Source organism: Rothia sp. HMSC069D01, assembly GCF_001810135.1.
Lineage (GTDB): Bacteria > Actinomycetota > Actinomycetes > Actinomycetales > Micrococcaceae > Rothia.
Genome location: NZ_KV800108.1, coordinates 806,359 through 864,029 on the forward strand (window position 1 = coordinate 806,359; position 57,671 = coordinate 864,029).

Genomic DNA, 57,671 nt, shown 5'->3' on the forward strand with positions numbered 1-57,671 from the left:
GTAGAACCGCTGAGGGTTTACGAGGGACAGACTGTCCGGTAGTCTGCGCCTTCGTGCGCCTACTCGTAGGTAGGCATCGCCGATTCGACGAGAGTTGCGTGCAACTGCAGACACAACTTACGGATCTTGTCGGCTCGTTCCTGCGCCTGAGCCTGGGAGGCTGCGTCGCGGCGTGATGCCAGCGGAGCCACCGCAATTTCCACGAGGGAAATTTCGCGGTCTGCCGCAGACTTGAATGCACGCAGGTGACGAGGCTGAATGCCGTGCTGGGTCAGTTCTGCACTAACGCGGGCAATCAGCACATCGTAATCGGTGTACTCCACATCCGAACCGTCTTCGAGCAGTCCAAAGTCAATCAGCTCGCGAATCAGTTCGGGGGTGGTGTTAGCGTATTCTGCCAGCTCGCGGAGAGTGTAGGTGCGACCTTCCTGCTCGTTCGGGCCAAGGACGGTGTCTAGCACGTCTTCGCTTACGGTGGCAGGCATGGAGTTCAGTACGCGACCGGCTTCCATGTCCTCCAGGTGCTGACGGATTACCTTGAGCGGCATGTAGTGGTCGCGCTGCATGGTGAGGATGTAGCGCAGGCGCTCAATATCCGTCTGGGAGTACTTGCGGTAACCGGTTTCGGTACGGCTGGGGTGCACGAGACCGCGCTCCTCCAGGAAACGGATCTTGGATGCACTAATTCCGGGGAACTCCAGGTCAAGCTGGCTAAGAACCTGACCAATGGTCCGGCTCTTAACGTCACGCGGGTTACGGTCAGAGCCGCCGTTCTCCACGTCCTCTAGTTGAACCTCAGCGTTAGTGAGGTTCTCATCGATGCGTGAGGTCATCTATGTCTTTCGGGTACTTGTTCAGACGATGTCGATACGAGCCGAAATTTGAGTGAGTGGCTCGTTCCCCTGGCGAGGGGTTATCGCAGCGTACCGAACATCTTTGCTTAGTGTTGAGAGTGTGATAGATAAGTTTAGTTGTTTATCACGAAATGATAAACCGCAAACCTTCGAGACAATCTTATAGCCTCACAAGGCATTTTGCTATTCAGTTCACCCTTTTCAGGGGCGTTTTGAACCCAAAAATAACCACACATTCAGACACTTTCCAGCAGTGGCAGTACCAATTTTAACAAAATTCCACTATTGTGAACATACTTTTCCCACATTGGACTGCTTTACAAGGAAAATTTTATCTTCTCGCGATAGTTGAAGTTTTCATCACATTTAACTTGAAAGAGGCTCCCACTTGGGGTTTAGTCATCTTTCAAGCCTCTTCAACAGGTTTAGACACCCTCAAGAAGAACCTTAAATGCACCCCACTATTTGCGTTTGTGTGCATTTTAAAAGAAAAACGGCGAGACCAATCGGTCTCGCCGTCTCACCACTACGTACCTCTTATCTGAGGCCTATAGAAGGTCTTAGAAGTCTATCGACTTAGAGCTTGTCCAGCTCGGCCTTGTATGCTTCTGCATCCAGCAGGTTTGCCAGGTCATCAGCGTTCTCGGGGCGAATCTCAACAATCCAGCCCTCGCCGTAGGGGTCAGAGTTAACCAGCGCGGGATCATCTTCCAGACCCTCGTTCACTGCAACAATCTCGCCCGCGATAGGAGCGAAAAGATCAGAGACAGACTTGGTGGACTCAATCTCACCGAAGCTATCCTCAGCAGCTACAGAGTCGCCGACAGAGGGAAGGTCGATGTAGACGACGTCACCCAGTGCATCCTGAGCGTGGTCGGTAATACCAACACGGACGGTGCCCTCAGCGGTGAGAGCGGAAACCCACTCGTGCTCAGAAGTGTACGAGAGTTCTGCGGGAACGTTGCTCATAGCAGCGGTGTCCTTTCAGTGTGATTTTGCGTAGCGCGGACCGTCCCGCGCACGGTGTCGTTCCGCGTGTGGGATAGCGAAACGTCCTACACCAATTATCACATAAGAAGTAACGCGGGGCACGTCTAAACACCCCCGTACTACTTCTAAGACATTATTTTTCATCTACTAGACTGTGCCCAGCCCCTCCAGCCATTCTCAAGAGCCGATTAGTCCCGCTATTTATCATTCGCTCCGCTGCGTACACTCTACAAAGCCACTCCCCAATTACCGGGCGTCTCCGTACGTTATGGAGCCTACGGAAGGGATACGGTGCACACAACGGGTACAACACGACGAGCAAAAGGTACAGGGCGCACAAAAAGGCTCAGGACCCCACACCATGAAGGTGCAGGGCCCTGAGCCTTAGACGAGAGAGCTAAACTCTCACAGCGCCTTAGCGGGAAGAAATGACGCGCTCGGAGAAGTGGTTCGGGTTACCGAAACGGTGTGCGGTAATCGAAACAGCCTGCTCGCGGAGGAAGGGCAGCATCTCGATACGGCCAGCCTCGGTGACGGGTGCGAAGTACACTGCAACGTCCGGGCGACCACCCAGTGCCGAGTAGATGGACTTCTCATCGTTACCGATGTAGCGGATACGGGTGCCTTCCAGCGGGGTACCAGCCAGTGCGCGAACCGGGGTCTTAGCGTTCGAAGCCAGGTACTCGCGGAACTGAGCGTCCGACTTGACTTCGTACTTGACGCCCTTGTTCTCGAGGACGCCACGGACGTCGACCGGCAGGTCCTTACCGACGGACAGAGCGACCGGTGCGTTAGCTGCCAGACCGGCGAGCACAACACGCAGGGTCTCTGCTGCGGATGCGGACTCGTCTGCACGAACCAGAACCTGGGTGGGTACGTAGCGCAGGATGTTGCGCTCGACGCCCAGCTTCGAGGGATCGTGACCGAAGCCGAACTCGGTGTCCCAAGCGTGTGCGTCAGAGGAGACACCGCGCTTGATGAAGCCGAAGTCCTCACGCTTGCCCAGTTCGGAGTTCTCGATGGTAGCCAGGGTCTCGCGGACGGTCACGGAGTGGGTGACAGCGGTTGCGGTTGCCTGTACGGGCTCCCAATCGGACAGAGCGATCAGGTAGCTGGGGCCACCAGCCTTGGTACCGGAACCCACGGTGGACTTCTTCCAACCACCGAAGGGCTGACGCTGAACGATTGCACCGGTAATTGCACGGTTGACGTACAGGTTACCTGCCTGAACCTTGGAGAGCCACAGCTCGAGCTCATCAGCATCCAGCGAGTGCAGACCTGCGGTCAGGCCGTAATCGGGTGCGTTCTGCAGCTCGATTGCTTCTTCCAGGGTGTCAGCGGTCATGATACCCAGGATGGGGCCGAAGTACTCAGTCATGTGGTACTCGGAACCGGGCTTGACGCCTTCACGAACACCGGGGCTCCACAGGCGGCCAGTCTCGTCCAGTTCCTTCGGCTGGATGAGCCAGCGCTCGCCCGGGCCGAGGGTGGTCAGACCGCGCAGCAGCTTCTCTTCCGGCTTCTGAACAACGGGACCCATCTGGGACTCAATGTCCTGCGGGTGTGCCACGTGCAGGGAGCTGACGGAGTCAATCAGCTGGCGGCGGAAACGCTCGGACTGTGCCACGGAGCCAACCAGGATAACGGTCGAACCAGCGGAGCACTTCTGACCTGCGTGGCCGAATGCCGAGTAGACGACGTCCTTGACGGCAAGGTCGATGTCAGCGTTCGGGGTGACGATAATCGAGTTCTTACCCGAGGTCTCACCGAACAGGGGCAGGTCATCACGCCAGGAGCGGAAGAGCTCAGCGGTCTCGTAACCACCGGTCAGGATCAGGCGGTCAACCTCGGGGTGCGAGATGAGCAGCTTGCCTGCAGCGCGGTCAACAACCTTGACGAGCTTCAGAACTTCCTTGGGAACGCCTGCTTCCCACATGATCTCTGCGATCAGGGCACCGGTGCGAGCGGTGATGGTTGCGGGCTTGAAGATGACAGCAGAACCTGCAGCCAGACCAGCCAGAACACCACCGGCGGGGATAGCGGTCGGGAAGTTCCACGGGGGAACAACCAGGGTCACATCCACGGACTTGTGCTTTGCGCCGTCAATCTTCTCGAGGTCCTCAGCCAGCATTGCGTAGTAGTATGCGAAGTCGATTGCCTCGGAGACCTCGGTGTCGCCCTGCTCCAGGGTCTTGCCAGCCTCAGCTGCCATAACCTCCAGCAGGTCACCGCGGCGCAGTGCAATAGCCTTACCGACCTTGCGCAGAATCTCTGCACGCTCGTGGCCGGAGAGCTTACCCCATGCCTTGCCAGCTTCTTCAGCTTCCTTGATCAGCTTCTCAGCCTCAGCCTCGCTGGTCAGCTCGTTAGCCTTGAGGGTGTCGATGCCCAGCTTGCTGGTCTTGGAGCGCTCGAGGATTGCGCGGCCCCACTCACGGTTACCTGCCAGTGCGGGGTCGGTGTCGGGGGTGTTCTCGAAGCGGCCTGCCGGTACGAAGACGTTGTCCTCGTTCTCGGTCAGACGGTTCTGGGAGCGCTTGGATGCGGGAACCTCATCGGTGACGGAGTTCAGTGCACGCATGAAGCGGTCCTCTTCGCGCTTGAAGATGGACTCGTCGGTTGCCAGGTCGAAGATACCGGACATGAAGTTCTCGGAGGAAGCGTTCTCCTCGAGGCGACGGATCAGGTATGCGATTGCAACGTCGAATTCCTTGGGGTTCACGACGGGCACGTACAGGAGCAGGTGGCCAACGCGGCGGCGGATAATCTCAGCCTGCTGTTCAGCCATACCGATCAGCATCTCGAACTCGACGCGATCCTTAACACCGCGGTCCTCGGACAGCAGCAGAGCGAAAGCAACGTCGAAGAGGTTGTGGCCTGCAATACCGAGGCGGATGTTCTTCACGTGCTCGGGGCGCAGTGCGTAGTCCAGAACGCGCTTGTAGTTGGTGTCAGCAGCCTGCTTGGTGTCCCAGGTGGTCAGCGGCCAGCCGTGCATAACAGCTTCCACGATTTCCATGGAGAGGTTTGCACCCTTAACCAGACGGACCTTGACGCCTGCGCCGCCAGCAGCAACGCGCTTTGCAGCCCACTCCTGCAGGTGCTGCATTGCAGCCAGGGTGTCGGGCAGGTATGCCTGGAGCACGATGCCTGCTTCCAGGTCCTTCAGCTGGGGCTGGTCCAGGATCTTGGTGAATACCTCAATGGTGAGGTCCAGGTCCTTGTACTCCTCCATGTCCAGGTTGATGAACTTCTTGGGGGAGGAAGAAGCAGCCAGCTCGTACAGCGGGGTCAGGCGGCGAACAGCAGTCTCAACAACCTCGTCGAATGCCCAGTGCTGGTGGGGGCCGGAAACAGCGGACACCTTGATGGAGACGTAGTCAACGTCGTCACGTGCCAGCAGGCGCTTGGTCTCAGCCAGGCGGTGCTCTGCTTCCTTGTCACCCAGAACTGCCTCACCGAGCAGGTTGACGTTCAGGCGGTTACCGGTCTTGGTCAGCTCTGCAATTGCGTCGCCCAGCTTCTCCTCGGAAGCGTCGACGATCAGGTGACCGACCATCTCGCGCAGCACGCGGCGTGCAACGGGAACAGTGGGCCATGCGACCTTACCAGCCAGCTTGCCACCGAAGCCAACAGCGGACTTCATGTACCAGGGCAGGAAGGAAGGTGCCAGGCCGGAAATACGGGAAAGGTTGCGGCCGGAGACGTTGTCGTCCTCGGGGCGAATAACGCCATCAACAAAGCCGACGGTGAAGGGAAGACCATTGGGGTCCTTCAGAACACCGGCGAGCTGCTCAGCCGCGAAGGTGGGCTTGATCGACTGGGACTCGTTTACCCACTGACGAACAAGCTGACGAGCTTCCAGAGCCATCTTCTGGTAGTGCTCAGATGCGAAAGGATGGGTCATCCTTGACTCCTAACTATCTTACTGTGTGCGGTGCACACCACGTTTGGCGATGTCTCTATTTCACCACAAAAGGGTAATAAATACCTCATTAGAAAAACTGAATGTTTTTTCCAAAATCCATTTAGTTTTTCTAAATGATTGTGCGGTGAGGTTTTCACCCCGCGCCCCCTCCGAACCTCCTGTTCGAAGAGACAAGGTGAAGTTTGTAGCGGCATCGCTATCCATCTCTCTCAGGCTAGCACTTTCAGAGCGCAAATATCGAACCCACTTCGTAACAGACGAACACTTCAAAACCAGTCCCAAAAGCATCTTCAACCCCAAGAATCATCACATTCAGCGCGAAAATACTCGCTACACAAGCCAACATGCCACCACCCCACTTCAAGCGTCTCAAAAAGAGCCGGCCGGAAGCCCGCGCGGTACCATATACAAGAGTCCACGATGAGAGACGCACCATGGAAGAGTTCGGGAGCACAACCCACCCGAACAACCGGGCGCACCAGGGAGGAAAAACGTGTCAATCTACGATATCCGACGCATGCAAATGCTCCTCGAAATCCAAGAACGCGGCACCGTCATCGCCGCAGCCGAAGCACTCAGCCTCACCCCCTCCGCCGTCTCCCAGCAAATCGCCACCCTCGAAAAAGAAACCGGCACCCCGCTGCTGCAGCGCATCGGCAGGCGCGTACAGCTCACCAGCGCCGGACTCATCATCGTCGACAGCGCCCGCAGCATCCTGCGCGAACTCGACCGCATGCAAACCTCCGTCGCCAACCTCACCGGCGAACCGGCTGGCATGGTACGCCTCGCCATCTTCCAGTCCGCCGCCTTCGCACTGCTACCGGAAACCCTCAGCTACCTTGCCGAACACGCACCCGCACTCACCCTGCAGGTGTTGCAAATCGACCCCGAAACCGGCACCTCCCTAACCCGAAGCCGCGAATACGACATGGTGCTCTCCGAAGCTTACCCGCACCACCACATCCCCGAATACCCCGAACTACACTCCGAACTGCTCACCGAAGACCCACTCAGTCTCATCGTGCCCAGTACCTCCACCATCACCTCAATCGAGGAAGCGCACGCACTGCCCTGGGTTCTCGAAATGGAACAGAACACCTCCCGCAGCTGGGCGCTCAACCAGTGCCGCACCGCAGGATTCGAGCCGGTCATCCGCTACAGCGCCAATGACATGATTACGAACTCCAACCTCGTCAAAGCAGGATTCGCCGTCACCATCGTGCCCGGATTCATCCTCTCCTCCCTCTCCACCACCGAGGGGCTACGCATCGTAGAGCTACCCGGCAAGCCCTGCCGCAAAATCTTTACCGCCGTACGCCGAGAGTCCGCCGCCAACCCCGCCATCGCCATGGTGCGCGAAGCACTGCACCACGCGGTCAAGGTAGCATTCGGCGAACACGAAAAGACCGAAACCGTATAGGAAAAATCAGCCGCCACCCATGCCGGCGCGCTAGACGACACAAAGGTCGGGGCCGTTCCCACGAACGACCCCGACCTTTCACCATGCCTTTTTGAACAGGCGCCTATATATAGAGGTATAAAAGCACACAACAGCGGAGCTACTCCCCCGCCGTGCCGTGCCCCTCCTTCGTAGGAGCCATAGGAGCCAGCTTAACTGCTAGTTCAGCGAAGCCACCACAGCCGGGCTCTGCACCTCGTAGAACGAAGAGGACAAACCGGCTGCCGTCATATCCAGCACAGCGCTCACATGAACCTGCTTCAACGCAGAACCGGCAACACCCGAAGCCACCTGATAATTCAGCTGAACATCCAGGCGATGACCGCAAGGAATAGCGGTACGCAACTCCAGAACATTCTCGCTACCGGCACCAGCCTGACCGGTCTGCTCGCTACGGCGCACCGCATCAAGATTCAGAGCATCCACAGGAGCCACCAAAGCCGAAGCGCCCAGGATACCCGAAGGCAACACCGCCTGACCCGAGGTAACACGAAGAGTCACCGCGGGATTCAACAACAAACCGGTCTTCGGATCCTGCGCGCGAGCGCGCACCATCAGGCGAGTACCCACCGGCAGCGTCGAATTACCCTCGTTAATAATGCTCAGGCGAGTCGGCAAATTCCGGAAAGCAACAGTACGCGCCGGCTGACTCTGCATAGACACAGCCTGCACACCAGACGTTGCCTTCAACTCCAGGCGGATGCACGACTCGTTATAGCGCATCGGCACCTGCATCAGCGCAGAACTCGCCGCGCCACCGTGCTGTCCACCGCCGCCGCGCTGCCCGCCACGCTGTCCACCAGGACGCTGGGTCACCGGGCTCACGCGAGCGCGCTTACCGCCCGAACGAGTTGCCGCCTCCGCAGCACTCACGCCGCCAGCCACGAGGGCAGCCGAAGCGCCCGCAACCTTCAACGCGGTACGGCGAGAAGCGTTCATCAGATTATTCTTAGTCATTTTCTACTCCCCTAAGCCTTCGCGATACGGTACACGCCGCTAATCGTGCCCTGCCACCAGGTGCCGTAACGGTCAATCGTGCCCACCATCTGCAGGGTGTCACCACCGCCAAGCAGCAGGCTCACGTGCTGAGGCAGGCGCTGCTCGTGCATCGTCTTACCGGTTTCCATGTCCAGCGCGACAGCCCACGCGTAGGCGCCATTCGCCAAACCAGCCGGACCGCGGCGACGCTCACAGGTGTAAATCAGCCCGTCGGCGGCGGAATAGCGAGGAACAGCCGAAGAGTACACATCCTTACGATCCCAAATCTTACGCAGACCGCGGTCGGTAATATCCCAACGCTCCATACCGGGAGCAAAAAGCGCGTTCGCAGGCACCGACGGACCGGCGCCCTCCGGGTACTTCGGGTAGGGGTAGCCGTAGGTGCTTGCACCGACCATCGTGTTACCCACACCGATCATGGAGTTCTCAGTGCCAGAGGTACCGGCAGTAAACAGGCCGGCGCTACCGACCTTCGCGCCATTATTGGTGCGGTACACAATGACCGACTCCTGAATATCAGAGTTATCGGTCAGCATCACGTAATCGGAGCCGTTCGGACCAAAGAACGTCGGGGAGGCACCGGAGCCCCACGCGAGCTTACCCGGCTTGCGGGCGCTACCGCGGTCATAGGCATGCCACCATTTGAGGACGGGGGCACCGGTTGCGGTAGCGTTCAGCATATAAATCGCGTGGGAGGTCACCACGCTCACACCCTGCGGGCACGCCGAAATCGAGTTATCGATACGCTCACCAGCAATCGACGCCTTATTCAGACGCATAGAACGAATCGTGCCGCGGGCAGAGTCAATCACCGCAATGTAACCGTTCTTCGTGGCAACCCAAATGCGACCGGACCAGTCGGGCACCAGGCCAACCACAGCGTCATTGGCGCTCTGGGCGAGCATGCGGCTCAGGTCAATACGCTCATCAACTCGGATGCTGCGTCCGTCAGCAGAGTGGGAGAGGCGCAGCAGGCACTGAGAGCCATCCACCAGAACCATGCGGTCCTGCGCGTCAAGGTAGGCATACACACCACCGAGCAGCGCGCCCTTCGGGATGTCCAAGTGGGAGAGCTCGCGGCCGGTATGCGGGTCAAGGATAGAGAGCTTCGGGGTGATGAACTCGCCGTGGGCGAAGACCTGGGTGCAGAGCACCTGAATGAAGCCGTCGCGTCCGGCAAGGATTGTCGGGCAGGCGCCGCCGAGCTTCGTGCCGGTAATCTTCCAATTGCCTGCGCCGGGACCGGCAAGAGGAGTAGCATCGGAAGACTGGGCATCACCGTGCATGGTGGTAATGCCGGGTGCGCCCAGGTGCGGATTCACCTGGGCGTTATAGGTGGGGGTCATGGTTGGTTCTTTCTAACGGTGAGTGGCGCACACCTTCAATGGAGTGCACAAATATGCGCTTTCACATGCGCAAACGTTTCACATTGTAGGGTCAGAAAGCAGTTTTTGACGACACTAAAGGGCACCTTGAAACATTGTTCAGGCGGCGCTTGAGAGCTTCACCAGGAAACCCCTCAGCACTACCCTTTCAGATCAAGGTGCCCCTTTAACCCATCACCACGGACCTTCATACTCACGGGCCCTCATGCCCGCGGCGATTATTTTTAGCTATTTCTCCATGAGCGCCTTTGCCAGGGCATCATCAAGAACCAAGTCAGTAATCGCACCCGTACGCAACGCGCCGCGCAAAGCACGCACACGGTGAGTACCGGACGCAACGCAAATACGGCGCGGAATACGAGCCAGCTCCTTCGGAGTCGGACCGGACGCACGCTTATTCAACTCAAGATCAGCCCACGAGCCGTCCTCACGCAGAAGAATCGTGCACATATCCCCCACAACGCCCAGCTCACGCAGCTGACGCTGCTCCTGCACCTCAAAATAGCCGCCCGAATACACGTGAGAAGGAATAGGTCCACCAAAAGCACCCACGCCAAAAATAGCGAGGTCAACATTCTGCTGGGCATGCAGATTCTTCTGCACGCTACGCTCACGCCACATGGCAGTCTTCGTGTCCGCATAGTCAAAGAACGCGGGAACCGGGAAGTGAATCGCCTGCGCATCATAGGCATTCACCAGCTGCCCCAGCAGAGAGCCCAGGTACGGAATACCCGAATGGTGCGCATTACCGGCACCATTCATCTGCACGACAGTCACACCCTTCAGAGGGCGGCGCGGCAGATGACGAGAAATCTCAGTCATGGTTGAACCCCACGCCACACCCAGGCTTGTTCCATTGTCAATCAGGGAATCAAGTAGCGCCGCCGCGGTGCGAGACACCTGGCTCATGCGGGCGATGGGGGTGGCGTCCGAACGGACATTCACGAGGGTAACGCGCACCTTATAGCGCTCACCGATGCGGCGCTCAAGCTCGCTACGGGCGCGGAAGGAATCATCTAGACGGATCTGCACCATGCCGCTTTCACGAGCACTTTTAAGGAGGCGCGATACAGTGGCGCGGGAGACTCCCAGACGAGCCGCGATAGCATCCATCGTCATGTTGTGGATGTAGTACAGCTGCGCTGCCTCATAGGTATGGTTAGCGCGTTCGTTCATCTGCCACAGACCCCCAGTGAAAATCCGTTCATACTGCTTGGTTATTATTTCACCATTGGGTTTTACTAAATGCAAGATGAAACCCCCACGCCGCACAAGCGGCAATACAGGAAAGAGCAGTACATGAGCTCCCAGCACATTGCACAGCAGTCTCAGCTGACCGCCGAGTCCCGCGCCAAGGCGCTCAAGAGCATGGTCAACGAAGAACTCGACATCTTGGTCGTCGGCGGCGGCATCACCGGTGCAGGCATTGCCCTCGACGCAGCAACCCGCGGTCTGCGCACCGGTATCGTCGAAGCAGGCGACTGGGCTGCAGGCACCAGCGCATGGTCCTCCAAGCTCGTTCACGGCGGCCTGCGCTACCTCTACAACCTCGACTTCAAGCTCGTGACCGAAGCACTGACCGAGCGCGGCCTGCTGCTGAACAAGATCGCACCCCATCTGGTGCACGCACAGCCCTTCCTGTGGCCCCTGAAGATGCCCGTCATCGAGCGCGCATACTCCGCAATCGGCATCGGCATGTACGACACCCTCGCATTCCTCGGTTCCCGCGGCAACAAGGGCGTCCCCTCCCAGCGTCACTTCACCAAGACCGGCACCAAGACCGTCTTCCCCGACATCAAGGACTCCGCATTCAGCGGCGCAATCCAGTTCTACGATGCACGCGTTGACGACGCACGCCTCGTCATCGACGTCGTCCGCACCGCTGCAGGCTACGGCGCACTGGCTGCATCCCGCACCCAGGTTGTCGGCTTCACCAAGGATGCATCCGGCCGCGTCATCGGCGCAGAGCTGGCAGACTTGGAGACCGGCGAGCGCCTGAACGTACGCGCAAAGCACATCATCAACGCAACCGGTGTGTGGACCGAAGAGTCCGAGTCCCTGGCTAACCCCGATGCAGGCCTGGAGGTTCTCGCATCCAAGGGTATCCACATCGTGGTTCCCCGCGACCGTATCAACGCAACCAGCGGTATCTTCACCAAGACCGAGAAGTCTGTTCTCTTCATCATCCCCTGGCAGCGTTACTGGATCATCGGCACCACCGACACCCCCTACACCGAGGACCGCGAGCGCCCCGTCGCAACCAGCAAGGACATCGACTACGTCCTGATGCAGGCGAACAAGCTGATTGCTAACCCGCTGACACGCGAGGACATCATCGGCACCTACACCGGTCTGCGCCCGCTGCTGCAGCCCAAGGTCAAGGACGGTGCAGCATCCACCAAGGTTTCCCGCGAGCACACCGTGACCGAGGTTGCACCCGGCATGAGCGCAATCGCAGGCGGCAAGCTCACCACCTACCGTGTCATGGCTGCCGACGCTGTCGACTTTGCACTGGGCGAGAAGGCCAAGCAGAACCCCTCCGTGACCGCAACCATCGGCCTGGTTGGTGCTGACGGCTACCACGCAATCGCCGCTAACCGCGCACGCTACGCAGAGCGTTACGGCTGGGATGAGGACCGCATCACCCACCTGCTCGAGCGTTACGGCGCACAGATTGAGGACCTCGGCGCCCTCATCGACGCTGACCCCTCCCTCGGTGCTCCCCTGGCTAAGGCACCCCAGTTCCTGCGTGCAGACGTCGTCTTCGCTGTCCGCTACGAAGGCGCCCTGCACCTGGAGGACGTGCTGGTCCGCCGCGTACGCCTCGACCTCGAGCAGCGCGACCGCGGCCTGGCAGCAGCAGAGGAAATCCTCGACATCATGCGTTCCGAGCTCGGCTGGGACGACAAGAAGGTCAAGGAAGAACTCGACCTCTACGCAGCACGCGTTGCAGCAATCCGCGAGGCAGAGTCCACCTCCACCGACGCTGAAGCATCGGCAAAGATTGAGGCTGTCACCCCCGTGGCACCTCGTGTGAAGCTCTAATCCTTAAAGATTCCACGCACCTTTCGTAACCGATTATTTGGTACGAACCGACCGTTCACCCCTCACCGAGCATGGGTTATCTCATATTTTCGGTGAGGGGTGGACGAGAGGTTAAATAACCGTTTACGATAATCCCCTGCATAAGAAGCAGCGAGCTAAATACAGGGTTAACCCACTGGTACGATCTGCTTCTCATCCAAAAACATTTATCAATTTTTCGTAGCAATCCGCTACACATTTCAGCACAGCGTTGTGCCCCGATCCGCCCGTGCGGTGAGGACGCACGGGAACACGCAAGCAAAGGTTCGCTTGCCTTCCAGACGCTTCGTCTTCAAGGAGCATCAATGTCTCTTCTTGCTTCCGCAGGAACTGTACTTGCAGCCGGCTCTTCCGCTCTCGTGGATGCATCCGGCGCCCCCACCACCCTCGGAATCTTCGCTTCCGAGTTCTTCGGTACCTTCATCCTGATTCTGCTCGGTGCCGGCGTATGCGCCGCAGTGACCCTCAAGAAGTCCTACGCTAAGGACGCAGGCTGGGGTGTTATCACCTTCGGATGGGGTCTGGCAGTGTTCACCGCCGTGTACCTCTCCTTCCATTCCGGTGCACACCTGAACCCCGCAGTGACCGTCGGCCTGGCAACCGCAGGCCGCGACCTGGCAACCGGTGTTCCCGCAACCGCAGGCAACATCGCCCTGTACATCATCGCTCAGATGCTCGGCGCAATGGCCGGCGCAACCGGAGCGTACCTCACCTACAAGAAGCACTTCGATGAGGACCCGGGCGACCGCCTCGGCATCTTCGCAACCGGCCCCGCCATCAAGTCCTACGGCTGGAACTTGCTCACCGAGATTATCGGCACCTTCGTCCTGATTGGCTGGATCATCGCATCCGGTAAGACCCCCGCCCAGACTGGCCCCTTGGCTGTTGCCCTGGTCGTTGTATCCATCAGTATGAGCCTCGGTGGCGCAACCGGTTCCGCTATCAACCCCGCACGTGACCTCGGCCCCCGTATCGCCTACACCTTCCTGCCCATCCCCGGTAAGACCGGTTCCAACTGGTCTTACGCATGGGTTCCGGTTGTTGGCCCAATCATCGGCGCTATCCTCGCAGGCCTGATCGTTCCGGCAGTTCTGCCCCTCTAAACCTCTCTAATACCCCCGTTCTTTTGTTCTAAGGAAAAATCAATGACGACTTCTCTGCACTCCGCAACCCTCAACGTCGAACGCAAGTACATCCTCTCCATCGACCAGGGCACCACCAGCTCCCGCGCGATCCTGTTCAACAAGGCGGGCGAGAACGTGGCTCAGGGCCAGCTCGAGCACGAGCAGATCTTCCCCAAGGCCGGCTGGGTCGAGCACAACGCAACCGAAATTTGGCAGAACGTCCGTAAGGTCGTAGCAATGGCTATGGCAAACGGCGAAGTCAACCACCACGAAATCGCTGCAGTCGGCATCACCAACCAGCGCGAAACCACCGTCGTGTGGGACAAGAACACCGGTGAGCCCGTCTACAACGCAATCGTCTGGCAGGACACCCGCACCCAGGAAATCGTTGAAGAGCTCGCAGGCGAAGAGGGCGTTGGCAAGTACCACGACATCGTCGGCCTGAACCTCTCTACCTACTTCTCCGGCCCCAAGATCAAGTGGATCCTGGACAACGTTGAAGGCGCACGCGAGCGCGCAGAACGCGGCGACCTGCTCTTCGGCAACACCGACACCTGGCTGGTCTGGAACCTGACCGGTGGTGTTGACGGCGGCGTGCACGTCACCGACGTAACCAACGCATCCCGCACCCTGCTGATGGACATCCGCACCCTCGAATGGGATCCGCAGATTGCTGCAGATATGGGTATCCCCATGAGCATGCTGCCCGAGATCAAGTCCTCCTCCGAGGTGTACGGCTTCGGTCGCGCAACCGGTCTGCTCAGCGGCACCCCCATCGCGGGTATCCTCGGCGACCAGCAGGCTGCAACCTTCGGTCAGGCTTGCTTCGAGAAGGGCATGGCGAAGAACACCTACGGTACCGGTAACTTCATGCTCATGAACACCGGCAACGAGCCCGTCTTCTCCAACAATGGTCTGCTGACCACCGTCGCATACAAGATTGGCGATGCAGCACCCGTCTACGCTCTGGAAGGCTCGGTCGCAATGAGCGGCTCCCTGATCCAGTGGCTGCGCGACAACCTGCGCATGATTGAGCACGCTGCAGAGTCTGAGGAACTGGCCACCTCCGTCAAGGACTCCGGCGGCTGCTACGTTGTTCCCGCATTCTCCGGCCTGTTCGCACCTCACTGGCGTTCCGACGCTCGCGGCGTCATCGTTGGTCTGACCCGCTACGTGAACCGTGCACACATCGTGCGTGCGGCGCTGGAAGCAACCGCATTCCAGACCCGCGAGGTTCTGGACGCAATGAACGCTGACTCCGGTGTTGAGCTCTCCGAGTTGCGCGTGGACGGCGGCATGACCGCTAACGAGTTCCTCATGCAGTTCCAGGCTGACATCCTCGGCGTTCCCGTAATCCGCCCGAAGGTTGTTGAGACCACCGCTCTGGGCGCAGCATACGCTGCAGGTATCGCTGTTGGTTTCTGGACCGGCGAGCAGGACGTTGTGGACAACTGGGCTGAGGACAAGCGCTGGCTGCCCTCCATGGAGCCCGCAGAGGTTGACCGCCAGTACCGCCTGTGGAAGAAGGCTGTCTCCCGCACCCTCGAGTGGGTTGACGAGGACGTTCCGACCGCCTAATCACAGCACCCGTTGCCTAACGACACAGCCCGCGTACTAACGAAGCTCCGGCTACTTCTCCCCCGCTATGGGGTTGAAGCAGCCGGGGCTTTTCGCTGTTTTATGACGCTCAATTCAACGTTTATTGCGGCATAATTTCTACAAAAATTAGCGCTGGGGTACCGTTGGTTTTTGTAAATTCGGTATCTTCCGCCGATCACCTGGCGCGGTGTTGTTCGTGAGGTGTCAATACCGCACAGGACGCGTACGCGACATATTCATGCGCTGTCCTGACAGGAGCCGACGGTTCGCGCTGATACTTTATTTACGTTCCCGTCCGCCACGGTGCTTCACGTACCGCGGCGGACGGACTTTTTATAAGGGGGTTAAACAGTTTGTGCCTGACCACGAAGAGTCAGGCACAAACTGTTGAACCACCAAAAGACTACATGCCGGAGGGGTTATTCGGCACAGGGTTATTCGGCACGGTAGGAAGCGGGATGGTGCGGTCATCCTCACCTATACCCCCGGTACCGTTTTCAGCCGCATCCTGAGGGCGGTTAGTAGCCGCTCCAGTAGAGGCGGCAGGCTGACGATTCGGCATATCCCTCGCCACGATCACGCGAGCGGGGCGCAAAGTCCGGTCACCCAGAATATACCCTTCCCGCTCCACCGATACCACAGTACCGGCAGGGTAATCGGGTGCAGAAGGAACCACACCCGAAACCTCGTGGATCGCCGGGTTGAACTTACCCACCGCGTCGATGCGCTGCAATCCGCGGATCTCAAAAATACTGACGATCTCATCGGCAACAGACTCGCTCAGCGATGCGCTCGCCTCCTGATTCAGCAGACGGTCCAGGGCGTTGAGCACATCGCGGAAGAGGGAACGGTACGCCTCTCCGGATGCTCGTTCGTCACGCTCCTGCAGGCTAGCCTGCACGGAACGAATAAGCTGGTTCTTAGCGCCGTCCTCGGCGATACGCTGCGCAAAACGTTGGTTGAGCTCGGTGAGCTGCTCCAGGACGCGCACCTCAAAGTCCGGAGACAGCAGGGGTTGTGAAACCGGGGCGCTCGCCTGCGTGGCGGGCACCTCCTCCCCCGTCTCCGCAGGATGCTGGCCCGCTAGGCGCAGGGGGGGCTCAGTCTCGGTTGAGGCGGATGCTCCCGGCCCAGCGTGCGGGGGGACGTGCGAGATATCCGTCTCGTGGCGAGACATCCGGTGCATCTTCTCGAGGGCTTCCTTGAGAACTTCTTCGTACTCTCGCTCCGAACTCAAAGATTTGGGTTCGGGTATTGCAGTACCTTCAGTCTCAAAGGCAGACATACATACCTCCTTAAAATTATTTTACACAAAACACTATTTTTAATTATATTAACAATCAGCTTCTATATCACCCCCAATCCACCACTTACCCTTACCCAGAGTCTCAAGTATTTCAACCAGTACAATAAAATCTAAAATTCATAACCACGAAACACTCCGCAGATTGATAGACAGACTCGAAGAATATAGATTGAAACACATTTACTTATGTCTTAAATTATTTGCAACTAATTCGATTGCAAGGTAGCCTCTATGCATTCTTAAACAATTAACAATTATTTTCCAAACTCTTTCTGTGCAATCTTCCAGCTGGGCGGGAAACATGCATAAAAACTCAAAACCGGGGATCCCACCAATGTTGCCAACATCAAGAATAGCTCTGCAAATAAACGCACAACCATATTTTGACTATGGGATGGAATATTCAATACAGACCCAAGTACCGTTCCAATAACAATTGCGGCAACAATCATTAAAATAATAAAACGCACAATTTTTCCCCAGCTAACAGGCCGACTACATGCCATACGCACCCTATATTCATTAGCGCGATATATTTTCATTAAATCATCCGGCAACAAGTAAGCATCAGAGATCTTAGACAAGCTCTCCCGAATTGCCTTAACCTGCTGCTTAGAATCAATATAGGATGCACCTTTATACACAAACCCATATTGGCTAGCTTCCTTCAACCGTAGCTCGGCCTGGAGACGTCGAATTTTAGGCTTATTTGGATAAGCTGCCACCGCATTATCTACATCCCGCAGAGCCTCAGCTCGTTGTCCTGCATCCCACCGCGATTCGATAAAAGCCACAATATAGTCCAGGTTATTTGGCTTAAGAGCCATCAGCTGTTGAGCAGTTTCCATAGCTTGCAAATTATCTTGCGAGCCACACGCCAGGGCATACTCTATGAGCAGTACTCGTTCTTCATCAGTAGGTCCATAACGACGAGCTTGAGAAATAGCATGCATCGCTTCACGACGCCGATTGCGATCCCAATCACCCCATAGATATGCGGCAGCCAGCATTTCCCAGGCTTCACTATCATCTTGCTTAAGCCGAGTCATCGACTGCGCAAACTTTGACAGGGAGTTCCAGTTCTTCTGCTCCCAGGCGTAACGCATGTCGATTCGTAGTCCTTCTATGCGAGACTTCGAATCCTTTTCGCTTCCGGAATTCCCGGTAAATGCGCTCGTACTTTGCCCTTGGGCAAGGTCTCGATCATACCCAATTCGAGCAGACGCGTTCAGCAGAGTCTTCTCTACGCGTTCTAGAAGATCCAGCCTATCTTCACCAGCACGAGCTTTAACTCGGTCCGGGTGCGAAGTCAGTCTTCGGAATCGTGTTCGCATTGCGCTCAGCGCCTGTCGAATCTCTTCCATACTTGCTGTTGGGTCTACACCAAGCAATTCGTAATAATTCTGAGTATCCATAGTGCCTGTCTGCCGTATCGATCAGTAATGGAGGGGAAATAGCCCTATGGAGGCCCTTGAAGGGCCTCCATAGGGCTTCCAGAGGCTAGTTCACCTCCATGCCGCCAATCTTGCGCTGGGCCTCCTCAACCTCTTCGGGTCGCAGGTTAGCGACACGCTCGATGTTGAAGGAGCCGAGGGACGCGTTAGCGGTCAGGTCAATCACCTCAACGCGGACGGTCTGGTCCACGTCGTAGGCGTAAATCACCTTCAGGGGTGCGCCCTTCGGGTACGCGGGCAGGGAGAGCTCACCGGTGCCCACGACAGTCACCAGCTCGGGGTCGCGATCCTCGCCCTGGGTGACCTGAATGTCCAGCGCGTTCTGGCCGTCCAGCAGGGTACGGGTATTCTGCTCGTGGGTGCAAGGCACCTTAGTGTTACGCGGAATCACCACGTGGTTGAAGGTGGCACCCTCGGCGTCGTAAAGGATAATGCCCAGAGCCTGGCTCGTCACGTCGCTAATCTGCACGCTACCGCCTAGGAAGCCTTCAATCGTAGCCTTCGAACCGACCTGCTCGGTACTGACCTCGACGTCACCGGCCAAGGTTGCCTGGACGGCTGCGCCGAGGGCCACAGCCTCGTCGGGATTGATATCGAGCTCGGGAGACTTACCGGAGATACGCTCCACCAGAGCGCGGACCGCGGGCATACGGGTCGAACCACCCACCAGCAGTACCTTGTCAATATCAGCCCAAGTGAGCTCGGCAGCTTTCAGGACGTCCGCAATCACCTCTTCGGTGCGGTTCAGGAGGCTGAGGGTGCACTCTTCGAACTCCTCGCGGGTCAGCGGCACACGGTAGTGATGGCCCTCCGCGGAGAACTGTACGTTCGTCTTCGGGACGGTGGACAGCGCCTTCTTCGCATACTCAGCCTTCTCACGTAGCGCGGCGGTCAGGGAGGAATCATCCAGGCAATCCGGTGCGCCCTCCTCCACGAGGCGGCTGTTTAGGTATTCCATCAGTGCGTTATCAAAGTCAAAGCCGCCCAGATTACGATCACCGTCGGTCGCCAGTACCTCGAAGGAGGTGCCGTCAATCTTAAGAATGGTGACGTCAAAGGTACCACCGCCGAGGTCATACACCAGCACGGTTCCGTTGGCATCAGCCTCCACACCGTAGGAGAGAGCCGCCGCGGTCGGTTCGTTCAGCACGCGCAGAACGTTCAAGCCCGCAATCTGGCCGGCATGGGCGGTCGCGGTGCGGCGTGCATCGTCGAAGTAGGCGGGCACGGTAATGACAGCATCGGTCACTTCCTCGCCCAAGGCCAGCTCTGCGTCCTCTTTAAGACGCTTCAGAATGATAGCGGACACCTCTTCCGCGCTGTACTGCGTGCCGGAGGATGCATCAAAACGCCAGGTCGGGTCGCCGATAAAGCGCTTGACATACTGGACAACGTCCTCGGGGAACGCCGCTGCCTGTCGCTTTGCCTGCTCGCCCACCAGGGGCTCATCCGCACCTCCGAAAGACTGGAATAGCACCACAGAGGGAGTTATGGTGTCACCTTCCTTGTTGCGCAGAACCTCGGGAACGCCCGTCGGGCGGACCACCGAAACCGCCGAGTTGGTAGTTCCCAGGTCAATACCAATTGCAATACCCATGAATTGTGTCTCTTTCTGTTCGTATGTTTGCTGTGCTTGTGACCGCACCTGTGCGTTATATCCGATGGCTCACGGACTGCCTGTCAATCTGCAGGTAACCCAATAGAGAGGCACCCTACATGAACTATGCCAGCGGTTTAACCCGTTTGATTCCGTACCACCAAGGTAGAGAAGGTGCTAGAACTGAATTCTTCTTCGCACGTTTTATAAAGGCCCGATCTTCAGTCCATTGGGCGGGAAAAGCTATCGCTATAAACACGTACGGGAAAAGAACCACTTGAACAAGATCCTTAAGCCATACAGATGCTGCGCGGTCTGCAGGAATCCTGCTCAGGCCCAATAATTCCATCAGCTGAGGAAGGAAAAGGTAATTAGCGAGAAAAATAGTTAGAACAATACCAACCCAATTAAGACGTTTCTGACGTTTACGCGCACGTGTTAAAGCGTCTTGGATTTCTCGTGTAGCCTGATCGATCTCTGTGAATCCCAGTAGAGGTAGACGCTTTAGCTGTGCTAGCCGCAACTGGACGATCCGGATTTGAGCCGAACTCGCCAAGGTCCCCAACGGCGAGCGCTGTGCACCGTATGGGTTAGGACCTGCAAACCCTGCGTAGGTGCAACGGTACATATCATATATAAGTGCCCACGCGTATGCCTGAATAATCGCTGCGTCACGCCGACCTGCTCGATACTCTTCACCAGCAGCACGTATTGCATCCTGTGTATGTCCGGCACCCGCTTGTCGAAGGATTTCTTCGGCTGATTCAAGCTGTTGCTGATTTGCATCACGAGCTTCAAGCACAGGAAGAATACGGTATGGCGCTCTAGACGGATCCTGCAGAGCTACTGAAGTAGTTATTTGCCTCGGTTTCTTCTGCTTCTTTACAGTTTTCGGCTTAGACTTCTTCGTATCCTGCGACGGTTCAGGTTGCTTTATAACCTGGGTAGGGGTTTGAGTAGGATCGGAAGAAGTCTGATTCTGCAGACGTTGTAATTCTTGTTCGTGTTCGAGCTCCTTACGCCGGATCTCCTGTTGCAGACGTTCCATCTCACGTTGCATCTGCGCGTTTTGTTGCTGCGCTTGAAGAGTCTGCTGGCGCAATTCTTCGTGTTGTTGCAAAGGAACGCCTTGATCGGTGCCGTGTTCTTCCCGGTCTGCATCTTTGAGGAATGCCTGAAGATCCGCATCGTAGGTTACACGGGTCTGCGGATTCAGCAGGAGTTTCTCAGCCTCAGCAAGCTGCTGCATCAGTCGCTCACCCTTGTGGCGCTTCTCCGCATTCGGGTGACTGGAAAGCGCCCGCGTAGTACGACGCTTTTGAGTGATAGCCAAACGCACCTGTTCTTCAGTTGCGGTCGGTTCAATCTCCAGGATTTCGTAGTAATTCTGCATGACGACAGCTAGTCCTCATCGCTTTCTCGTCGGTCTTGTTAACTATTCAGCGGGGTCAGGAAGGGTGGTTTGCTCTATTCGCAACCCACCCCTCAAGAGCAACCGCTACATTAAAATCAAATGGCTACATAATAGTCATGCCGCCGATACGTTTCTTTGCCTCTTCGACCTGTGATTTCTTCAGATTTGACACACGCTCAATCTCAAAGGTTCCCAGCTGAAGGCCCGTCGTCCTATCGGTAACTTCTACATGAACGATCTGTTCCAAATCATAACTATATGTAACGTCAAATGGGGCCCCCTTCGGGTAAATGGGTAGGTCTAAGGTTGATTCGCCGACAACGACAACAAACTCGGGGTCCCTATCGTCTCCCTGCGTTACGCAATATCTCATTCTCTCTTGGCATTCATAACGAGTTACTACTCCTCGTGTATTCTTAGCAGGTAGAGGCGTATTACGAGGAATAATAATCATGTTATATTCCTCGTCTGTGTCTCTCCTATGTACCAGGACTCCCATTCCTTGGCTAGTCACATCCTGCACGTGCACCGGGGCACCGATAAACCCCTCCACAGCAGATCGTCCTCCCAGGTACCCGACGGTTTCCTGGTCTTCGGGGGTGAGAAGAGCTGCCTGTACCGCTGCGCCGAGGGCCACAGCCTCATCCGGGTTAATACTCGTGTCCGGTTCCTTACCATTCAACGCCTTCAACATCCCGCGTACAGCCGGCACTCGAGTGGAACCACCTACCAAAAGCACACGAGAGATATCAGCCCAACCCAGCTGTGCTGATTCCAAAGTGTCAATTACCAAATCACGGGTACGATTGAGAAGACGCTCAATTCGTTGTTCAAACTCCGAACGCTCAATGATAACTCGGTATGACGCACCACCAACCGTAATCAGAGCTCCGGCTGTAGCCGCGGTCGACAAAGCCTTCTTGATCTGTTCAGCCTGCTCGCGCACCACGTTAAGAGTGTCCAGATCGTCAAGGCAGCTCGGGCCACCCTGAGCACGAATCCGCTCATCTATCATGAGTTGCAATTCGCTATCGAAGTCGTAGCCACCCAGACGTCGGTCACCGTCAGTTGCCAAAACAGTGAAATCGCCACCTGACACCTTTAGGATGGTTACGTCGAAGGTACCTCCACCCAGGTCATACACCAGCACGGTTTCGTTGGTATTGCCTTGCGTTGAAACGCCATAGGCTAGTGCAGCAGCGGTGGGCTCATTCAGCACGCTCAACACGTTGAGTCCCGCAATCTCACCAGCGTGGCGGGTCGCCAGACGGCGGGAGTCGTCAAAGTACGCAGGAACGGTAATCACTGCGTCAGTAACGGGAACACCCATCTGGAGTTCAACGTCTTCTTTCAGACGGCGTAGAATAATTGCCGAGATTTCCTCTGAGGTATATCTAGCGCCCGAAGCAGAGTCAAATCGCCAAGTAGGGTCGCCCATGTACCTCTTGACGTGTTGGGCAACGTCCGAACCAACACGGCTAGCATGCTGCTTCGCTTGGGTGCCCACCAGGGGCTCGTCACCTGCGCCGTAGTCTTGCAGAAGAACCACGGAGGGAGTAGTGTTCCCACCATCTCGATTACGCAAAATTCGTGGCACACCGGTGGGATCCACCACGGCAGTAGCCGAGTTGGTTGTTCCCAGGTCAATTCCGATGGCGATTCCCATCGTCTTCCTCCATATTGTGTGAGTGATTATTCTTGGGTTCTGTATCCCGAGTTGATTCCAGTAGCAACTTAAAAAGTAGTATATGACTCTCGGCTCATGAATGCGCCGTGACCGGTCGTGTGATCCCAACAGGTCACGCCTTTTTCCGTCGCACCGCAAACAATATTCCCGCTGTACACGCTCGTGTTGTAGAGCAATACAGCATCCGTCTGCGTGAAGGTTTCAGGGGTTTCGTGAGTCGTTAATCGAGCTTCTTCAGCACTAAAATCAATCCACCAGAGAGGTTCGCCGTTGGCTACTCCGTAGGGCTTATCGTCAAAATAGTTCACGATTCCGCAGCCGAACTTCCCCTCTATATTCTGACAAATAATATTGCCCGTTTGAGATCGGAAAATCGGCGCTGTACCGCCGTTGCGAGTCGGAGACGAGGCCAGCTCAATTGCGCCGGAGGGGATACGTTTCTCTCCAGCACCTGGATAAGCTCCAGATGGAATGCTCGCTTGCTTCGGACCACTCGAAGGGGTAGAAGTGGAAGCTGAAGGAGAGCGAAAAATATTCTCTATAAAGCCACCCCCACTACCGTCGGCATGAGTGTAGCCCCAGATATTGCCGCACCCAGTGAGCAGGCAGACCAAGGTAACAGCTAAAGTTGCACTTAAACCGCGAGGTAGACGCCTCTGCACGTTGTCAACGCTCATCTTTCTTCCTTTCTATGGGGATTTCCAGGCTCTCTGCTGTAAAAGTCTATCCGCATACCCCAGCCAAAATTCTCCATCATAGTCTCGACCGTAGAGCTCGGCTAAGTTACCGAGCTCTACGGCATCAATTAGTACTTATACCTCCCAAGGAAGCGTCCCACGACGTGCTTCCAACAGCATCTCATACCCCTCAGCGGTACTTTCCATTTCCTTTTCGAATATTTGGTACTGGTTATGCATCAGAGCGTCAATACTCGCTTGCTCTTGAACATCGATGAAAGGCGTAGGCAATATTTTGTTCAGACGATCGAGGACAACATTCGAAATAAGAGACCTGCCCTCCGCGTTACAGAGATAAGACATCCCGTAACCCACGCGAAGCACGTCCACAGGCAACCCCCATTCATAGTGCAGGGTAAACGCCAGGTTTTCGGTCAGTTCAGCCATTTCTCTGTCAGAGGTAGCATTCTGGTGGCTTAGGCACATTACAGAGTCCGTAGTCTTGGACTCGTATTCCATAACCCTGTGGTAATACTTGGAAAGCGGAATTGGCTGTTCATAAAGCTTACCATCACTACGATAGCTTGCACTTGACCAGGGGACCTGATGGTATCCCCCGTCATATTCCAGCGCACCAGTTTCCAGAACAATAGCCTTCGGGTTATAGGGACTAAGCTGTTCCAATAGATTATCCAGAGTTTCCTTCCAATGGCTATCCGGAACCTGGCCATATACAAGTATCAGATGATGATGAGCTGCACCTTCGTCACCAAGCACTAGCATATGCCGCACTTGCATATTCAAAGATGCTTCGTTCTCATACAATTCACTGCGTAACTCGTAGCCCTTGTAGACCAGCTCATCGATAACCATACGCTCCAAGTTATGGAGAGACTGAGAGGCCGCCCAGCGGCTATCTTTCAGACCTTTTTGATAATCAGCCATTCCAGGGTACAGCCCAAACACGACAGTACATTCTGATGCCTCTGACAATCCCTGGACTATTTGCTGAGCATCATTTTCTTGATTTTCTTGCTCAGCAACAGCGTCTTCTTCAGGTTCAAGAGTGTGCAAAGCTGAAGAGTCTTCCTGGACAGTTACTTCCTGAGAAGTACAGGCTCCTTCTGCCCCATCCACTTCGTCTGAATCGGGGTTAGTATCCGTAACCCTAATACTTGGATTACGAGTAGCCTCATACCATAGCAGAGGTTCCTCCGAACTATCGCTAAGGTAAATGAGCCGGTAGGCTATCTCCGTATACAGCTCAAATTCTGCCGCGATTTGAGCAGCGCTCTCAGAATCCCAGATAAGTCCCTGAACTACATCCAGGTCAATCGGCAATTCCTCAATTTCCGGATAGTCCTGGGCCATCTGGCTACGATTAACAGCCCAGAGCTCCAGGGGCCCATTCTCGTCATTAAGCGCAAATTGGAAAGCTGACCGGTATAAAACCTTTACAGTCCTAAGATCGTTTAACAGCTCTTCCTCAAAAGGGAAGTATTCAGCTTCACGCAGGTGATTCACCAGGATCCATAGAAAATATGAAGCGCCCCATACACTAGGACCCATGCCAAGAAGTTGGGGGATACCAACTCGATAGATATAAACATTCAGAGTGCTCTTACAGCTCAAAACCATAGAAATCCAGTCGGCGCTTAGCGATGAACCGACTTCAGGCATTGATTCGATCAGAGTATTACCTTCGACGCACGGCTTCTCACCTCGGCCGCTCGCAGGAAACGCAGATTCCTTTTCCCAGAAAAGACCAGGTTTAAAAGAACTTTGTAAACTTGCGTTCACATTTTCATAGCGTTGCCCTTTGGGGGTTCCTTCTTCTCCCTTTATGGGAACTGCATAAGTGGTAAAGGAGCTGTATCCAGTTTCAAGTTCTTCATCTGCCGCACCGATAATATGTGAAGCAAGTACATAGACCTTAGTACGGTTCCAGGTTCCGGTGGCACGCAGTTTTGAGGCAAATAGAGACAGCCATGCATAAAACCCGGGAGGATTCTTATCAGGAGCATCGCCAGTCACAATATACAAGCGAGGCGTACCATACAGCTGAGATATTCCCTGACCCCGATTTGCAGGGCCGAAGTCTGCACCCATCACCAAGTGACATACGGGAGGGTTCCTCGGAGGGACTGAGTAGAAGGGCATAAAATCAAAATCAAGATCTACCACCTGGCATTCAGAAGCACTCAAATGTAACGCTTCTGCGGCGAGGGAAGCGTTCGTAGGCTGTCCCGCAGAATCGTTTAATGCCAGGAAGAGAGCGGCATAAGCATTCTTAGCAGCGCGAGGATCTTCCAGACTAAGAGTTCCGCACTGATTATGAGCGCGGTATCGAGCACGAATGTAGGCAGAAACACGCTCGTTATTTTCTCGGTCTTCATTGAACGTTATCATGTAGCTGTCTCCTTACAGCGGCCCATAACTTTATAGGCTGTTATATTGCAAGTGTGCGTATCGCTGTCCTTAATCATGCCATATGTTCTCTGACATGGTAATACGTTTCGTCATCTATGCGGAATGGCACACTTGCCCCCTCCCCTATCTCAGGAATCAGACTCTCTGCGTAGCCTTTTTCTCCCCTCATCCCCGCCCCTATTTTTAGTTGCGTATCCTTCCGACAGCAGGGTGAGCAACAGGACATTCCAGGCCCTTTCTTGTCTACCCTATCCACCGTATGATGGAGTTATCAGCGTAGTTATTGTGTTTCCATAGCCAACGGTGGCTTTGGATTCACTTGGGGTACCTGTTGATGCCCCACATAGCGGAGCGTATGCTCCCGAAAGGAGGGAGCGGGTTTCCCCGCACCGATTATGGTTGATGTCCGTCGCCGCAAGCTTGCAATTATTGCTATGAACATTTCGGTTCTTGCAGCTGCTCTCTCCTGGCTGTTGGTGCTCTTCTCCGTTATGTATTCTGCCGCCGCTGTACCGTGGGCTCTGGGCGTTGCTATCGTACTGACTGTGATTGGCGCCTACGCACTGTACCGCTACTACTCCAAGTACTCGCATGTGCTCCCGAACGAGGACCCGGATGCGCACGATGTGCTCGGTCACGACCTGCATTCGACTCACCTGCCGCATCTGCACCACACGGAGGGCAACGCTGATGGAGTAGCCGCTAAGTAGCGAGCTTCTTATCCCCTAGACAGCATAAATGTGCCGCCTCACCAATACCGGTGAGGCGGCACATTTACGTTATGGTCAGGGGCAGAGGCCGGCCCTGCACTCAAGATTATTTCTCAGCGGTCGGGTCAGTACTTTGACGCGCTTCAGCTTCGGCTCTGGCTAGTTCTATCCTTCTGTTCTTTTCGACGATCAGAGCGTTATATTTCCAGCCGGGGATTCGTTCAAAAAGCCACCCAACCCAGAGAAGCGCAGCGGTAATGAGAGCGACAGGAATCAGGTAAATAAGGGCTCTCGGGTCGCGGGTGTGGTCTGAGGTGCTCCCCGCGGTGAGTTCCCACAGCGCAAGGATTGGTACCGCCATTATAGGCATCACTATAAAAAGGATGAGGGCATAGTAAATGCCCATCATGCTACCGGGCCTGCCTCTATTCATACGGGCTTGGGTGACGGCTCTCTTCAGACGTTTGTATTCCTCTAAGGTTTCGCCGTCTAGAAGCGAAGCGTTAGGGATCTTGGCCATGACGTACCGTACGGCTTCTAAATCTGAGGGCGAGCAAATAAAGATATGTCCCTGGGACGTAACGGTATATTCTTTCGCGATGTCGAGGCACGCCTGCGCGTAACGGTTATTAAGCTCTCGGCTCTCCGGGTTTTCTTTGAGTTGCCGGCGGATGTCTTTCAGATCTTCCATGTTTCTCCTTGCAATTTCAGTCATCGTTGAACCCATCGTTGGGGTACGAGAAACACAGGCCATCCCCTACCCGCTGCGGGGTGGAGAAGCCGGAGTATTGAATTGCGGTGTATCGGTGTGTACTTCACAGAATGCCAGCTCTTGGGGCTCAGGCAAAATTGACGGGACCTCGTGAGAGGCGTAACCGGCGATGTGTATATCTCGTAGCGGTTAGTTATAGACAAAACCCGCCGCGGGTACGGTACGGAGGCGCGCCTCCCCTATGATGGTTGAAAGGGATATTTATCTCTAATACCATCTGCAGTACACGCCCTGGAGCCTACGAGGAAGAGCATGACCAAAGCGACCGATTCGCCGCAGCCGCCGGAAGCGCTCGCGCGCTGGTACACGCGCTACGCAAGCCCCGTGGGCACTCTCTACATCGCCGCCCGCGCGGATGCGGTTGTCGGCATCTGGTACGAGGACCAGGCGCATTTTCCGCTCCCTCATGAGCTTGGTGGACTGATTGAGAATCCTGACGCCTACCTGCGGGATCACAGCGCTACTGAAGGTGAAGAGCCTACCGGCAAGTATGCTGCGGCACAGCTGCTGTCGCGTGCTGCGGCAGAGCTCTCCGAGTATTTTGAGCGCAAGCGCACTTCTTTTACGTTGCCGCTAGATCCTGAGGGCACCGATTTTCAGCTGATTGTGTGGGAGCACCTGAAGACTGTTCCTGCCGGGTACACCACCACTTACGGTGAGATTTCGCGTGCGGTTGGCCCCGGTGCTCCGGCGCAGGCTGTGGGGCAGGCGGTCGGCCGCAATAAGGTTTCTATTATGATTCCGTGTCACCGCGTTATTGGTGCTGACGGTAGTTTGACCGGCTACGCTGGCGGTGTTGAGCGTAAGCAGTTCCTCCTCGATTTGGAGGAGCCGGAAGAGGTGCGGGAGGCGCGGCTCTTCTAGCGATGTCACCCGGCAGTGATTGAGACTTATCAGAGGGCGGAGCGTGCATCGGATGCAGGCTCCGCCCTCTGTCGTACCTGTTTTCGGTTTCGTTGCTCTGCACCACGACACATAATCGAATATACTTGCGATTTACTCACGCTAGGGCTAGTGTTTAAGTAGAACATGCTTCCGAAATACTCGGATGAGCACAGCAATCTCATAGAGGAGAAACCGTGACCTCGCAACCTACTATTCCCGCCAACCCCCTCGAAAACACCCCGAGCTACCCCACATGGGTGGCCGATAAGCTTCTGCGCGACTACTACGACGCCGAATGGGGCATGCCCGTCACCGATGAGCGGGGACTCTTCGAAGCCCTGAGCCTCGAAGCTTTTCAGGTGGGCCTCTCCTGGCGCACGATTCTTGCCCGCCGTGAGGCATTTCGTCGCGCTTTCGAAGGGTTCAATCCCGAACGCGTGGCCGCGTTCACCGACCAGGATGTTGCGCGACTCCTCCAGGACGAAGAGATTATCCGTAACGAGCGGAAGATTCGCGCGGTCATCTCCAATGCACAGCTGACCCTTCGGATGCGTGAGCTTGCCGCCACGCCGCATGACGCGTCCGCGGAGGATGTTCATCTTCCTCTTATCACCCACTCTTCTACCCCACCCAATACGGATAGCGTTGAGGCGCCGAATGCCCGCCGCCGTCGAGTTCGTACGCTCCGCGATGAAGATCTTAACCGGATGCGCGAGCGCACCCTATCCGACGGCACGCGTGTACCGGGCGGGTTGTCGGCGTGGCTGTGGTCCTTCGCGCCGCACGAGACTATCGTGCCGCATACCCTGGAGGATATTCCGACAGATACACCCGAGTCTGCGCTTCTTGCCAAATCTTTTAAAGCTCTAGGAGGTGTGTTCTTGGGTCCGGTGACCGCCTATGCGCTTATGTGTGCGGTCGGTATGGTCGACGCTCACCTGGTGGGTTCGCATCGGCGAGGCTGTTCGGGGCTCTTCACCTAAGCTCCCCTCGCTTGGCGTACTCGCGTCTAAGGGCGCAGAAAAGCCGCGCGCCACTTCGTAGAAGTAAGCACGCGGCTTCTATACGTTGAGATGTTCCGCTCTGAATTAGGTCGTCACAGGGTTAGATCATCACGAAGAGGAAAATCAGCGCCAGCAGCGGCGGGGTCAGCTGAATCAGCGCCGGCTTACGCTTATCCGGGGAGGTGAGGAACAGGTAGACACCGGCAATCGCCATGGAGCCCAGGCCTGCGAACATGAGTGCCACACCCACCTGCGGGGAGCCGAACCAGAAAGCCAGCAGACCGGTTGCGGCGATCCAGGCGAGCATCAGGTTGTACAGGCCCTGGTTTGCTGCCATCTCCTTGGTGGACTCGGCGAATTCTTCGGTCATTCCGAAGGTTTCGCGACCCTTGGGCTTAGTCCAGAGGAAGGATTCGATAATCCAGATGTACACGTGAATAGCGATTGCTACGAAGGCAAAAACGGTGGTGACCGTTGCGAGTGCCTGCATTGTTTCTCCTTGAGTAGTAGGTCATCTGTTAGCCGTGTGTCTCACGCAGCGGGCGAGAGAGTAACGCACAGATAACAGCCGGGCAGCCTCTCCTGTGCACGTCTCCGGTGTGTGGGCACAAACACTAATTCTACTCCTGCCGGGTGGATTATCCGCATCGTATGACATTGGGTACCTCAGATACGGCGAACGCCCGCCGCGACATGACCTCGCAACGAGCGTTCTGCGTATCTCTCCGGTTCTTCCTCGAAGACAGGAAAAGTCGCTTAAAAAGCCTAGTGCACGATGAGCGTGAGCAGGTACGTCCAAATGCACAGCAGTACCAGCAGGAAGAGACTGTACTTGATGGTTATGGAGGTAACCTTCGACTCCTGACCCGCCTCGTTCACAGCGGCGACCGCCACTGCAATCGACTGCGGGGACACAATCTTACCCATCACACCACCAGAGGTATTGGCTGCCACGAGCAGACCAGGGTCGACGCCAATCTGATGTGCGGTGCTTGCCTGCAGACCGGCGAAGAGCACGTTGTTATTGGTCACCGAACCGGTCACGAACACGCCAATCCAGCCGATAACGGGTGAGAAGAGCGGGAAGAAAGCGCCAGCCGTAGCCACAGCCAGGGCGATAGAGGAGGTCATGCCCGCGTAGTTCATGAGGTTTGCTACGGACATGACCAGGCAAATCATGTAGATGGGTTTCTTCAACTGCTGCCATGCACCGTTAAGCTCCTGCAGAGTCTCACGGACGGTAATTTTCGAGGTGAACGCAGAGAGCAGAGCCGCCACCAGAATGGCGGTACCCGCCGCACCCAGGATGTTCCAGTTGAAGACCGCGTGGATAGCCAGGCCTTCACCGTCGCCAATCTGATGGTGGATACCGGGCACATGGAAGCTCAGGTTTGCAAAGCCCAGGGCTCCGTTATGGTCAAAGACGGGGCGCAGCACGGTGGACCAGAGCAGGATGGTGATGGAAAGGAAGATGAAGGGGCTCCAGGCGCTCGCAACTTCGCGCAGGCTGTACGTCGGTTCGTCCTGCGCGGAGAGCTCTTCCAGAGTCGGTGCGGTGGGCTCGCGATAGACGTGCTTGGGCTGCCAGAAGTGCATCACGACCGCCAGGAACACCAGTCCGACAAGGGGCGGCAAAATGCCGATGAGCTCGGGGTCCTGCAGGACCCACAGCATGATGCTCTGCAAGCCAGAAATCACGATACCGGTTGCGAGCGCTACTAAGCCTACCTCACGAATGCCGCGCAGACCGTCCTGAATAGCGACCACGAGCACGGGTACGAGGGCCGCAAAAATCTGCAGGACCCAAACCATCTGGTTGGATAGGTGCCCCAGGTCTACGTTACCGATAGCGGCACCGGTGGTCACAGGAATACCGACCGCACCGTAGGCGCCCACGGTGGCGTTAGCGACCAGGGAGAGCATAGCGGCTTTGAGCGGGTTGAAACCCAGGGCAACCAGTAGCGCTACAGAAATAGCAATCGGGATGCCGAAGCCCGCCGCGCCCTCAATAAACCCGGCAAAGCAGAGGGCGATGAAGTAGCACCTGGATGCGCTGGTCCGCTGAGATTGAGGAGACAGAGGACCTCACGATGGCGAATTTTCCGCTGCGCACCGCGATACGGTAGAGCCACACTGCCATGAGCACAATCCATGCAATAGGCCATAGCGCTGAGAGGAATCCGTAGAAAATAGAACCTGCGGCTGCTGTCCAGGGCAGGTGGAAGACTCCGAGTGCGATGCACAGGGTCAGGGCTAGGGTGATTAGCGCTGATTTGATGCCGCTGAGTTTGAAAACCGTGAGGCAGAGTAGAAAAAGAATAATGGGGGATGCCGCTACGAGTGCAGAGAGCACCGGGGAGTTGAGGGGATCGTAGGTCTGCGACCACATGAGAGTGGTATGTCCTTCCTCGCCGCAGGGTGTACCTACAGCGGTTTGGATGCCGCTGTAGGGTGTGTCCGTCTGCCCTTATGGGGTAGTACGAGGCGTAGCCTCACGACGCCTCTACCGCTGAGGGTCCCTGAACGTGAAAGGCGTAGCAACATCATGTGTCTGTGTTGTAGCCTTGGCTGAAGGCAGGGGGCGCGGGGAAGGATATTTCCACGATGCGGGGCGTTGGTTCTCTCGTTGGAGGCCTCGAAGCTAAAAGTTCCTTAGCTCGTGCTCTCGCCTACGGCGCCAATGCCCACTGAGAACTGTATCACTGCGGCAGGTGGGCCCTTTGCTAGGTACTGGGCGCTTTTACAGTATGAAACGCTAGTTAAGAGTCATTACGATTTAATCCTTGTCGGTAGTTATTTTCTCCGGCTAGACCCTTTTCTACTACCCGACCTAAATCTATACGGCGGCAGGTAAGAATGAAGCCCCCTCCCCGACCGCACGGGTCGAGAAGGGGGCTTTGCATCAGAATCATCAGGGGTTCAGCGTCATGCCGCTATCTGCCCTGGTGTGAGGCTCACGAATGGCTTTAGCCAGCCATGAGCGAGAGGGCGAAGGACCAGACGCAGACCAGGCCCAGCAGAATAGCGCTGTACTTGATGGACATGGAGGTAATCTTCGATTCCTCGCCTGCGCTGTTCACAGCCGCCGCCGCAATCGCGATGGACTGCGGGGAGACAATCTTACCCATCACGCCACCGGCGGTGTTTGCGGCAACAAGCAGGGTCGGGTCAACAGCGATCTGGGCTGCGGTGGTGGACTGCAGGCCCGCGAAGAGCACGTTAGCATTGGTCACGGAGCCGGTCACGAACACGCCAATCCAACCGATGATCGGGGACAGCAGCGGGAAGACCGGGCCGGCTGCCGCGAGCGCCAGAGCGATGGAGGTGGTCATACCGGCATAATTCATGACGTTCGCGACGGACATGACCAGGCAGATCATGAGGATCGGCATCTTCAGCTGGTTCCAGGTACCGCCGAGTTCTTCGAAGGCTTCGCCCCAGCTGATATTCGAGGTCAGGATGGTGATGAGTGCCGCTACCAAAATTGCGGTGCCGGATGCGCCCAGGGTGTTCCAGGAGAACATCGCGGTCACGGTCTTGCCGGCACCGGTGGTGATGGCTTCGTGAATGCCGGGGATGGGGAATGCCAGGGTTGCAGCGCCGAGCAGGCCATTGGTTGCGAAAATCGGCTTCAGGGCAGTGGACCAGAGCAGGATGGTTGCGGAGAGGAAGATGAAGGGGCTCCACGCCTTAACAATCTCGCCGCCGGTGTGCTTGACGTTCTGCTGCGCCTGGGCTTCTTCGAGGCTGGGTGCGGTGGGTTCGCGGTAAATGTGCTTGGGCTGCCACTTCTGCATCACGAGCGCCAGTGCTACCAGGGACAGCAGCGGCGGGATGATGTCGACCAGTTCGGGCGAGCCGAGCAGCGTCAGGATAGCTGCCTGACCGCCGGAGAAGATGACGCCGGTCATGAGCGCTACGAGACCGACCTCGCGGATGCCGCGCATACCGTCCTGGATTGCGACCATCAGCAGCGGCACGAAGGCGACGAAGATCTGCAGTACCGGAACCATGCCTGCGGACAGGTGCGCGGTGTCCAGGCCGCCGACCTTAGCTGCGGTGGTCACGGGAATACCGATAGCGCCGTATGCGCCGGATGCGGCGTTGGCTACCAGCGCCAGCATGGATGCTTTGAGGGGGTTGAAACCCAGGGATACCAGCAGTGCAGCAGAGATAGCGATCGGGATGCCGAAGCCTGCCGCGCCTTCGATGAAGCCACCGAAGCAGAAGGCAATCAGCAGCACCTGGATGCGCTGATCGTTCGAGATGGAGGAGACAGATGCCCGCACAATGTCGAAGTTACCGGCGCGCACGGCGATGCGGTAGAGCCACACCGCCATGAGTACGATCCAGCCGATGGGCCATGCGCCCGAGAGGAAGCCAGAGAGGATGGAACCGGCGCCTGCGGTGATAGGCAGGCCGAAGATGGCACAGCCGATGATGAGGGTGGTGCCGAGGGTCAGCAGCGCTGATTTGAGGCCGCTGAGTTTCAGGACGGTCAGGCCCAGCAGGAAGAGAATGATGGGCACTGCGGCAACCAGTGCGGAGAGCACCGGTGCGTTTAGCGGGTCGTAGGTTTGCTGCCACATTGGGGCGGGTGTTCCTTTCGGTCTGTGTGTATTAGCGGTTGCTTCTTCCGATACGGCTCCTGTGCTGTATGGAAGCGCTAGGCCGCATAAAAACCGATGGGCCCAATCCTTGCGTCGTGGATGGGTCCATCGGTGAAGCGTGATGGTCTTGAGCTGCCGGGCGTTTGGTTACTTGACGTGGCGCTATGCCGAGGCAATATACCGTGGCCATATACCGTGACGCGGCGGCGGTGAGCGGGACTCTGTCCCTCTCACTAGGTACTCTTGACTTTATCTGTCTAAGCTAACAGGTCTTCCTCGAGACTTCAGGATAGGGTGACCTTAAGTGTGCACAAATGAAACTTATGTGCATAATTGCGCTCCTTAGCCACAAACCTCCTCCCCAGCACACAAACACAGACGCGCGAAAGCCCCTCCTACCGAAGTAGAAGGGGCTTTCGCTCAACCGTGTCGCGGGCACCTTACCTTCAGAGAAGGTAGGTTACACGCATCTGGTTCTCACGCTGTTTAGATGCCGACCAGAGACAGGACATAAACCCAAACACAGGTGACAGCCAGCAGAGCTGCACTGTACTTGATCGCCATGGAGGTAATCTTGGATTCCTCGCCTGCGCTGTTCACAGCAGCAGCTGCAATTGCGATGGACTGCGGGGAAACGATCTTCGCCATCACACCACCGGCGGTGTTAGATGCAACCAGCAGGGTCTGGCTAACGCCAATCTGCTGTGCGGTGGTAGCCTGCAGGCCAGCGAAGAGGATGTTGTTGTTCACCACGGAGCCGGTCACGAACACGCCAATCCAACCGATGATCGGGGACAGCAGCGGGAAGATAGCACCCACAGCGGCAACAGCCAGTGCGATGGAGGTAATCATACCCGCGTAGTTCATGACGTTAGCAACGGACATGACCAGGCAGATCATGAGGATCGGGGTCTGCAGCTGCTTCCAGGTTGCGCCGAGTTCCTCGATAGCCTCGCCCCAGCTAATCTTGGAGGTCAGGATGGTGATGATGGTAGCCACCAGAATTGCGGTACCGGATGCGCCCACAATGTTCCAGGTGTAGGTCACGTCGATAGGCTTGGGGGTTGCAACAATCGGTGCCGCCTGCGAGATGCTCTGGTGCAGCCAGGGCAGGGGGAAGGAGATGTTGGTGAAGCCGAGCGCGCCCTTAGCAGCGAAGAGGGGCTTCAGAGCGGTGGACCAGAGCAGAATCACGACGGACAGGTAGACGAAGGGGCTCCAAGCCTTGAGGATTTCGCCGCTGGTGTGCTTGACGCTCTGCTGCGCCTGAACTTCTTCCAGGGAGGGAGCGGTGGGCTCGCGGAAGATGTGCTTGGGCTGCCACTTCTGCATGACCAGTGCCAGAGCGACCAGTGCCAGCAGCGGCGGGATGATGTCAACGAGCTCGGGGTTACCCAGGGTTGCGAGCAGAACGGACTGGCCACCGGAGTAGATAACGCCGACCATGAGAGCTACCAGACCGACTTCGCGGATACCGCGCAGACCGTCCTGAATAGCGACGAGCACCAGGGGGATCAGGCCTGCCATGATCTGGATAACCAGGACCATTTCGATGGACAGACCGTGCAGGTCCACGCCGCCGCGGGTTGCTGCGGTGGTCACGGGGATACCGATAGCGCCATATGCACCGGAGCTCACGTTAGCAATCAGGGCGAACATTGCGGCCTTGAGCGGGTTGAAGCCCAAGGAAACCAGCAGTGCGGCACAGATAGCAATCGGAATACCGAAGCCTGCAGCGCCTTCAAGGAAGCCACCGAAGCAGAATGCAATCAGCAGCATCTGGATGCGCTGGTCAGTAGAGATGGACGAGATGGAGGAGCGAACGATTTCGAAGCCGCCGGAACGCACGGAAATGCGGTAGAGCCACACTGCCATGAGAACGATCCAGCCGATGGGCCACATGCCCGAGAGGAAACCGTAGAGGATGGAGCCTGCACCTGCGGTGACGGGCATACCGAAGATGCCGCAACCGATCACGAGTGCGAGCGCCAGGGAGATGACGGCAGATTTAATACCGCTGAGCTTCAGGACGGTGAGGCCCAGAAGGAAGAAAATAATCGGGACTGCTGCCACGAGTGCAGAGAGGGCACTCGAGTGTAGCGGGTCGTAGACTTGCTGCCACATGATTGTATTGCGTTCCTTTCCGCGCCCCGAGGGGCGGGATCGTTGTGTGCCACAAAGCCTTCCCAGTATCGCGCGTGACGGTGTGTGCCGTGTGCTTACGTGGTGTTTTCCCAGTGCACTGTGCGTTAGCGAGGCTATCCCCTGGGGACATATGCCTTCACTTGGGTTCGTATTGGTTTTGCGGCTATGAAATTTAGTGTGTATGAAGTCGTGTTTTAGTCACAGAAACCTGAATATTCCTTGATTTGTCAAGGAAGATTCAGTGCCAAAGCTAATATTTCTGACCGCTAAAACGCGATTCCTCGTGTACCCAATGTACCACTGAACACCCACAAAATCGGGCATATTCCAACATTTAGATGCAAGCTCATATTTGCAAAATAACCTAAAGACCACCCCGAGTTTACAAGGGAGCAAGAGCCCACCAAAGCCCGGCCAGAGCCAGCCAGAGCACGCAGCACCTCGGGAACATTCAAACCGACACAACCCAGCCCCGCACCATCAATCCCCGCAAACCCCTAAACGGCATACAAAAAAGCTCCGGAAGGAAAAACCTTCCGGAGCTTTATCTGTCGGGTTGACAGGATTTGAACCTGCGACCCCTTGACCCCCAGTCAAGTGCGCTACCAAGCTGCGCCACAACCCGATTCGTTATTCACGATATTGTTTTCAAGGTTTCCCCTGAACACTCGAATAACTATACCGGGCTTTTAACCCCCGCGCAAGCCAGATTCACCATTTTTAGAAAAAATCTTAAAAATCTTTTCCTCACGGATTTCCTGGCAGATTTTCCGTACAGAATCCAGCGCGCGGGGGCCAAACCTAACAAGAGCCAGCCTAGCAAGGGGCCAGCCCAGCAACACGGCATCAAGCAGACACCCCGCTACTAGCGGCGGCCGCCCTTACCCTTCTTAGCCTTCGCGCTCTGACGCTCACCCAGGGAGCGGCGCTCACGCACACGCATCGAAATCTCAATCGGAGTACCCGTGAAATCAAAAGTCTCACGCAGACGACGCATAATGAAGCGACGGTAACCCGGGTCCAAGAAACCGGTAGTAAAGAGCACGAACTTCGGCGGACGCGAAGACACCTGAGTACCGAAGAGAATACGCGGCTGCTTACCACCACGCAGCGGGTGCGGATGCGCGGCCACAATCTCGCCCAGGAACGCGTTCAGGCGACCGGTCGGAATACGCGAATCCCACGACTCCAGCGAGTGCTCCAGGGCGGGCACCAGCTTGTCCTTGTGCCAGCCGGTCTTCGCCGAAATGTTCACGCGAGGAGCCCACTGCACGTGTGCCAGGTCGCGCTCAATCTCGCGCTCAAGCATGTCGCGGCGATCCTCATCGAGGGTATCCCACTTATTGAATGCCAGGACCATCGCACGACCCGAATCAATCACGGTCTGCACGATACGCACATCCTGCTCAGAGATCGGCTCGGAAACATCCAGCAGCACCACGGCAACCTCAGAACGCTCCAGAGCAGTCTGAGTACGCAGCGAAGAGTAGAACTCTGCACCCTTAGCCATGTGCTGGCGACGGCGAATACCCGCGGTATCCACAAAACGCCAAGGGTAGCCGCCCAGCTCAATAATCTCGTCAATCGGGTCACGAGTCGTACCAGCCAGGTCGTTCACCACGGCACGCTCAGAACCAGCCAGCTTGTTCAGCAGCGACGACTTACCCACGTTCGGGCGACCCACCAGAGCCACACGACGCGGGCCGCCCAGCGCCTCCGGCTGTGCGAACTGCGAGTGCTCCGGCATGACCTCAAGAATCTCGTCCAGGGCATCCGCCAGACCACGGCCGTGCAGACCCGAGACCGGGAACGGCTGACCCATACCCAGCGACCAGAGGTTATAAATCTCCGGCTCCAGGTGAGCGTCATCAATCTTGTTAGCAATCAGAATGATCGGCTTCTTCACGCGGCGCAGCATACGCACGATCTGCTCGTCCGAAGCGGTCACACCCACGCGGGCGTCAACCACCAGAACCACAACATCGGCCTGTTCCACAGCAATCTCAGCCTGCTCAGCAACCTGAGCATCAATACCGCGAGCGTCAGACTCCCAACCACCGGTATCAACCAGGGTGAAGCTCTTACCCAGCCACTCAGCCTTGTAGGACACGCGGTCACGAGTCACACCCGGCTTATCCTCAACCACCGCTTCACGGCGGCCCAGAATACGGTTAATGATGGTCGACTTACCCACGTTCGGGCGGCCAACAATCGCCACTACCGGATCAGCGAGCTGCTCTTCCTCTTCCTCAATGTCGAAGCCCCAAGCACCCAGCAGGGCGCGGTCCTCTTCATCCAGGTCGTAGTCCTCAAGGCCCTCAAGAAGAGCCTGAGCACGCTGATCAGCAGTCTCATCATCAATCTCAGCGAGGCGCTCGATAACGTCGTCCTCGCCACCGCCCAGGTACTTCTCTTCGTAATCGTCGCGGATAGCGTCCTCAGCCATGCGCGCTCCTTTCTCTACCCGCCCCGCGGCCAACCCATCGGTCAGCACGCGAGCGCGGCTCAACGTCTTATCGGGAGCGGATGCACCACTCCCCCAGCGTTTCGGCGGGGCCTAGCCCGCGCGCTTCGCTTTCAACTGGTCATTCACAGCGTTAATCACTGCAGAGACCGTCGCATTAAAATCAAGATCCGAGCTGTCCACCAGGGTCACGCCCTCGGCAGCTTCCATAAAGTTATTGACCTTCGAATCCTTCGCATCACGCTCAGCAATCTGCTTGCTCAAGTCGCCCGAAGCACCCGACTTCTCGGAGTTCTCCAGGCCGCGGCGCGCCATGCGCACCTCCTCAGAAGCAGTCAGCAGGATGCGCGCATCAGCATCGGGAGCAACCACGGTGGTGATGTCGCGGCCCTCAGCGACCATGCCGTTAATAGCGTGGTTAATCATCCAACGCTGCAGGCCAATCAGGTGCTCACGAACCGCCGGAACCGAAGCCACAGCAGACACAGCCGAAGAAATGCGCTCGCTACGAATCTCCTCACGGATATCGGTCGAGCCCATCAGAATCTCTTCTTCCTTAATGTTCGTACCGAACACCAGGGGCATCTCCTCGACAGCCTTCGCGATCGCCTCAGCGTCGTTCAGGTCAATGCCAAGTTCCAGCACACGGTAGGTTGCGGCACGGTACATTGCACCGGTGTCCAGGTACGCCAGGCCAAAGTGGCGTGCAACTTCCTTAGACACAGACGACTTACCGGAACCGGAGGGACCGTCAATAGCAATCGTCAGTTTAGGGTTCTCGTGCATCAGCACTCCTTAAAATTCGTCTCAAACTTTATGCCGGAAAATACAGCTTTAACTCTACTTCACAACACGCCAACCGCGAGCCGACAAATCGCGGACCAGCGCCTCATGAATAGACGGATTGACCGAGATTTCAGCCATACCCACCGGGGCACCCGTCGAGTGCTCCAGACGCAAATCCTCAAGGTTCGCGCCCAGCTCACCAATCTCGGCGAGCAAACGAGCCAGGGTGCCGGGGGTATCGTCCACCAGCACCGTCATCTTTGCGAACGCGGCGGGGGCTGTACCGTGCTTACCCGGAATACGGCTCACGCCCGCGTTGCCTTCGCTCATCAGCTGCGCCAAATCCAGGCGAGCGCCGGATGCCGTCGGGTTCTCCAGCGTCGCGATGAGGCGGTTCAGGTCATCACGCACCCCGTAGAGGGTCTTCACAATCGGGTCAGCGTTCGCCGCAAAAATCTGCACCCACAGCGTCGGGTCCGAAGCCGCGATACGCACCGTATCGCGCAAACCCTGACCCGCCAAAGACAGCGCATACAGCGGAGTATCCTGCAGACGCGAAGCCAACAGCGAGCTCATCGCCTGCGGCACATGAGAGATCAGAGCGACCGTCTGATCATGCTCCTCAACGCTCAGAGAAGTCACAATCGCGCCCAGCTCCACCGCCACAGAACGCACCAGACGCACACACTCGGGGCGAACCGAATCGTGCTCGCAGATAATCCACGGACGCGCCTGGAACAGCTCACCGCGAGCAGCCACCGGGCCCGACTTCTCACGCCCAGCCATCGGATGCGAACCCACGTAACGGGACGCATCCGCACCCGAGGCAAGCACATCAGCCAGCGGCTGCACCTTCACCGAGGCAACATCCGTCACCACAGCGCCGGGGTAGCCCGCCTCCGGTCGAGGCGCATAGGTGTTCAACGCGCGAGCGCACACGGCACCGGCACTATCCGGAGGCGCAGCCACCACCACCAGCTGCGGGGCGAACGCGGCGCGCTCCTCCTCCGACAGGGTGGAGAAGCTTGTACCGGCACCGATATCCTGCGCCACAGCCTCGGCGGTGGGTGAAATATCTTGGACGTACACGTCCTCGCATCCTGCCGCACGCAACCCCAAACCAATGGAGGCACCCAGCAGACCCGAGCCAATAATGAGTACCGGCCCGGTCAGCGTTGAGTCCATGGGCAACTCAGATGCGGAAAGCTCAGCGGGCGAGCTCATGACAACTCCTTAGCGTTATTACATGTCCACCGAAGCGAGCAGGTGACCAATCTCGACCTTGGAAAGGTTACGGACAGTGCCCTGCTTCTGCGAACCAATACGGATCGGGCCCATCTCAACGCGGACCAGGCGCTCAACCGGGTAACCGACGGCGTCAAAGAGGCGGCGCACGATGCGGTTCTTACCGGAGTGGATGGTCACCTCAACGAGCACGTGGCCGGGGGTGGAATCCACCAGCTTGAACTCGTCCACGCGGGTCACACCGTCTTCCAGGCGAATGCCCTTCTTCATGGCTGCGCCGACGCCGGGCTCCATCGGGCCGGGAACCTGCACCAGGTAGGTCTTGGGCACCTCGTAGGAGGGGTGGGTGAGGCGGTTCGCCAGTTCACCGTCGTTGGTCAGCAGCAGCAGACCCTCGGTTTCGACGTCCAGGCGGCCCACGTGGAACACGCGCTCGCTCATGGAGGAACGCAGGAAGTCAGAGATGCAGGGGCGACCTTCGGGGTCTTCCATGGTGGAGACCACGCCGGCGGGCTTGTTGAATGCCATGTAGACGAGCTTGTCGTTGGTCTGAACGGTCATGCCGTCCACCTGCACGGTCACCTTGGAGGGGTCCACGCGCACACCCAGCTCGGTCACGACTTCACCGTTGACGGTGACGCGGCCTTCGGTAATCATTTCTTCGCAGACGCGGCGGGATGCCACACCGGCCTGAGCCAGCAGCTTCTGCAGGCGCACGCCGTCGTGGTCGTAGAACTCGTAGTGGTCTACCGGGGCGTTGCGGGGGCGGCGGGGGCGGTGCGGGCCAGCGTAGTTGCTGACGCGGTATTCGCCGCGCTCGTTTGCGAAGGCTTCGCCGGAGCGGTAGGGGCGGCCCGGTGCGCGGCGTTCGCGCTTGGGCAGTTCGGTACCGCGGCCTCGGCCGGAACCTGCGCGGCCTGCGCCGAACTTCTTCTCGCCAAACTTCTTGTCACCGAGCTTCTTCTCGCCGAAACCCTTTGCGCCGCCCTTGCCTGCGCCACTCTTCGGTGCGCCGGGACGACCGCCGCGTGCGGATGCGCCCTTAGCGCCGGGCTTACCGCCCTGACCGGGACGAGCAGCGCCGGGACGGCCACCGCGGGAGTTCTGGGGGCGACCGGATGCAGAGCGGCCGCCGCGGGAGGAGTTTCCATATGCCATGGTGTTCTTCTCTTTTCTGTCGTATGGTGCGAACGTTTCAGGCTTTTCCCGAACGTTCGTTCGTCTTATTGATTCGTTGTCTTAGTCGTTGCCCTCGGCAAGCACTGCGGCTTCCGTGTCATCGGGCAGGAAGGGCGCGAGCGCCGGTAGCTCCTCCAGGGAGTTCAACCCGAGCTTCGCCAGCAGCAGCTCCGTGGTTTCGTAGAGGGTCGCGCCGCTTCCGGATTCTCGCCCTGCTTCACGAATCAGCTGCCGTTGCAGTAGCTGACGGATTGCCGCGTCCGCGTTTACGCCACGGATGGAGGCTACCCTCGCCCTGGTCACCGGCTGCTGGTAAGCAATCACGGCGAGCGTCTCGTAGGCGGGCTTGCTGAGGGTTGCGCTCTTGGAGCGGGTCACGAAGCGTGCCACCCAGGGGGCGAAGTCGTCGCGGGCGTAGAGCTTCCAGCCTCCTGCGATGTTCCGCAGCTGGAATCCGCGCGGTTCGGGCGCCACCCGGTTTTCGTCTTCTCCGTAGCCGCTTTCTTCGCCGTTGTACTCTCGGTACAGCTGGTCGAGCGCGTGCTCAACAGCTCGTTCGCTGACGATGAGCGCGGCGGAGAGTTCTTTGACGCCCACGGGCGCTTCGGCAACGGCGAGGATCGCTTCGATGGCGCTTTTGACGCCGCCGGGGATTGCCTCGACCTTGGAGAATTCGGCTTCGGCATCGACCGCCACGCTGGGTGCGGTGGAGGGACCTCCCGCCGGAATTTTTGCCGATTTCGCTGCCAATTTCGTTACAGATTTCTTCGACTCGCGGGGTGCGGTTTCCTGCGATTCCTCGGAGCTGTCGGAAATGTCGGAACCATCGGAGTCCTCTACCGTTTCAGCGGCTTCAGCCTCCTCAGCTTCTTCGGGAACCTCATCCAGAGGAGCGGCGGCTACCTCGTGCTCAGCCGGTTCAGCGTCCGCCTCAGCAGGCTTTGAGCTCTCAGTCTCTACCGTCTCTGCTACCTCTACCGGCGCCGAGTCAGCCTGTTCCGAATCCTCATCCGCGTTCGGATCCCAGTAGCCCATGTTCACGATGGCAAGGTCGTCGGGGGTGAATTCACGGTCAAAGCGTGAGCCGTGACTACTCATAATCCTCCTCTACCGGTTCCGTGTTAGCTTCAGATTCGTTCACTTCGGGTGATTCAGACGCTTCACTGGTTTCGTGCGCATCCTGAGTGTCTGTTGCTTCGCGAATCACGAACTGTGCAGCGCTCGCGCTCGCACGTACCCGAATGGCTCCGAGCGGTGCGTCCTGTTCTACGTGCAGGGCGCCTTCTTTGTAGAGCTCAAGCAGGGCGAGAAAACGAACCACCGCGATTTCTAGTTCGCCGGATCCTTGAACCAGTTCGGCAAAGCTCAGTTCCCGCGCCGCCGTATCGAGCAGGCTGTGCAGAATGTAGTGTTCTTCAGCCGCAATGGTGGTTAACGGAACGTGCAGGTGCTCGTTGAGTTCTTCAACGATTTCTTCGGGTTCCGGTTCGGGCTCTTTGGGGGTTCGGCTCAGCGCTGCTGCGGCGATGCGGGCGAACTCTTCGGCACCTCCGGTGAAAACCAGCTCGGGTAGCGCCTGAGCGAATCGTTCTTCGAGGGCTACCGCACGGGGAAAACGCTGCGCTTCTTGCGCCCAGCGTTCAGCAAAAATATCGGCAACTTCGCGGTAGGCGCGGTATTGCAGCAGACGGGCAAAAAGCAGGTCGCGTGCCTCCAGCAGTGCAACGTCCTCTTCGAGGGGTTCACGATGCTGCGGGAGCAGGCGTGCAGTTTTGAGTTCCAGCAGGGTTGCGGCGGTAACCAGAAATTCGCTGGCTTCGTCGAGTGCGCGTTCGGTGCCTTCAGCGTAGAGGGCGTGCAGGTATGCGAGGAACTCGTCGGTGACCTCTGCGAGCGCCACCTCGGTAATGTCGAGTTTGCGGCGCGAAATCAGGGTCAGTAGAAGATCAAAGGGACCCTCAAAATTACTGAGGGTGAGGGTGAAACCGCGTTCCGGGTTCTGCAGGCCGCGGCCCTCAGTCCGGGCGTTCGCGGCGGTGTCTGCGTTCGGTGTCGGTACCCTCACGGCAGCGACGTTCGTGGTCATAAACGACCTATTCTCCTTAGGTTTATTCTCCCCGGCTTTTGTGGTGCCGTCTCAGATGCGGCTTCTACTTCGCCTATTTTCGGGGCGAGTAGTGTGCGGGGGTCTTTAGAATCCACACAATTATACGCCCTCTGCCGGTGTGACTCAAGGGTGAGAGTCACCTCAGCAGAGGGCGTATAGGTGTGGGGGCTTTAGCGTGCGCCGCCCTTGTAGATCAGTTCGCGTGCCACCTGGCGGTATGCTTCCGCGCCGGGGTGGCTGGAGGCGTAGCTGAGAATCGGCTCAGCGGACACCGATGCGTCCGGGAACTTCACGGTGCGCTTGATGACGGTGTCGAAGACCTTGTCGCCGAATGCGTCGACGATGCGTGCCAGAACTTCCTTGGAGTGGATGGTGCGGGCATCGAACATGGTGGCAAGTACGCCGGAGATTTCGAGGTCGGGGTTCAGGCGGTCCTGCACCTTCTCGATGGAGTCGACCAGCAGTGCGACGGCGCGCAGCGCGAAGAACTCACAAATCAACGGGATGATGACGCCTTCGGAAGCGGTCAGTGCATTGACGGTCAGCAGGCCCAGGGAGGGCTGGCAGTCGATGAGGATGACGTCGTATTCGTCGCGGACCTTGCGCAGTGCCGAGGCGAGAACCTGCTCGCGAGCCACTTCGTTGACCAGCTGGACTTCAGCTGCGGAGAGGTCAATGTTGGCGGGCAGCAGGTCGATGTTCTCCACGCCGGTAGGCAGGATGACGTCCTTGATGTCGACCTTGCGGTCCATCATGACGTTGTAGACGGTCAGGTCCAGTTCGTGCGGGTTCGCACCGAAACCGGCGGAGAGAGCACCCTGCGGGTCGAAGTCGACCAGCAGCACCTTACGGCCGCATTCTGCCAGCGCCGCGCCCAGGTTAATGGTGGAGGTGGTCTTACCCACGCCGCCCTTCTGATTCACCATAGAGATAATGCGGGCGGGACCGTGGCTGCTCAGCGGAGCCGGGTCGGGGTATACGCGCAGGGGTCGACCGGTGGGGCCGAGTTCTTGAGCCTGAGCTTCAGTCAATGGTTCACCTTCATCAATGAATTCGAAGTTTTAAAGTTTAAGCGTTGTCTATAAGGTTACCTCAAGAGCGGCTGTTCCGCGGATTGACGGGGTTTTATCCCCTCTCGTGAGCACGCGGATGCGCCATGCGGTACACCTCCATGAGCCCCTCGGGCGTGACCTTCGTGTACACCTGCGTGGTCGCGATGGAGGCGTGCCCGAGCAGTTCCTGCACCACACGAATATCGGCTCCGCCCTGCAACAGGTGCGTTGCGAAACTGTGGCGCATGGAGTGCGGCGAGAAGTCGGAGCTGAGCCCGGCGGCTTCGGCGGCTTCTTTGAGGATGAGCCAGGCGCCTTGGCGTCCGAGTCTGCCGCCTCGTCCGTTGACGAAGAGCGCGGCGGTGCCTTTACCGTGAGCTACGAGGGAGGGGCGGGCACGCACCAGGTAGTCTTGGATTGCTTTTTGGGCGTAGCTACCAATGGGTACGAGTCGCTCTTTGTTTCCCTTACCGAAGAGTCGAACGTAGCCGGGCAGAGTGACCTGGTTGCCGTCTTCGTCGGTGAGGGTTCCCTCGAAGTGCACGTCGTCGATATCGACATTAAGCATTTCGCTCACACGCGCGCCGGTGGCGTAGAGGAATTCGAGGATGGCTCGATTGCGTAGCCCAGTGGCGGTTTCGCGGTCAGGTACGGCGAGTAGCCGCTGGATGTCTTCTACGCTGACTGCTTTGGGTAGGCGCTTAACGTTCTTGGGCGGGGTGACCGGTGCCGCCGGGTCGGTGGGCACGATGAGCGCGGAGACCCAGAAGGCGTGTGCTCCGCGGACTGCCGCCATGGTGCGGGCGATGGAGTTCGACCCCAAGGGCAGGGGCAGGCTCGGCGAACCTTCAACGGTTGGCGTTTCTTTTTCTGGTGCCCCGGCTTTCTCCGGCTGCCCGACACGACCTTTCTCAGCACGCCCGTTTCCTGTCCCTCGCCCCGATTCGGAGGCGATCATCAGCGCCAGCGATTCTGCGGCTTCTTCCTGCGCTTCCCGAGCTTCCCGGGCGTTCTGGTTGTCCTTCTCCCCCGCTTCGAATCCGGCAACGAATCCAGCAAGGGGCACGGTGGGGGCGGCGAGTTCCCGCATGAAGGAACGCACCTGCGCGGTGGTGATGCGTTCGGGGTCGATGACGCCGAGGGTCGCCATGTAGGCGCTGTATCGTCGCAAGTCGCGCGCGTAGGAGGCGATGGTGTGCTCGCTGCTTCCTCGTTCCACGCGCAGGTGGATGAGGTACTGCTCGATTGCTCTCTGGAGCGGGGTCTGCGCCTCCTGGTGGGAAGCACCCAGGGCAGAAGAACCCAGCACGGAAGAACCGGCAGAAGAGGTCACGCCGAGCAGACCCGCGCCGCGGAATGTCTTGCTCACCGTGCTTTTTGCCTGCTTCACGCTATCTCCTCTGTCGGTTCTGTTGATGTTTGGGCCTCTTGATATTTGGGCTTGCCGTAGGCGAGGCTACTCCCCCGCCCCCCTGTTCCGTTCTTAGTGGTTGCGGAAGTTCTCCGGCTTTTCGCGGCGCTGTCCCATGTAGGGGTGGAACTCCCAGCCACCCTCGGCGGGGCGCAGGCCTTCAAAGTTGTTCTGCGCAGCCGCGTAGGTGGCGAGTACCGCCTGGATAGCGAGCGCGTTATGAACCTTTCCGCCCAGCACCAGCTGTACTGCCTCGGTGAGGGGCACCCAGCGGTAGGTCATTTCTGCTTCTTCATCGGTGCGTTCGCTACGTTCTTCGGCGGGCAGTTCCGAGAGGTTACGCGCCAGGTAGACGCGGCCTGCTTCGCTGGTTGCGCCGGGGCTGCTGAAGTAGTCGGTCAGTGCGTTCCAGGTTTCTGCCTGCAGGTCTGCCTCTTCGGCGAGTTCGCGCTGCGCGGCGACCAGAGGGTCTTCACCATCGATGTCGAGCAGTCCAGCGGGTACTTCCCAAAGGTTCATGCGCACCGGGTGGCGGTACTGGTTTAGCATCAGCAGTTCGTTGTTGTCGTTGAGGACCGCCACGGCGACGGCGCCGGGCATTTCCACGACGTCGCGGGTCAGCACGGTGTTTTCGTTAAGCTCGTACTCTTCAACGGTCGTTTCGATCACGTAGCCGCTGTACTTCACAGTGCGGGTGCGGATGGTGCGTTCGGAGGGTACATCAATAATCTGCTGGTTGTTGCTCATTCTTTCATTGTAGGCGGCTTCTTAGCCCCGCTACGTTTGGCGCGTCAGGTGCGGGCACGGTTTAAAGCACGTTCGGGTTTAAACGAAAGCATCCCGCTGACCCCTGTGCGGGGTGAGCGGGATGCTGAACGTTTGTACCTAGATGTTAGGTACCACGGATGTTAGGCGCCGCGACGCTCCAGAGCAGCCTTAATCAGACCGGAGAAGAGCGGGTGCGGGCGGGTCGGACGCGAGCGGTACTCGGGGTGTGCCTGAGTTGCCACGTAGTAGGGGTGTGCCTCTGCGGGCAGTTCCACGTACTCGACCAGCGAGGAGTCCGGGGAGGTACCGGAGATACGCAGGCCTGCTTCTTCAAGCTGCTCGCGGTACTCGTTGTTCACCTCGTAGCGGTGGCGGTGACGCTCTGCAACCTCGGTTGCACCGTACGCCTTAGCAACCTGAGAGCCGGGAACGAGGTTTGCCTTGTACAGGCCCAGGCGCATGGTGCCGCCCAGGTCGCCTGCACCTTCGACGAACTGCTTCTGCTCTTCGATGGTTGCGATGACCGGTACGGAGGTTTCCGGATCGAACTCGGTGGAGGATGCTTCGGTCAGACCCAGTACGTTGCGTGCGTACTCGATGACCATGGACTGCAGGCCGAGGCAGATGCCCAGGGTCGGGAGCTTGTGCTCGCGTGCGTACTTGAGGGCGCCGATCTTGCCATCCAGGCCGCGGATGCCGAAGCCGCCGGGCACGAGGATTGCGTCCATGTTGCGCAGCTGGTGGTCTGCATCTTCGTCGGTTGCGCACAGGTCGGCTGCAACCCACTTGATGTTGACCTTCACGTTGTTTGCGAAGCCGCCGGCGCGCAGAGCCTCGGAGACGGACAGGTATGCGTCGGGCAGGTCGATGTACTTACCGACCAGGCCAACGTTGACCTCTGCTGCGGGGCGGTGCACTGCGTCGAGCAGGCGGTCCCACTGGGTGAAGTCCGGTGCGGGAGCCTCAATGCCGAAGTAGTCGAGGATGTAGTCGTCGAGCTTCTGGCTGTGCAGGGTCTTGGGAATGTCGTAGATGCTGGGTGCGTCGGCGCAGGAGATGACTGCGTCGCTGTCCACGTCGCATGCGTTACCGATCTTGGTACGGTGCGATACGGGAACCTCACGCTCACAGCGCAGGATCAGACCGTCAGGCTGGATACCCAGGCCGCGCAGTGCTGCGACGGAGTGCTGGGTCGGCTTGGTCTTGAGCTCGCCGGAGGGGCCGATGAAGGGCACCAGGGAGACGTGCAGGAAGAAGACGTTCTTGCGGCCAACATCGCGGCGTACCTGGCGTGCTGCTTCCATGAAGGGCAGGGACTCGATATCGCCGACGGTACCACCGATTTCGGTGATGATGATGTCGGGTGCGTTGTCAATTTCCGCTGCGTGACGCATGCGGGCCTTGATTTCGTCGGTAATGTGAGGGATGACCTGGACGGTGTCGCCGAGGTATTCGCCGCGGCGTTCCTTTGCGATAACGGAGGAGTAGACCTGGCCGGTGGTCACGTTAGCGGACTGGTCGAGGTTTTCGTCCAGGAAGCGCTCGTAGTGTCCGATGTCGAGGTCGGTTTCAGCACCGTCGTCGGTGACAAAGACTTCACCGTGCTGGAAGGGGTTCATCGTACCGGGATCGACGTTCAGGTAGGGGTCGAACTTCTGCATGGTCACAGAGAGGCCACGTGCGCGAAGAAGCTGACCGAGGGAAGAGGCCGACAGGCCCTTACCGAGAGAAGATGCAACGCCGCCGGTCACGAAAATCTGGCGGGTTACCTTGTCGTTAGAGGACGCGTTCAGAGCGTTATTTTTTTCATTCACCACGGAATTTAAGCCTACCATTTTCTTGTCTGCTATCCAAGCAGAGGGTTTTGCCGCGAGAGGATTCTCTCAGGCGGTTTTCCCTCCCCTATTTGTCCTTATCACCACTGTAAACGGAGCGGGGGCTTTAATATTCCCGCCGCGCCGTGTAGACGCAGGTGTAGGAGTATGCACAGAGTATCTCACATCCTCCGCACTCCATGCACCACTGTTGGTCACCGGCTTGGGCTGTACTGACAACTTTCCGGGGCATGCTCGCGCACTTCAGTCCCTTTGATGGTCTTTAGTGCGAAAGATGCTATCTTTCGACGCTTTTGCCAGCACTTTCCCAATGTATTTCCCTGCAGGTTTGCCGTCAGTTTCAGCGCCCCTGCGGCACTTCTCGACCGGCTGCCAGCAGCTCGCGGGCGTGCTCTCGTGCCGATTCTGATTGATCGTGCCCGGAGAGCATTCGCGCCAGTTCCACCACGCGTTCCTCTTCGGAAAGTACCTTGACCTTCGAGAGGGACGCGTCATCATTTTTCAGCACAAGGATGTGCTGGTCCGCGAAGGCGGCAACCTGCGGCAGGTGGGTGACCACCAGAACCTGCACGTGTCGGGCGAGCATGGCAAGGCGGCGACCGATTTCGATAGCTGCCTTACCACCCACACCGGAGTCCACCTCATCGAAGATGAAGGTGGGCACGGGATCCACTTCGGCAAGCACTACCTCCAGGGCGAGCATCACGCGGGAAAGCTCACCACCGGAGGCGCCCTTACCGAGCGGGCGCGGCACGGCAGTTCGGTGCGGGGCCAGCATGAAGGTCACGGTGTCTCGACCGTGCACCGAGAACTTTTCAGCTTCGGCAACCTCCACGACCAGGGAGGCGTTCGGCATGGCAAGAGCAGTAAGCTCCTCACTGACGGCATCCGCCAGTTTCTGCGCGGCGGCACGGCGCAGGGCGGTCAGCTCTTCTGCCTGGGCGCCGAGCACCTTACGTAGCTGTACCAGTTCGGTTTCCAGGGTTTCCTGTCGCTGCGGGTCGTCTACCAGGGTCTCAAGGCGTGCACGGGATTCTTCGGCCCATTCGAGAACCTCGGCAATATCGGCACCGTACTTGCGGGTGAGGGTCGCCAGCTGGGCGCGGCGAGTCTGCACCTGTGCCAGACGTTCGGGACCTTCAACATCCAGGGAGGCCATGTAGGAGGACAAATCCGAGGAGATATCGGTGGCAAGAATCAACAATTCGTTGACGCGCGCCGCGAGGGAGGCAAGCTCTTCATCAGCGTCTGCCTGCGCCTGTAGCGCGGAGCGGCTTGCATCGAGCAGGCTCATGACGCTCTGCTCATCACCGGTAGAGTATTCGCTACCGCTGAGCGCTGCGGAGGCGGTCGCCGAGGCAATGCGTAGTGCTTCAACGTTCATGAGCTTCACCATTTCGGCTTTGAGCTCTTCTTCTTCCCCGGCCTGCGGGTTGACGGCGCTAATTTCTTCGAGGGCGCCCTGCAGGGTCTGCGCTTCGAGGGCGCGTGCGCGAGAGTTTTCGCGTACTTCCTTGAGCTCTGCTGCGGCGGCGCGGTATCGTTCGTAGTTTTCGCGGTACTTCTCAAGCAGGTTGGCGAGCTCTTCGCCGGCGTACAGGTCGAGGGACTGGCGCTGTTCCGCCGCAGACTTGAGGCGCAACTGATCGGACTGGCCGTGGACTGCGACAAGAGTCTGACCAATCTGAGACAGGGTTCCGATGGGTGCGGAGCAACCGCCGACGTGGGCGCGGGAGCGCCCCGAGGCGTTGACGGTGCGTGCCAGAAGCAGTTCGGAGGTCTGTTCGTCGATGTCTTCGGCGGTGCCGCCGGCTTCTTCAGCAAGCTCAAGGGCGCGGTGCCCGTGGGGCAGGCGAATGACTGCTTCGGCGAGGGCGCTCTTGGCGCCGTTGCGCACGCTGGATGCGTCGGATCGGGCGCCCAGGAGCATGCCGAGGGCAGTGACGACCATGGTTTTACCTGCGCCGGTTTCGCCGGTCAGCACGGAGAATCCGGGTTCGAGGGGGAGCCTCGCATCGGTGATGATGCCGAGGTCTCGAATATGGATTTCCTCAATCACGAACGTTCATTCCTTTTCTTTAGTGCTTCTCGGTGTCCTGCGGGCCGCGCCAGCCACGGATCGGAAGCTCAAATTTACGCACCAGTCGCTCAGAGAAGGGAGCCGGGTGAATACGGGCGAGCAGCACCGACTTTTCGGAGCGTCGCACCTCAATACGGGAGCCGGGGTCCAGCTCCACGGTTCGGCGGCCATCGCACCAGAGCACGCCGGAGGCGCCGTTTCCGGGCATCATTTCTACCGCCAGGGTGGAGGTCGGCGCCGCCACCAGCGGGCGCGCGAAGAGCGCGTGAGCCGAGAGCGGCACCATGAGAATTGCTTCAACTTCGGGCCAGACGATCGGGCCGCCACCGGAGAAAGCGTAGGCAGTCGAACCGGTGGGGGTTCCCATGACCACGCCATCGCAGCCGAAGCTGCTGAGCGGGCGGCAGTCCACCTCGATAATGACTTCAATCATTTTTTCGCGGTTGCCCTTTTCGACGCTGGCTTCGTTCAGCGCCCAGTCGCTGTGCACGCGTTTGCCGTCATTCCAGACTTCCACGTCGATTGCCATGCGTTCTTCAACGGTGTATTCGTTGTTGACGATGCAGCGAACGGTTTCGGTCAGGTCGCTCTCTTCGGATTCGGCGAGGAAGCCGACGTGCCCCAGGTTCACACCGATGAGCGGAACACTGGTTCGGCGCACCATTTCTGCGGCACGAAGAATCGAACCGTCACCGCCGAGCACCACACCGAGTTCAATATCGATGAGCGCCACGGATTCATGGACGACCTGCACGGGGACGGGCTCGTCCCAGTTTTCGCTCAGGGTTTCCAGATCGGAGCGAGTCATGACGGGTGCGAGTCCCTCTTCGTAGAGCTGGGTGCATGCCTGTCGGGCGGCATCTCGTGCTTCTTTGCGCCCCACATGGGCGAAGACGAGAATCTTACGGTGACGTTGTTCCACCGAGTCTTCAAAACCATGACGTTCGAAACTGTGGTATTCGGAACTATGACGCGCACCTGCGGCAACTACCTGTGCGGTTGCTTCCTGCGGTGCGTGGCTTTCGTGTTCTGCCATAACGACTCTCTCCCATCGGGTGTTGAGATCGGGATGTTGAGATGGTGTATCTACACCTATCATACCGAATATGTTCTCGAAGATTTTCTAAAGAGCTATATTTTTAGAAAATTATTTCGAATAGCGTACGGCTGGGGTATCTCTAAAATACCTGTAAAAATACCTGTAAAAATACCTGCGAATAGCGCGGCAGCCTGAGAAAGCCCCGCCCTCAACGCGTCCTGCGTTACCGAGCGGTTTCTCTCAGACTGCCTTAGCACTATTTATTTTCGGCACTATATTTACTTTCGACACCGTTGAATAGGGAGTTGTAAAAAAGTTCCCTTAGCCTGCACAGCAAGATAATTTCGAAACATCTTTGTCAAAAGTTAGGACAGCCAGCTTCAATCCTTCTGCCATTGTTAGATATGGAGCCATCGTTTCTCTCAGATCTCCAACAGTTAAACCGAATTTCACAGCTAATGTTGCTGCATAAATTACGTCTCCTGCGTTTTCTGCCACTACATGCGCCCCTAACACTTTCAATGTTTTCGCGTCTGCCACTAATTTGAAAACACCTGTTGTTTCCCGATTAACGAGCGCTCTTGGAACAGCATCCAACGGCAATACCGATGTTTTCACTTCATATCCTTTTTCTTTTGCCTGTTGCTCCGTTAAACCAACCGTTGCAATCGATGGAGAAGTAAACGTAACGCCTGGAACCACTTCTAAATTGACCTTTTGATTTAGTCCTCCGATTGCATTACGAGCAGCAAGTCCACCTTCATAAGCAGCTACATAAACAAATTGGGGACCGAGAGTGACATCTCCAGCTGAATAAATTCGGGAATTGGTCGTTTTAAGATAATCATCAATGACAATTTCACCACGGGAACCAACTTCAACGCCTGCTGCATGTAAGTTTAATGATTCTGTATTTGGTTTTCTTCCAGTGGCAATTAGCAATTGTTCTGCTTCAATAATTCGCTTTTTACCATTTATCTCAACATGAACTTTTTTAATGTCTCCATCTTGCTCAACTCGTTCATAGGTTGCACCTGTTACTAAATTAATTCCCTGTTCTGTTAAGGCCTTAGTAATGGCTTCTGAAATTTCAGGATCGTATTCTTTTAATAGACGCTCGCTTCTTTGAATCAAAGTGACTTCTGACCCGAGGTTATGAAATAGTTGTCCTAATTCCATGCCGATATATCCTGAACCAATTACGGTAAGACGATTTGGAACCTTCTTTAATTCCAATAAGCTAGTGCTTGTTAAATAATCTACTTCATCTAATCCGGGAATATTAGGTGCAGTTGAAGAAGCACCTGTAGCTATTAAAAATCTTTTGGCTGTGATTTGATTGCCATTTACTTCAACTGTATTTTCATTTACGAATTTTGCTTCACCTTTTATTAATTCAAAACCATAATCATCAATTAAATTCACATATTTTTCATTTCGCATCTCGGTTACTAAATCATTCTTTTGTTTTACTAATGGCGCTAAATCAACACTTGAAGCCGAAGTGTGTAATCCCACAAATGGATTATTTTTTGCTAGATGATTGATTTCCCCTGCTCTTAATAAGGTCTTAGAAGGAACGCATCCGACATTAACGCAAGTTCCACCCACCGTTCCACGCTCAATCATAGCCACTTTTGCGTTCAAAGTAACGGCTTCAATGGCAGATGAAAAGGCAGCTCCACCAGAACCGATGATGATGTAATCATAATCATAGTTACCTTCATCATTTAAACTTACATCTGTCCTTTTTTCCGATTGCACTTGTATTTCTTCTGCTTCGCCCGGGTGATAATTTGCGTCAGCAATCGCCTTTATTGCACTTTCAACCTCAATATCATCGGGCAGTTCAAATACTGCTTCACCACGACGATAACTAGACTCAATATTTTTAGCACCTATCTTTTCAAGTGCTGATTCTACGTGTTTTTCACAACCCGTACAAGTCATTCCTGAAATGTTTACCTTAAATTTATTCATAAAAAAGCTCCTTTCGTTTGTTAATGTTTCTATTATAACATAGTTTCAATTCGTTTTAAATCCTCTATTTGTTTTTGCACTTCCTTTTGTTTTTTAGAAACAAATTCGAACATATCTTGACAACGAACTTCATCTTTATCTACAACACCAAGTAATTTATAAATCTCACTTAAAGAGAAACCAAGTTCCTGTATTCGTTTATTAAACCCAACACGCTTAACGTCATCATATGAATATATCCGATAACCAGCTTCCGTTCGGTGAGGTTCTTGTAATAAATTTTTTCGCTCGTAATATCTGATTGTTTCTTTATTAACTCCACATTTATCTGCAAACTCACTAATGCGATAAATCATCTTATTTCACCCCCTGAATATTATAAACCATGTACCATAGTACACGGTCAAGTAAATTGGACTATTTTATTTTTTTCCCAAAGTATCACTCGTATGTGATTGATACTTTTATATAATACTATTGATTATCCTAACATCCCACCAGAAAATCCGATTTAAACACCAGTTGTTTTTAAACTATTAAGAAAGTAATTCCACTATATATTCCGAAGACCCTTTATTTTTTGCACCATAGGAAGTACTCTACGTTGCCGTCCTGTCCGGGGAGCGGGCTGGGTTCCATACCCATCACACGCAATCCGTGGCTGACCGCAGATGCCTGAACTTTTTCTACTGCTTCACGGCGGGCGGATTCTTCGTGCACCACTCCCCCACGTCCGATGCGATGCTTGCCGACCTCGAACTGCGGCTTGACCATGAGCACCAGGTCGCCGCCGGTTTCGGTGGCGTTCGCTAGCGCCTCCATAACCAGGGTCAGCGAGATGAACGAGAGGTCAGAAACCGTCAGTTCGACCTGCCCACCAATGTCTTCGGGCTTCATATAGCGAACGTTGAGTCCTTCGTACACGCCGACTCGCGGTTCTTCGCGTAGCGCGTCCACGAGCTGCCCGTGTCCTACGTCAACGGCGGCTACGTGGGCGGCTCCTCGACGAAGCAACACGTCGGTAAAGCCTCCGGTGGATGCTCCCGCGTCCAGGCAACGCTTGCCTTCTACCTCGATATCGGGGAACGCGTCGAGGGCACCGGCGAGCTTGTGCCCTGCGCGGCTGACGTATTCGGTCAGCTCGCTCTGGCGCACGTAGAGGGTGTCCTCCGGGCCCACGAGCATGGACGCTTTGCGCGCAACCTTGCCGTTGACTTGCACGTCCCTTGCCGCGATGAGTTTTGCGGCGAGGGTTCGGGAACTCACGAATCCGGCTTCGACCAGGTATTTATCGAGGCGCACGGTGTCCTTGTCTTCTTTCTGTCGTCGTCTGGTGATGTCATCGTCTGGTGACGGGTTATCTAGTGTCACCTCAGAGCATTGCTGTTCTGAGGTGACACCGCCGCGAACTAGGAGAGGTTTTCGAGGTCTTTCTCCAGCTGCTCACTCATCGTTTCGAGGCGCTTGACACGCTCTACGGGGTCCATGGCGAGGGTCGCCGCGAGTTGGCGCTCGAATTCTGCATCAAGCTCAGCGGTTTCCTCTGCCGTGCTATTAGTCTCCGGTTCTTTAGGCACCAGGAATCCCCTGGATGTTGGGGCGTGCGCCCTGTTCGGGGTTTGCTGCCCACCATGCTGCGCAGGCTACGCGCCATGCTTCGGCTTCGCTCTCGCTGCCCGCGAATGCTTCGGTGTCTTCAATCTCGGGGCCGGTCAGGCTCAGGTTTTCACCGCGAACTCGTGCCTGCCAGGTGGGGCCGGTTGCGATGACTTCGTACCCTTCGTAGAGCACCTCAATTTCGGGGTAGGGCGCGAAGAAGTCCTCGAGGGTGCGCAGAATATAGGTCGGACGCTGGTTCGGCACGGCCTCGATGACGTCCTGGTAGGTCTGTACGCCGGTGAGGACGAGGGCACCGTCCATCTTTGCGTTGTTGGCGCCGAGGATGTCGGTGTCCAGGCGGTCACCCACGATGACGGGGCGGCTGGAGTTCACGGCCTTTGCCGCGGTGTGGAAGATGGGTGCTTCGGGTTTGCCCGCGACAAGCGGGGTGCGGCGTGAGGCGGTTGCCACTGCCGCAACGAGGGTTCCGTTACCGGGCGCCTGGCCGCGTTCCTTGGGGATGGTCTGGTCGGTATTGGTTGCAATCCACAGTACATCGGGGTTTGCGAGGGTGTAGGCGGCTTCCGCGAGGTCTTCCCAGCCCATCTTCGGGTTGAAGCCCTGGATGAGGGCTACGGGACCTTCTGCTTCGGTGCGTACGGGTTCCAGGCCTGCGTCGCGCACACAGTCGGCAAGGGCATCGGTGCCGGTGATGAGTACCTTAGAGCCTGCGGGTACGTGCTGTGCGAGCAGCGCGGCGCCTGCCTGTGCGGAGCTGACGACTCGTTCTGCTCGGGTGTGCACGCCCAGTTCGCGCAGGTGCTCTGCTACGGATTCAACGGAGCGCGATGCGTTGTTGGTGACGAAGATGACCGGTACGTTGAGTTCTTCTTCGGCACGGTTGAGCGCTTCGGGCGCACCTTCGATGGCGAAGGGACCCGCGTAGACTACGCCGTCCAGATCGGAGAGGAGGGCATCGTAGCGGGATAGGAGTGCGTTCGTGGTCATAGAGTGTTCCTCTCGGGGGCTCTGGCGGTTGTCGCTATTAATCGTACCTGTTAGACACTCTAGCGTTGTCGCCTTCGGGCGATTATATGGAAAACCGCTGGACGCTCTCCCCTGCTTGGGTGTGGCGTCCAGCGGTTTCACGCTGACACTTAGGTCACGTATTTAGAATTCTTAGATTCTCTGCAGTCTTATTCTGCGGAGGTTTCTTCTGCTTCTTCAGTCTTGGGAGCTTCGGTCTTCTCGTCCTCAGCTACTTCTTCTGCAGTTTCGATTGCTTCCTCTTCTGCGGAAGCTTCAGCGGTCTCTTCAGCTTCTTCTGCGGTCTCAGTGAGTTCTACGGACTTCTCTTCCTGCTCGAAGAGGCCAGCTTCACCGAACATGTCGAAGATTTCGGGTTCTGCGAAATTGCCCTGGCCCAGTGCTGCTTCTGCCATGAATGCGAGGCGTGCCCAGCGTTCTGCTTCCTGGTTACGGCCTGCGTTAGCCAGCGCGTCGGAGTATGCGCTGAACAGACGGGGGCTGTACTCGAAGGCGCGCTTGGGGTTCAGCTGAGGAATCTGCAGCGCTACGACGGCCTCGGACTTCTTGCCCTGATCGCTGAGGATACCGGATTCAACGATGGCGAGCTCTACGCGCACGTTAGCGGGCAGTTCTTCCTTCTTGAATTCTGCAATCATTTCCATTGCCTTGGGCAGGCGGCCGAGCGCGCGTTCGCAGTCCACCAGCAGTGCCAGGTGGTCTACGGAGCCGCTAATACGGCGGTGGGTGCGCAGTTCGCGCAGTGCCAGTTCGAAGTCTTCTGCAACGTATGCGGCGACGCCAACGGCTTCGCGTACTGCGGCAATACGGCCTGCACTGCGGGATGCGGCAACGGCGTGTTCCAGCGCAAATTCGGGGTCGATGTCGAGGTAGCGACCAGCCATGGCGAGGTGCTTTGCGACGGTTTCTGCGTTGCGAGGTTCCAGGGCGCGCAACTGACGGAAGGTTGCGCCGTCCAGCTCGCGA

General features: G+C 57.1%; 41 protein-coding genes, 1 tRNA gene and 2 pseudogenes (1 of these 44 running past the window's edge). 7 read left to right on the forward strand and 37 right to left on the reverse strand.

The genetic code is table 11. The features are described 5' to 3' along the window. Window positions 1-59: 59 nt before the first annotated feature. The 3 genes from HMPREF2710_RS07635 to HMPREF2710_RS07645 all read right to left on the reverse strand — a co-directional run bounded on the left by HMPREF2710_RS07635 (window position 60) and on the right by HMPREF2710_RS07645 (window position 5,751). On the reverse strand, window positions 60-833 hold the full coding sequence (locus tag HMPREF2710_RS07635) for a transcriptional regulator FtsR (RefSeq protein WP_049337539.1): 774 nt from the start codon (window positions 831-833) through the stop codon (window positions 60-62). Between the two features lie 597 nt (window positions 834-1,430). Next, entirely contained in the window at window positions 1,431-1,823 is a 393-nt protein-coding gene (gene gcvH / locus HMPREF2710_RS07640; RefSeq protein ID WP_070543359.1) for a glycine cleavage system protein GcvH, read from the reverse strand. Window positions 1,824-2,259: 436 nt separating this feature from the next. Continuing rightward, the gene (locus HMPREF2710_RS07645) at window positions 2,260-5,751 is read right to left on the reverse strand and encodes a bifunctional proline dehydrogenase/L-glutamate gamma-semialdehyde dehydrogenase (RefSeq protein WP_070600431.1); all 3,492 of its coding nucleotides are present in this window, start codon (window positions 5,749-5,751) and stop codon (window positions 2,260-2,262) included. 514 nt (window positions 5,752-6,265) lie between these two features. Between HMPREF2710_RS07645 and HMPREF2710_RS07650 the strand changes: the two genes are divergently transcribed. Next, on the forward strand, window positions 6,266-7,192 hold the full coding sequence (locus HMPREF2710_RS07650; protein WP_070543365.1) for a LysR family transcriptional regulator: 927 nt from the start codon (window positions 6,266-6,268) through the stop codon (window positions 7,190-7,192). Between the two features lie 198 nt (window positions 7,193-7,390). Here HMPREF2710_RS07650 and HMPREF2710_RS07655 read toward each other — a convergent pair whose 3' ends face one another. From HMPREF2710_RS07655 to HMPREF2710_RS07665, 3 genes are all read right to left on the reverse strand, one after another. After that, entirely contained in the window at window positions 7,391-8,188 is a 798-nt protein-coding gene (locus HMPREF2710_RS07655) for a transcriptional initiation protein Tat (protein ID WP_070600433.1), read from the reverse strand. Window positions 8,189-8,199: 11 nt separating this feature from the next. After that, window positions 8,200-9,576 (reverse strand): 6-pyruvoyl tetrahydrobiopterin synthase, encoded by a 1,377-nt coding sequence (locus HMPREF2710_RS07660; RefSeq protein WP_070600434.1) that lies wholly within the window; start codon window positions 9,574-9,576, stop codon window positions 8,200-8,202. Window positions 9,577-9,843: 267 nt separating this feature from the next. Continuing rightward, the gene (locus tag HMPREF2710_RS07665) at window positions 9,844-10,791 is read right to left on the reverse strand and encodes a sugar-binding transcriptional regulator (RefSeq protein WP_070600436.1); all 948 of its coding nucleotides are present in this window, start codon (window positions 10,789-10,791) and stop codon (window positions 9,844-9,846) included. Window positions 10,792-10,914: 123 nt separating this feature from the next. Here HMPREF2710_RS07665 and HMPREF2710_RS07670 point away from each other — a divergent pair, with 123 nt between their 5' ends. From HMPREF2710_RS07670 to glpK, 3 genes are all read left to right on the forward strand, one after another. Next, entirely contained in the window at window positions 10,915-12,660 is a 1,746-nt protein-coding gene (locus tag HMPREF2710_RS07670) for a glycerol-3-phosphate dehydrogenase/oxidase (protein WP_070600439.1), read from the forward strand. A 344-nt stretch (window positions 12,661-13,004) separates the two neighbouring features. Then, window positions 13,005-13,802: an MIP/aquaporin family protein gene (locus HMPREF2710_RS07675; RefSeq protein ID WP_049332597.1), complete on the forward strand. Its 798-nt coding sequence runs from the start codon at window positions 13,005-13,007 to the stop codon at window positions 13,800-13,802. 42 nt (window positions 13,803-13,844) lie between these two features. Next, window positions 13,845-15,401, forward strand: coding sequence for a glycerol kinase GlpK (gene glpK / locus HMPREF2710_RS07680; protein ID WP_070600441.1), 1,557 nt, complete (start codon window positions 13,845-13,847; stop codon window positions 15,399-15,401). Between the two features lie 424 nt (window positions 15,402-15,825). On the opposite strand, the gene grpE is transcribed toward glpK, so the two are convergent. The 7 genes from grpE to HMPREF2710_RS09420 all read right to left on the reverse strand — a co-directional run bounded on the left by grpE (window position 15,826) and on the right by HMPREF2710_RS09420 (window position 25,966). Then, on the reverse strand, window positions 15,826-16,707 hold the full coding sequence (grpE, locus tag HMPREF2710_RS07685) for a nucleotide exchange factor GrpE (RefSeq protein ID WP_070600443.1): 882 nt from the start codon (window positions 16,705-16,707) through the stop codon (window positions 15,826-15,828). 275 nt (window positions 16,708-16,982) lie between these two features. After that, window positions 16,983-18,143 carry a J domain-containing protein gene (locus HMPREF2710_RS07690; RefSeq protein ID WP_141746617.1) on the reverse strand — a complete coding sequence of 387 codons (1,161 nt, stop codon included), beginning with the start codon at window positions 18,141-18,143 and terminating at the stop codon, window positions 16,983-16,985. 85 nt (window positions 18,144-18,228) lie between these two features. Then, entirely contained in the window at window positions 18,229-19,779 is a 1,551-nt protein-coding gene (locus HMPREF2710_RS07695) for an Hsp70 family protein (RefSeq protein WP_070600447.1), read from the reverse strand. A gap of 124 nt (window positions 19,780-19,903) precedes the next feature. Then, a complete protein-coding gene (locus tag HMPREF2710_RS09410; protein WP_141746619.1) occupies window positions 19,904-21,172 on the reverse strand; it encodes a J domain-containing protein in 1,269 nt (422 codons plus the stop codon). A 124-nt stretch (window positions 21,173-21,296) separates the two neighbouring features. Continuing rightward, complete coding sequence (locus HMPREF2710_RS07705; RefSeq protein ID WP_070600451.1) at window positions 21,297-22,859, reverse strand: Hsp70 family protein; 1,563 nt, start codon at window positions 22,857-22,859, stop codon at window positions 21,297-21,299. A 68-nt stretch (window positions 22,860-22,927) separates the two neighbouring features. Continuing rightward, a complete protein-coding gene (locus HMPREF2710_RS09415) occupies window positions 22,928-23,557 on the reverse strand; it encodes a hypothetical protein (RefSeq protein WP_141746621.1) in 630 nt (209 codons plus the stop codon). A 135-nt stretch (window positions 23,558-23,692) separates the two neighbouring features. Beyond that, window positions 23,693-25,966: a hypothetical protein gene (locus HMPREF2710_RS09420; protein WP_141746623.1), complete on the reverse strand. Its 2,274-nt coding sequence runs from the start codon at window positions 25,964-25,966 to the stop codon at window positions 23,693-23,695. 416 nt (window positions 25,967-26,382) lie between these two features. Here HMPREF2710_RS09420 and HMPREF2710_RS07715 point away from each other — a divergent pair, with 416 nt between their 5' ends. Continuing rightward, window positions 26,383-26,697: an N-acyl-D-glutamate deacylase gene (locus HMPREF2710_RS07715; protein ID WP_070600455.1), complete on the forward strand. Its 315-nt coding sequence runs from the start codon at window positions 26,383-26,385 to the stop codon at window positions 26,695-26,697. A 106-nt stretch (window positions 26,698-26,803) separates the two neighbouring features. Here the strand turns inward: HMPREF2710_RS07715 and HMPREF2710_RS07720 are convergent, their stop codons facing one another. After that, a complete protein-coding gene (locus HMPREF2710_RS07720) occupies window positions 26,804-27,388 on the reverse strand; it encodes a hypothetical protein (RefSeq protein ID WP_070600457.1) in 585 nt (194 codons plus the stop codon). A gap of 333 nt (window positions 27,389-27,721) precedes the next feature. Here HMPREF2710_RS07720 and HMPREF2710_RS07725 point away from each other — a divergent pair, with 333 nt between their 5' ends. Then, a complete protein-coding gene (locus tag HMPREF2710_RS07725; protein WP_070600458.1) occupies window positions 27,722-28,333 on the forward strand; it encodes a methylated-DNA--[protein]-cysteine S-methyltransferase in 612 nt (203 codons plus the stop codon). 215 nt (window positions 28,334-28,548) lie between these two features. Beyond that, on the forward strand, window positions 28,549-29,337 hold the full coding sequence (locus HMPREF2710_RS07730; RefSeq protein ID WP_070600460.1) for a DNA-3-methyladenine glycosylase I: 789 nt from the start codon (window positions 28,549-28,551) through the stop codon (window positions 29,335-29,337). Window positions 29,338-29,458: 121 nt separating this feature from the next. Here the strand turns inward: HMPREF2710_RS07730 and HMPREF2710_RS07735 are convergent, their stop codons facing one another. From HMPREF2710_RS07735 to HMPREF2710_RS07835, 23 genes and pseudogenes are all read right to left on the reverse strand, one after another. Then, on the reverse strand, window positions 29,459-29,848 hold the full coding sequence (locus HMPREF2710_RS07735; RefSeq protein ID WP_005506606.1) for a DUF1304 domain-containing protein: 390 nt from the start codon (window positions 29,846-29,848) through the stop codon (window positions 29,459-29,461). A gap of 275 nt (window positions 29,849-30,123) precedes the next feature. Continuing rightward, window positions 30,124-31,747 (reverse strand): annotated as a pseudogene (locus HMPREF2710_RS07740) (L-lactate permease). Between the two features lie 577 nt (window positions 31,748-32,324). Beyond that, complete coding sequence (locus HMPREF2710_RS07745) at window positions 32,325-33,947, reverse strand: L-lactate permease (RefSeq protein ID WP_070600463.1); 1,623 nt, start codon at window positions 33,945-33,947, stop codon at window positions 32,325-32,327. Between the two features lie 507 nt (window positions 33,948-34,454). Beyond that, entirely contained in the window at window positions 34,455-36,092 is a 1,638-nt protein-coding gene (locus HMPREF2710_RS07750; protein ID WP_070600465.1) for an L-lactate permease, read from the reverse strand. A 572-nt stretch (window positions 36,093-36,664) separates the two neighbouring features. After that, a tRNA-Pro gene (locus HMPREF2710_RS07755) sits at window positions 36,665-36,738 on the reverse strand. 240 nt (window positions 36,739-36,978) lie between these two features. Further along, entirely contained in the window at window positions 36,979-38,559 is a 1,581-nt protein-coding gene (gene der, locus HMPREF2710_RS07760; RefSeq protein WP_070600467.1) for a ribosome biogenesis GTPase Der, read from the reverse strand. Between the two features lie 111 nt (window positions 38,560-38,670). Beyond that, window positions 38,671-39,363 (reverse strand): (d)CMP kinase, encoded by a 693-nt coding sequence (gene cmk / locus HMPREF2710_RS09515; protein WP_049358673.1) that lies wholly within the window; start codon window positions 39,361-39,363, stop codon window positions 38,671-38,673. 54 nt (window positions 39,364-39,417) lie between these two features. Continuing rightward, the gene (locus HMPREF2710_RS07770; RefSeq protein ID WP_070600469.1) at window positions 39,418-40,587 is read right to left on the reverse strand and encodes a prephenate dehydrogenase; all 1,170 of its coding nucleotides are present in this window, start codon (window positions 40,585-40,587) and stop codon (window positions 39,418-39,420) included. An 18-nt stretch (window positions 40,588-40,605) separates the two neighbouring features. Beyond that, entirely contained in the window at window positions 40,606-41,766 is a 1,161-nt protein-coding gene (locus HMPREF2710_RS07775) for a pseudouridine synthase (RefSeq protein WP_049345300.1), read from the reverse strand. Between the two features lie 81 nt (window positions 41,767-41,847). Beyond that, window positions 41,848-42,885: an SMC-Scp complex subunit ScpB gene (gene scpB / locus HMPREF2710_RS07780; RefSeq protein WP_070600471.1), complete on the reverse strand. Its 1,038-nt coding sequence runs from the start codon at window positions 42,883-42,885 to the stop codon at window positions 41,848-41,850. After that, complete coding sequence (locus HMPREF2710_RS07785) at window positions 42,878-43,873, reverse strand: segregation and condensation protein A (protein WP_070600473.1); 996 nt, start codon at window positions 43,871-43,873, stop codon at window positions 42,878-42,880. The genes scpB and HMPREF2710_RS07785 overlap by 8 nt, the downstream gene beginning before the upstream one ends. Before the next feature lie 191 nt (window positions 43,874-44,064). Further along, window positions 44,065-44,925, reverse strand: coding sequence for a ParA family protein (locus HMPREF2710_RS07790; protein WP_005506637.1), 861 nt, complete (start codon window positions 44,923-44,925; stop codon window positions 44,065-44,067). A gap of 94 nt (window positions 44,926-45,019) precedes the next feature. Beyond that, window positions 45,020-46,336: a tyrosine recombinase gene (locus HMPREF2710_RS07795; protein WP_070600475.1), complete on the reverse strand. Its 1,317-nt coding sequence runs from the start codon at window positions 46,334-46,336 to the stop codon at window positions 45,020-45,022. A 93-nt stretch (window positions 46,337-46,429) separates the two neighbouring features. Then, window positions 46,430-47,104, reverse strand: coding sequence for an NUDIX domain-containing protein (locus HMPREF2710_RS07800; RefSeq protein ID WP_049358681.1), 675 nt, complete (start codon window positions 47,102-47,104; stop codon window positions 46,430-46,432). Between the two features lie 161 nt (window positions 47,105-47,265). Then, entirely contained in the window at window positions 47,266-48,960 is a 1,695-nt protein-coding gene (locus HMPREF2710_RS07805; protein WP_070600477.1) for a CTP synthase, read from the reverse strand. 340 nt (window positions 48,961-49,300) lie between these two features. After that, window positions 49,301-51,019 (reverse strand): DNA repair protein RecN, encoded by a 1,719-nt coding sequence (gene recN, locus HMPREF2710_RS07810; RefSeq protein WP_005506652.1) that lies wholly within the window; start codon window positions 51,017-51,019, stop codon window positions 49,301-49,303. 19 nt (window positions 51,020-51,038) lie between these two features. Then, window positions 51,039-52,076: an NAD kinase gene (locus HMPREF2710_RS07815; RefSeq protein WP_141746627.1), complete on the reverse strand. Its 1,038-nt coding sequence runs from the start codon at window positions 52,074-52,076 to the stop codon at window positions 51,039-51,041. A 324-nt stretch (window positions 52,077-52,400) separates the two neighbouring features. Continuing rightward, the gene (merA, locus tag HMPREF2710_RS09300; protein ID WP_080976711.1) at window positions 52,401-54,059 is read right to left on the reverse strand and encodes a mercury(II) reductase; all 1,659 of its coding nucleotides are present in this window, start codon (window positions 54,057-54,059) and stop codon (window positions 52,401-52,403) included. 35 nt (window positions 54,060-54,094) lie between these two features. Next, a pseudogene (gene merR / locus HMPREF2710_RS09305) lies at window positions 54,095-54,415 on the reverse strand (Hg(II)-responsive transcriptional regulator); the annotation flags it as partial. A 217-nt stretch (window positions 54,416-54,632) separates the two neighbouring features. After that, on the reverse strand, window positions 54,633-55,361 hold the full coding sequence (locus tag HMPREF2710_RS07820) for a TlyA family RNA methyltransferase (protein ID WP_049360431.1): 729 nt from the start codon (window positions 55,359-55,361) through the stop codon (window positions 54,633-54,635). Window positions 55,362-55,468: 107 nt separating this feature from the next. Next, the gene (locus tag HMPREF2710_RS07825; RefSeq protein ID WP_005506658.1) at window positions 55,469-55,636 is read right to left on the reverse strand and encodes a hypothetical protein; all 168 of its coding nucleotides are present in this window, start codon (window positions 55,634-55,636) and stop codon (window positions 55,469-55,471) included. Next, the gene (locus HMPREF2710_RS07830) at window positions 55,629-56,666 is read right to left on the reverse strand and encodes an HAD-IIA family hydrolase (protein WP_070600479.1); all 1,038 of its coding nucleotides are present in this window, start codon (window positions 56,664-56,666) and stop codon (window positions 55,629-55,631) included. Before HMPREF2710_RS07830 ends, HMPREF2710_RS07825 begins: the two co-directional genes overlap by 8 nt. A gap of 188 nt (window positions 56,667-56,854) precedes the next feature. Next, window positions 56,855-57,671, reverse strand: the 3' portion of a protein-coding gene (locus HMPREF2710_RS07835) for a tetratricopeptide repeat protein (RefSeq protein WP_049345317.1). It continues 305 nt past the right edge of the window; the window shows 817 of its 1,122 coding nt (coding positions 306-1,122); its start codon lies off the right edge, out of view; its stop codon occupies window positions 56,855-56,857.

Coding starts and splice junctions, on each gene's coding strand:
- HMPREF2710_RS07725 (WP_070600458.1), top strand. CDS start 27,722: ATGACCAAAGCGACCGATTCGCCGCAGCCGCCGGAAGCGCTCGCGCGC.
- HMPREF2710_RS07655 (WP_070600433.1), bottom strand. CDS start 8,188: ATGACTAAGAATAATCTGATGAACGCTTCTCGCCGTACCGCGTTGAAG.
- grpE (WP_070600443.1), bottom strand. CDS start 16,707: ATGTCTGCCTTTGAGACTGAAGGTACTGCAATACCCGAACCCAAATCT.
- HMPREF2710_RS07735 (WP_005506606.1), bottom strand. CDS start 29,848: ATGCAGGCACTCGCAACGGTCACCACCGTTTTTGCCTTCGTAGCAATC.
- HMPREF2710_RS07745 (WP_070600463.1), bottom strand. CDS start 33,947: ATGTGGCAGCAAACCTACGACCCGCTAAACGCACCGGTGCTCTCCGCA.
- HMPREF2710_RS09410 (WP_141746619.1), bottom strand. CDS start 21,172: ATGCAGAATTACTACGAAATCCTGGAGATTGAACCGACCGCAACTGAA.
- gcvH (WP_070543359.1), bottom strand. CDS start 1,823: ATGAGCAACGTTCCCGCAGAACTCTCGTACACTTCTGAGCACGAGTGG.
- HMPREF2710_RS07715 (WP_070600455.1), top strand. CDS start 26,383: ATGGTTGATGTCCGTCGCCGCAAGCTTGCAATTATTGCTATGAACATT.
- HMPREF2710_RS07675 (WP_049332597.1), top strand. CDS start 13,005: ATGTCTCTTCTTGCTTCCGCAGGAACTGTACTTGCAGCCGGCTCTTCC.
- HMPREF2710_RS07645 (WP_070600431.1), bottom strand. CDS start 5,751: ATGACCCATCCTTTCGCATCTGAGCACTACCAGAAGATGGCTCTGGAA.
- HMPREF2710_RS07830 (WP_070600479.1), bottom strand. CDS start 56,666: ATGACCACGAACGCACTCCTATCCCGCTACGATGCCCTCCTCTCCGAT.
- HMPREF2710_RS09415 (WP_141746621.1), bottom strand. CDS start 23,557: ATGAGCGTTGACAACGTGCAGAGGCGTCTACCTCGCGGTTTAAGTGCA.
- HMPREF2710_RS07720 (WP_070600457.1), bottom strand. CDS start 27,388: ATGGAAGATCTGAAAGACATCCGCCGGCAACTCAAAGAAAACCCGGAG.
- HMPREF2710_RS07635 (WP_049337539.1), bottom strand. CDS start 833: ATGACCTCACGCATCGATGAGAACCTCACTAACGCTGAGGTTCAACTA.
- HMPREF2710_RS09420 (WP_141746623.1), bottom strand. CDS start 25,966: ATGATAACGTTCAATGAAGACCGAGAAAATAACGAGCGTGTTTCTGCC.
- HMPREF2710_RS07695 (WP_070600447.1), bottom strand. CDS start 19,779: ATGGGTATTGCAATTGGTATTGACCTGGGAACTACCAACTCGGCGGTT.
- HMPREF2710_RS07805 (WP_070600477.1), bottom strand. CDS start 48,960: ATGGTAGGCTTAAATTCCGTGGTGAATGAAAAAAATAACGCTCTGAAC.
- cmk (WP_049358673.1), bottom strand. CDS start 39,363: ATGCACGAGAACCCTAAACTGACGATTGCTATTGACGGTCCCTCCGGT.
- HMPREF2710_RS07690 (WP_141746617.1), bottom strand. CDS start 18,143: ATGGATACTCAGAATTATTACGAATTGCTTGGTGTAGACCCAACAGCA.
- HMPREF2710_RS07785 (WP_070600473.1), bottom strand. CDS start 43,873: ATGACCACGAACGTCGCTGCCGTGAGGGTACCGACACCGAACGCAGAC.
- HMPREF2710_RS07800 (WP_049358681.1), bottom strand. CDS start 47,104: ATGAGCAACAACCAGCAGATTATTGATGTACCCTCCGAACGCACCATC.
- glpK (WP_070600441.1), top strand. CDS start 13,845: ATGACGACTTCTCTGCACTCCGCAACCCTCAACGTCGAACGCAAGTAC.
- scpB (WP_070600471.1), bottom strand. CDS start 42,885: ATGAGTAGTCACGGCTCACGCTTTGACCGTGAATTCACCCCCGACGAC.
- HMPREF2710_RS07770 (WP_070600469.1), bottom strand. CDS start 40,587: ATGAGCTCGCCCGCTGAGCTTTCCGCATCTGAGTTGCCCATGGACTCA.
- merA (WP_080976711.1), bottom strand. CDS start 54,059: ATGAATAAATTTAAGGTAAACATTTCAGGAATGACTTGTACGGGTTGT.
- HMPREF2710_RS07670 (WP_070600439.1), top strand. CDS start 10,915: ATGAGCTCCCAGCACATTGCACAGCAGTCTCAGCTGACCGCCGAGTCC.
- HMPREF2710_RS07660 (WP_070600434.1), bottom strand. CDS start 9,576: ATGACCCCCACCTATAACGCCCAGGTGAATCCGCACCTGGGCGCACCC.
- der (WP_070600467.1), bottom strand. CDS start 38,559: ATGGCTGAGGACGCTATCCGCGACGATTACGAAGAGAAGTACCTGGGC.
- HMPREF2710_RS07775 (WP_049345300.1), bottom strand. CDS start 41,766: ATGGCATATGGAAACTCCTCCCGCGGCGGCCGCTCTGCATCCGGTCGC.
- HMPREF2710_RS07705 (WP_070600451.1), bottom strand. CDS start 22,859: ATGGGAATCGCCATCGGAATTGACCTGGGAACAACCAACTCGGCTACT.
- HMPREF2710_RS07665 (WP_070600436.1), bottom strand. CDS start 10,791: ATGAACGAACGCGCTAACCATACCTATGAGGCAGCGCAGCTGTACTAC.
- HMPREF2710_RS07815 (WP_141746627.1), bottom strand. CDS start 52,076: ATGGCAGAACACGAAAGCCACGCACCGCAGGAAGCAACCGCACAGGTA.
- HMPREF2710_RS07750 (WP_070600465.1), bottom strand. CDS start 36,092: ATGTGGCAGCAAGTCTACGACCCGCTACACTCGAGTGCCCTCTCTGCA.